Source organism: Streptomyces aurantiaciflavus, from assembly GCF_049808595.1.
Lineage (GTDB): Bacteria > Actinomycetota > Actinomycetes > Streptomycetales > Streptomycetaceae > Streptomyces.
Genome location: NZ_JBNCAQ010000005.1, coordinates 249,761 through 307,431, shown reverse-complemented (window position 1 = coordinate 307,431; position 57,671 = coordinate 249,761). Strand labels below are relative to the sequence as shown.

The 57,671-nt window shown below is 70.8% G+C and carries 39 protein-coding genes, 1 tRNA gene, 1 pseudogene and 1 riboswitch (1 of these 42 cut by a window edge); of the genes and pseudogenes, 9 read left to right on the top strand and 32 right to left on the bottom strand.

Features of this window, described 5'->3' with window-relative positions; translation table 11 throughout:
* A protein-coding gene (locus tag ACPT94_RS08000; protein WP_360347409.1) for a cystathionine beta-synthase crosses the window boundary here: on the bottom strand, positions 1-372 show its beginning. The gene continues 1,017 nt to the left of window position 1, outside the view; 372 of the gene's 1,389 nt are visible here — the first part of the coding sequence; it begins with the start codon at positions 370-372; the stop codon falls past the left edge of the window.
* A 151-nt stretch (positions 373-523) separates the two neighbouring features.
* On the opposite strand from ACPT94_RS08000, the gene ACPT94_RS07995 reads away from it, so the two are divergent.
* Entirely contained in the window at positions 524-1,552 is a 1,029-nt protein-coding gene (locus ACPT94_RS07995; RefSeq protein WP_425245496.1) for an SGNH/GDSL hydrolase family protein, read from the top strand.
* 97 nt (positions 1,553-1,649) lie between these two features.
* On the opposite strand, the pseudogene ACPT94_RS07990 reads toward ACPT94_RS07995, so the two are convergent.
* A pseudogene (locus ACPT94_RS07990) lies at positions 1,650-2,089 on the bottom strand (IS5 family transposase); the annotation flags it as partial.
* Positions 2,090-2,144: 55 nt separating this feature from the next.
* Positions 2,145-2,966 (bottom strand): hypothetical protein, encoded by an 822-nt coding sequence (locus ACPT94_RS07985; protein WP_425245495.1) that lies wholly within the window; start codon positions 2,964-2,966, stop codon positions 2,145-2,147.
* Positions 2,967-3,435: 469 nt separating this feature from the next.
* Between ACPT94_RS07985 and ACPT94_RS07980 the strand changes: the two genes are divergently transcribed.
* Positions 3,436-4,653, top strand: a complete 1,218-nt coding sequence (locus ACPT94_RS07980; protein WP_360344780.1) for an acetyl-CoA C-acetyltransferase — start codon at positions 3,436-3,438, stop codon at positions 4,651-4,653.
* 294 nt (positions 4,654-4,947) lie between these two features.
* Entirely contained in the window at positions 4,948-5,739 is a 792-nt protein-coding gene (locus tag ACPT94_RS07975) for a hypothetical protein (RefSeq protein WP_425245494.1), read from the top strand.
* A 98-nt stretch (positions 5,740-5,837) separates the two neighbouring features.
* On the opposite strand, the gene ACPT94_RS07970 is transcribed toward ACPT94_RS07975, so the two are convergent.
* Positions 5,838-6,149: a hypothetical protein gene (locus ACPT94_RS07970; protein WP_360344776.1), complete on the bottom strand. Its 312-nt coding sequence runs from the start codon at positions 6,147-6,149 to the stop codon at positions 5,838-5,840.
* A gap of 104 nt (positions 6,150-6,253) precedes the next feature.
* Here ACPT94_RS07970 and ACPT94_RS07965 point away from each other — a divergent pair, with 104 nt between their 5' ends.
* Positions 6,254-6,481, top strand: a complete 228-nt coding sequence (locus ACPT94_RS07965) for a DUF4287 domain-containing protein (protein WP_189934506.1) — start codon at positions 6,254-6,256, stop codon at positions 6,479-6,481.
* A gap of 105 nt (positions 6,482-6,586) precedes the next feature.
* Here the strand turns inward: ACPT94_RS07965 and ACPT94_RS07960 are convergent, their stop codons facing one another.
* The 3 genes from ACPT94_RS07960 to ACPT94_RS07950 all read right to left on the bottom strand — a co-directional run bounded on the left by ACPT94_RS07960 (position 6,587) and on the right by ACPT94_RS07950 (position 9,166).
* On the bottom strand, positions 6,587-7,504 hold the full coding sequence (locus tag ACPT94_RS07960) for a Bax inhibitor-1/YccA family protein (protein ID WP_360344774.1): 918 nt from the start codon (positions 7,502-7,504) through the stop codon (positions 6,587-6,589).
* 202 nt (positions 7,505-7,706) lie between these two features.
* A complete protein-coding gene (locus ACPT94_RS07955) occupies positions 7,707-8,891 on the bottom strand; it encodes a 4-hydroxybenzoate 3-monooxygenase (protein WP_425245493.1) in 1,185 nt (394 codons plus the stop codon).
* A gap of 192 nt (positions 8,892-9,083) precedes the next feature.
* Positions 9,084-9,166 (bottom strand) — tRNA-Leu (locus tag ACPT94_RS07950).
* Positions 9,167-9,565: 399 nt separating this feature from the next.
* Here ACPT94_RS07950 and ACPT94_RS07945 point away from each other — a divergent pair.
* Both ACPT94_RS07945 and ACPT94_RS07940 read left to right on the top strand, forming a co-directional pair.
* A complete protein-coding gene (locus tag ACPT94_RS07945) occupies positions 9,566-10,336 on the top strand; it encodes an ABC transporter ATP-binding protein (protein ID WP_360344770.1) in 771 nt (256 codons plus the stop codon).
* Between the two features lie 46 nt (positions 10,337-10,382).
* Entirely contained in the window at positions 10,383-12,911 is a 2,529-nt protein-coding gene (locus ACPT94_RS07940) for an ABC transporter permease (RefSeq protein ID WP_360344768.1), read from the top strand.
* Between the two features lie 105 nt (positions 12,912-13,016).
* On the opposite strand, the gene ACPT94_RS07935 is transcribed toward ACPT94_RS07940, so the two are convergent.
* The 15 genes from ACPT94_RS07935 to ACPT94_RS07865 form a co-directional block, all read right to left on the bottom strand.
* A complete protein-coding gene (locus ACPT94_RS07935; RefSeq protein ID WP_360344766.1) occupies positions 13,017-14,306 on the bottom strand; it encodes a class I SAM-dependent methyltransferase in 1,290 nt (429 codons plus the stop codon).
* A gap of 479 nt (positions 14,307-14,785) precedes the next feature.
* A complete protein-coding gene (locus tag ACPT94_RS07930; RefSeq protein WP_360344764.1) occupies positions 14,786-16,186 on the bottom strand; it encodes an NAD(P)/FAD-dependent oxidoreductase in 1,401 nt (466 codons plus the stop codon).
* Positions 16,187-16,640: 454 nt separating this feature from the next.
* Positions 16,641-17,582: a Ppx/GppA phosphatase family protein gene (locus tag ACPT94_RS07925; protein ID WP_360344762.1), complete on the bottom strand. Its 942-nt coding sequence runs from the start codon at positions 17,580-17,582 to the stop codon at positions 16,641-16,643.
* Positions 17,583-17,699: 117 nt separating this feature from the next.
* On the bottom strand, positions 17,700-18,224 hold the full coding sequence (locus tag ACPT94_RS07920) for a DUF501 domain-containing protein (RefSeq protein ID WP_360344760.1): 525 nt from the start codon (positions 18,222-18,224) through the stop codon (positions 17,700-17,702).
* A gap of 121 nt (positions 18,225-18,345) precedes the next feature.
* A complete protein-coding gene (locus ACPT94_RS07915) occupies positions 18,346-18,822 on the bottom strand; it encodes an FtsB family cell division protein (protein ID WP_360344758.1) in 477 nt (158 codons plus the stop codon).
* Positions 18,823-18,941: 119 nt separating this feature from the next.
* Positions 18,942-20,231, bottom strand: coding sequence for a phosphopyruvate hydratase (gene eno / locus ACPT94_RS07910; protein ID WP_360344756.1), 1,290 nt, complete (start codon positions 20,229-20,231; stop codon positions 18,942-18,944).
* A gap of 381 nt (positions 20,232-20,612) precedes the next feature.
* Positions 20,613-21,311 carry a transglycosylase family protein gene (locus ACPT94_RS07905; RefSeq protein WP_360344754.1) on the bottom strand — a complete coding sequence of 233 codons (699 nt, stop codon included), beginning with the start codon at positions 21,309-21,311 and terminating at the stop codon, positions 20,613-20,615.
* Positions 21,312-21,315: 4 nt separating this feature from the next.
* Positions 21,316-21,482: riboswitch (cyclic di-AMP (ydaO/yuaA leader) on the bottom strand.
* 205 nt (positions 21,483-21,687) lie between these two features.
* Positions 21,688-22,734 carry a transglycosylase family protein gene (locus ACPT94_RS07900; RefSeq protein ID WP_360344752.1) on the bottom strand — a complete coding sequence of 349 codons (1,047 nt, stop codon included), beginning with the start codon at positions 22,732-22,734 and terminating at the stop codon, positions 21,688-21,690.
* Positions 22,735-22,947: 213 nt separating this feature from the next.
* Positions 22,948-24,234, bottom strand: coding sequence for a cytochrome P450 family protein (locus ACPT94_RS07895; RefSeq protein WP_360344750.1), 1,287 nt, complete (start codon positions 24,232-24,234; stop codon positions 22,948-22,950).
* Entirely contained in the window at positions 24,231-25,820 is a 1,590-nt protein-coding gene (locus ACPT94_RS07890; RefSeq protein ID WP_425245492.1) for a tetratricopeptide repeat protein, read from the bottom strand. The genes ACPT94_RS07895 and ACPT94_RS07890 overlap by 4 nt, the downstream gene beginning before the upstream one ends.
* Before the next feature lie 142 nt (positions 25,821-25,962).
* On the bottom strand, positions 25,963-26,955 hold the full coding sequence (locus tag ACPT94_RS07885) for a nucleoside triphosphate pyrophosphohydrolase (RefSeq protein ID WP_360344746.1): 993 nt from the start codon (positions 26,953-26,955) through the stop codon (positions 25,963-25,965).
* 148 nt (positions 26,956-27,103) lie between these two features.
* On the bottom strand, positions 27,104-27,754 hold the full coding sequence (locus tag ACPT94_RS07880) for a SurA N-terminal domain-containing protein (protein WP_360344744.1): 651 nt from the start codon (positions 27,752-27,754) through the stop codon (positions 27,104-27,106).
* Between the two features lie 419 nt (positions 27,755-28,173).
* Positions 28,174-28,800 (bottom strand): type 1 periplasmic-binding domain-containing protein, encoded by a 627-nt coding sequence (locus ACPT94_RS07875; protein ID WP_425245491.1) that lies wholly within the window; start codon positions 28,798-28,800, stop codon positions 28,174-28,176.
* A 12-nt stretch (positions 28,801-28,812) separates the two neighbouring features.
* Positions 28,813-29,145, bottom strand: coding sequence for a hypothetical protein (locus ACPT94_RS07870; RefSeq protein WP_425245490.1), 333 nt, complete (start codon positions 29,143-29,145; stop codon positions 28,813-28,815).
* A gap of 36 nt (positions 29,146-29,181) precedes the next feature.
* A complete protein-coding gene (locus ACPT94_RS07865; RefSeq protein ID WP_360344738.1) occupies positions 29,182-30,012 on the bottom strand; it encodes a glycoside hydrolase domain-containing protein in 831 nt (276 codons plus the stop codon).
* A gap of 198 nt (positions 30,013-30,210) precedes the next feature.
* Between ACPT94_RS07865 and ACPT94_RS07860 the strand changes: the two genes are divergently transcribed.
* Positions 30,211-30,603: a hypothetical protein gene (locus ACPT94_RS07860; RefSeq protein ID WP_360344736.1), complete on the top strand. Its 393-nt coding sequence runs from the start codon at positions 30,211-30,213 to the stop codon at positions 30,601-30,603.
* Positions 30,604-30,708: 105 nt separating this feature from the next.
* On the opposite strand, the gene ACPT94_RS07855 is transcribed toward ACPT94_RS07860, so the two are convergent.
* The 6 genes from ACPT94_RS07855 to ACPT94_RS07830 form a co-directional block, all read right to left on the bottom strand.
* Positions 30,709-30,957: a hypothetical protein gene (locus ACPT94_RS07855; RefSeq protein WP_425245489.1), complete on the bottom strand. Its 249-nt coding sequence runs from the start codon at positions 30,955-30,957 to the stop codon at positions 30,709-30,711.
* A gap of 1 nt (position 30,958) precedes the next feature.
* On the bottom strand, positions 30,959-31,462 hold the full coding sequence (locus tag ACPT94_RS07850; protein ID WP_360344732.1) for a hypothetical protein: 504 nt from the start codon (positions 31,460-31,462) through the stop codon (positions 30,959-30,961).
* Positions 31,462-42,561, bottom strand: coding sequence for a LamG-like jellyroll fold domain-containing protein (locus ACPT94_RS07845; protein ID WP_425245488.1), 11,100 nt, complete (start codon positions 42,559-42,561; stop codon positions 31,462-31,464). Before ACPT94_RS07845 ends, ACPT94_RS07850 begins: the two co-directional genes overlap by 1 nt.
* A 250-nt stretch (positions 42,562-42,811) precedes the next feature.
* Entirely contained in the window at positions 42,812-43,555 is a 744-nt protein-coding gene (locus ACPT94_RS07840; protein WP_360344728.1) for a GNAT family N-acetyltransferase, read from the bottom strand.
* Between the two features lie 63 nt (positions 43,556-43,618).
* Entirely contained in the window at positions 43,619-44,359 is a 741-nt protein-coding gene (locus ACPT94_RS07835; RefSeq protein WP_360344726.1) for an HNH endonuclease family protein, read from the bottom strand.
* A 273-nt stretch (positions 44,360-44,632) separates the two neighbouring features.
* Positions 44,633-45,571 carry an SCO6745 family protein gene (locus ACPT94_RS07830; protein WP_360344724.1) on the bottom strand — a complete coding sequence of 313 codons (939 nt, stop codon included), beginning with the start codon at positions 45,569-45,571 and terminating at the stop codon, positions 44,633-44,635.
* A 107-nt stretch (positions 45,572-45,678) separates the two neighbouring features.
* Between ACPT94_RS07830 and ACPT94_RS07825 the strand changes: the two genes are divergently transcribed.
* Positions 45,679-46,287, top strand: coding sequence for a TetR/AcrR family transcriptional regulator (locus ACPT94_RS07825; RefSeq protein WP_360344722.1), 609 nt, complete (start codon positions 45,679-45,681; stop codon positions 46,285-46,287).
* Between the two features lie 243 nt (positions 46,288-46,530).
* Here ACPT94_RS07825 and mfd read toward each other — a convergent pair whose 3' ends face one another.
* The 3 genes from mfd to ACPT94_RS07810 all read right to left on the bottom strand — a co-directional run bounded on the left by mfd (position 46,531) and on the right by ACPT94_RS07810 (position 54,185).
* The gene (gene mfd, locus ACPT94_RS07820) at positions 46,531-50,061 is read right to left on the bottom strand and encodes a transcription-repair coupling factor (RefSeq protein WP_425245487.1); all 3,531 of its coding nucleotides are present in this window, start codon (positions 50,059-50,061) and stop codon (positions 46,531-46,533) included.
* Positions 50,062-50,820: 759 nt separating this feature from the next.
* Positions 50,821-53,400, bottom strand: a complete 2,580-nt coding sequence (locus ACPT94_RS07815; protein ID WP_425245486.1) for an ABC transporter permease — start codon at positions 53,398-53,400, stop codon at positions 50,821-50,823.
* Positions 53,397-54,185: an ABC transporter ATP-binding protein gene (locus ACPT94_RS07810; RefSeq protein WP_360344716.1), complete on the bottom strand. Its 789-nt coding sequence runs from the start codon at positions 54,183-54,185 to the stop codon at positions 53,397-53,399. The genes ACPT94_RS07815 and ACPT94_RS07810 overlap by 4 nt, the downstream gene beginning before the upstream one ends.
* Positions 54,186-54,760: 575 nt before the next feature.
* Between ACPT94_RS07810 and ACPT94_RS07805 the strand changes: the two genes are divergently transcribed.
* Positions 54,761-56,386: an MFS transporter gene (locus ACPT94_RS07805; RefSeq protein ID WP_425245485.1), complete on the top strand. Its 1,626-nt coding sequence runs from the start codon at positions 54,761-54,763 to the stop codon at positions 56,384-56,386.
* 189 nt (positions 56,387-56,575) lie between these two features.
* Here the strand turns inward: ACPT94_RS07805 and ACPT94_RS07800 are convergent, their stop codons facing one another.
* Complete coding sequence (locus tag ACPT94_RS07800; RefSeq protein WP_425245484.1) at positions 56,576-57,526, bottom strand: cellulose-binding protein; 951 nt, start codon at positions 57,524-57,526, stop codon at positions 56,576-56,578.
* Between the last annotated feature and the right edge of the window lie 145 nt (positions 57,527-57,671).

The window sequence follows — 57,671 nt, the reverse complement described above, 5'->3', positions numbered from 1 at the left end:
GTGCTCGGGGTCGACGGCGGTGGGGCACACGACGACCTCCGCCCCGTAGGCCCGCAGCACATTGATCTTGTCGGTGCTGACCTTGTCGGGGCACACGAAGATGCACTTGTACCCCTTCTGCTGCGCCACGATGGCGAGGCCCACCCCGGTGTTGCCGCTGGTCGGCTCGACGATGGTGCCGCCGGGCTTGAGCTCGCCGCTCTGTTCTGCCGCCTCGATCATGCGCAGGGCGATGCGGTCCTTCACGGAGCCGCCCGGGTTGAAGTACTCCACCTTGGCCAGGACGGTCGCCCGGATTCCCTTGGTCACGCTGTTGAGCTTCACCAGCGGGGTGTTGCCGACGAGGCTGATCATCGAGTCGTGGAATTGCACCGTTGTCTCCGGTTGCTTGCAAAAACAGTGGTCGTGGTTGGTGTCGCCAGCCTAAGGCCCCAGCCGGAACGTTCACTCCCCGTTGAGATTGGCCGACGGTCTGTATGGGGCAAGGAGTGGGTGTACGGACTCGAGGAGGTGGCGTCGAGGCATGACGAGCATGTCCAGGGCAAGGGTGGCCCGGCGCATCGCGGCCGGCGCGGCCTACGGCGGCGGCGGCATCGGACTGGCCGGGGCGGCCGTGGTCGGGCTGCTGCTGGCGGAGGCGCAGCTGGCGCGGCGCCATGTCAACGGCAACGGCGCGAACGGACGCGTCCCGGTCTCGGACGGCCTGTACGGCAGGTCGTACGCCACCCCCGGCGAGGAGGCCCTGCGCCTCACGCTCCTCGGCGACTCCACGGCGGCGGGCCAGGGCGTCCACCGGGCCGGCCAGACGCCGGGCGCGCTGCTGGCCTCCGGCCTCGCGGCGGTGGCCGAACGCCCGGTGAAGCTGCGGAACGTGGCGCTGCCCGGCGCCCAGTCCGACGACCTCGACCGGCAGGTCGCGCTGGTCCTCGGCGACGTCGACCGGGTGCCCGACGTCTGCGTGATCATGATCGGCGCGAACGACGTCACCCACCGCATGCCTCCCACGCGCTCGGTACGGCACCTCTCGGCGGCGGTACGACGGCTGCGCACCGCCGGCGCGGAGGTGGTCGTCGGCACCTGCCCCGACCTGGGCACCATCGAACCGGTGGGCCAGCCCCTGCGCTGGCTGGCCAGACGGGCCTCCCGCCAGCTGGCGGCCGCCCAGACGATCGGCGTGGTCGAGCAGGGCGGCCGCACGGTGTCGCTGGGCGACCTCCTGGGACCCGAGTTCGAGGCGAACCCCCGCGAGTTGTTCGGCCCCGACCACTACCACCCCTCGGCGGAGGGCTACGCCACGGCCGCCATGGCCGTCCTGCCCACGGTCTGTGCGGCCCTGGGCCTGTGGCCGGCCGAGGAGGAACGCCCCGACGTCTCCCGCCGCGAGGGCTTCCTGCCGGTCGCCCGGGCAGCGGTCGAGGCAGCGGCGGAGGCCGGCACCGAGGTCACGGCGGCGATGCCGACGGGCCCGCGCGGCCCCTGGGCCCTCCTCAAACGCCGCAGGCGCCGCCGCGTCCCCGAACCAGAACCGACACCGGCCACCCCGAGCCCCTAGTCCCCCAAGCCCATCCGGAGGGCGGCCCCTGCCCCCCTCCGGGCACATGCCCCCATCCACCCGACTCGGTCGGACGAGAGGCAGACCAAACACGCAACCTGCCCGGCGCATCGCATATGAGGTGAATCTTGCTGGTCAGGCCGCCTCGGAACCGACCGAGTCCGGGGCTGCGGAGCCCCCTTTTCGGGCTCCGGCAGCGTGCTGGTGGGCACGGACCACGGTTGAGTCGATCAACACGAGCCAGTCGACGGGGCCGGTCGCGTCCGTCCTCGCCTGGGCGGCCTGGAGCATCCGCTCGAACGCGCCGTCCAGGGCCCACCGGCGAAACCGGGTGTGCAGCGTGGCCCACGGACCGTACCGCTCGGGCACGTCCCGCCAAGCCGTCCCGGTACGGAACTTCCACACGATCCCGTTGAGCACGGTGCGGTCGTCCAGCCGCTTTCTGCCCCGCAACGACTCGGGCAACAGCGGCCGGACGAACTCCCACTCGGCATCCGACAGTTCATGTCGACGTATCACGACCTCATGATCCGCCACCCAAGATCATTTGAGACACCACCAGGAGCTGGGCCCGCGCCCGACCCGGTAACCCTCAGCTCACCAGAAACGGAACCATGGCGAGGGCGGCACCGCCGCCCAGCAGCGGCAGCGCACCGAGGGTGAGGAGACCAGCCTTGAGCAGGGTGCTCTTGCCCGACAGGTCAAAGGAGTAGTCCCCGGGATCCTCCGGGTCGTAGGCGACGCGGGTCACCGGTCCGCGGTTCTTGCCCCGGCCACTGCGCTCGACGCCGTCGGCGTCGGTGAACTTGTACCAGGCCGCTCCGTCTTTGGTCCTGAAGTCGAAAGAGGCGGGCACGGTGATCCCGCGCCGCTTCAGCGCGAAGTGGACCAGCGTCACATTCACCGCGACGAACAGCAGGACTGCGCCGAGGCCGAGCGGGATCGCCGCGGCGATTGGGGCGCTGATCCACTCCGCCTCGCGTACGACGCCGACCCAGATCGTGTAGCCGACGTAGGCGAAGAGGAGAGCGAGCGCGATCACCTGCCGCCGCCGGTACTTCGGATGATATTCCGCCTCCTCCGGCTCCTCCGGTGGCGCCAGCGGGGTGACCGTGACGCGGCCGCTGCCGACGGGGTCGCGCTGCGCGGGGAGCGCAGCGGTCAGGGCGGTGACGAAGGCGGTGGCAGCCGTCGGGTTGCCGCCGTCCACACGGTGCACGGCACTGTCGGTGAGAACGATCTCGACGTGGCGCCCGCCGTCGGTACGCACCTCCTGGACGACCGCGAGGGGGATCTCCGTGCGGGTGCGGCGGTCGACGAGCCGGAGACCGCCGCCTTCGAGCACGGTCTCGGCACCGTCGCCGATCAATATCTGTGAAGACACCATCGCGTTCGCCCCCTGTTGATACGCCATGGCGACGTCCGCCGTCGCGCTACCGGAAACCTACCGCCAGCAGGAACGGGCGCAGCCGCCACGATCGCGGTGGCGACCCGGTGCCGCCTGCCCTGGCCCCGTACCAGGAACCTACGGCCCAGAACGCTCACACGTCCCGCCAGGCCGTCCCGGACCTTCCACGGCCCCCGCGCGGGGCTCCGTCCAAGCAAGCCCGCCCAACGCCCCGGAGCAGCCCCGCGCGGGGGCCCAGTGGTGCAGGGGCGCAGCCCTGCCGGGTTCGAAGGGACGGAACCCCTCGTGGGGGTCGAAGGGGCGAGCCCCCGGGGAAGGGAAGGGTAGGGGCGGCGGGGGCGAGGAAAAGTGCAAGGAAAAAGCAAGCGCTTAGAAAATTGCGGTCAGGGTCACACCTCGCCCCCGGTGACCCCGCCCATACGGACGGGTAACTTCCCACACAGCCATACCCATCCCGTACGCCAATGGAGCCGTGATGCCCGAAGCCGTCATCGTCTCGACCGCCCGCTCCCCCATCGGCCGCGCCGGCAAGGGCTCCCTCAAGGACCTCCGCCCGGACGACCTGACCGCCACGATCATCCAGGCGGCCCTCGCCAAGGTCCCCGAGCTGGACCCCAAGGACATCGACGACCTCATGCTCGGCTGCGGCCTCCCCGGCGGCGAACAGGGCCACAACCTCGGCCGGATCGTCGCCGTACAGATGGGCATGGACCACCTCCCCGGCTGCACGATCACCCGCTACTGTTCCTCCTCGCTCCAGACGAGCCGCATGGCCCTGCACGCCATCAAGGCCGGCGAGGGCGACGTCTTCATCTCGGCCGGTGTCGAGATGGTCTCCCGCTACGCCAACGGCACCTCCGACATGCCGGGCACCCACAACCCCCTCTTCGCCGAGGCCGAGGCCCGTACCGCCGCCGTCGCCGCGCAGGAGGGCACCACCTGGCACGACCCCCGCGAGGACGGCCTCCTGCCGGACGCCTACATCGCGATGGGCCAGACCGCCGAGAACCTCGCCCGCTGGAAGGGCGTCACCCGCGAGGAGATGGACGAGTTCGGCGTCCGCTCCCAGAACCTCGCCGAGGAAGCCCTCAAGAACGGCTTCTGGGAGCGCGAGATCACCCCGGTGACCCTTCCCGACGGCACGGTCGTCGCCAAGGACGACGGTCCCCGCGCCGGCGTCACCATGGAGGGCGTCGCGGGCCTGAAGCCGGTCTTCCGCCCCGACGGCCTGGTCACCGCCGGCAACTGCTGCCCCCTGAACGACGGCGCCGCCGCCCTCGTCATCATGAGCGACACCAAGGCCCGCGAGCTCGGCCTCACCCCGCTCGCCCGCATCGTGTCGACCGGCGTCTCCGGCCTCTCCCCCGAGATCATGGGCCTCGGCCCGGTCGAGGCGTCGAAGCAGGCCCTGCAGCGCGCCGGCCTCACCATCGACGACATCGACCTGGTCGAGATCAACGAGGCGTTCGCCGCCCAGGTGATCCCCTCCTACCGCGACCTCGGCATCGACCTCGACAAGCTGAACGTCAACGGCGGCGCCATCGCCGTGGGCCACCCCTTCGGCATGACCGGCGCCCGCATCACCACCACGCTCATCAACTCGCTCCAGTTCCACGACAAGCAGTTCGGCCTGGAGACGATGTGCGTCGGCGGCGGCCAGGGCATGGCGATGGTCGTCGAGCGCCTCAGCTGAGCCGCTCGACAGCCGTCGCGCGGACCTCTCGGTAGCCGCGGCGGCACCCACCGTGAGCCGATAGCCCGGAGTCCGGGAAACACCTGGACTCCGGGCCCTTTTGTGATCCAATCTCCCCCAGGATGTGACCTATCTCCCTCCCCGGAGGGATTCACGCAGCTCAGAGCCGTTTCACACCAAGCCCCAGGCCCCAAGTCCTGTCCGTTTCGTGATGTTACGTACTGACAGCTGGATAGTCCGCCCTTCAAGCTGATGTAGGAAGTCGGGGGTCGACTTTGAACCGGGAGTACGTCAGTGAGCGCCATGCCGATCGCCTTGCTGGTCACCACGGCCGCCACGGGCGCCGTGGGCGTCGCCGTCCTGCGCACCCTCGTGCTGCTGCGCCGGCAGGTGGCAGCCCTGCACACCCAGCTCGCGCAGAACCACGCCGCCGACACGCACGGCCTCGTTCCGGCCGCCCGCACCGCGGCCGACACGGATGAGATACGCGCCGCGGTGGCCGAGGCGCTGGCCGAGGAGCGGGAGCGGGAACTGGCCGAGGCGCGCGCGTTCTGGGCCGCCCAGGAGGCCCGTGACACCCCCGACGCGCCCTCCCTGCTCGGCCTGCCGGACAGCGAACTGTTCCTGCCCCGCCAGGTCGACTTCGCGGGTCTGGAGCACCTGGAGCCGGTGACCGAGCCGACCGCGGACGCCGAAGAGTTCGCGGGCGACTCCCCGGAACTGGCCGCGGCCCGCCGCCGTCACCCCTCCCACCCGGACTTCGTCCCGGTGCAGTCACCGGTCGTCGGCGACCACGAACGCACGGTGGCCGCCCTCGAGGAACTGGCCGCCTCCCGCACCGAACTGACCGACGTCCGCCCGGGCCCCCTCGGCACCCTCGACGTCTACGTCTTCGCCGACGGCACCACCCTGTGCATGACCCCGGGCCACCGGGAAACAGCGGAACGCCTGGCAGCGGCCCTGACGGCCGGCGAAACGCCGTACCTCCTGGGCGGCTCGGGCATCTCGGGGGCGTACACCCTGACGTTCGCGTGCGGAGAAGAGAACGTCTACATCCTGGCGGACAGAGTCATAGCGAGCTTCTAGGCCGTCGCCCACAGGTTCCCAGGCGCCTGGGGCTTGGGTGTCCGTCCGGGCGCTTCGGTGCCCGGGTGCTTCGGTGCCCGGGTGCCTTCAGGGCGGCGTCAGACGCCCGCGCGCTTCTGCGCCTCTTCGACCAGCCGCACCGCCTGCGCCACTTCACCCTCGCTCGTCAACACGACCGCCAGATCATGCCCCGCCACGGTGATCTGGTCAGCGGCGGCGAACATCCCGGCATCAGGCATCTCCCGAGGTTCGCACTCGGGATCCTCGAGGACCTGCGCCCATCGGGCCAGCTCTCTGGCCAGCGCCAGCGCCTCCGCGGCAGCGCCGCGCTGCAGGCGGGACTGCGGCGCCGCCCTCAGACGATCGGCAAAGTGATCCACCGCACGGGACAGAGGCGTCGTATCAACCACGCGGTGAGCGTACAGCGCCGCAGCAGGACTGTTGCCAACAGGCGAACGCTCAGGCACCGTGACCTGAAGGACCGGCTTACACCCCATTGCGTCCGGAGGCGCCGATGTCCCACGTCCTCTCCGAGGAGACCCACCGCAACATTCTCGCCCGCATCCCTCACTGCACCGGTCGTGAAGTCTCCGACTGGCTGCGCACCGTCGACGAAGGCCCCGCTCTCCGCTTCGAGGAGAAGGTCAGCTGGCTGCGCCACGAGTACGACCTCGCGTACGGCCACGCCAAGGCGATCATTCACGAGTACGACCTGAGGAGGGCCGCGCGCAAGCTGCTGTAGCGCGCCCGCACGACACCACACCGACCGAACACGGCGAAGGGGCCCCGGGAGATCCCGGGGCCCCTTCAGTGCTCACACATGCCGCGCACGTGCGGGCGCGGAGTGCTAGTCGTCGCTGTTCAGGATCGCGAGGAGTCGCAGGAACTCCATGTAGATCCACACCAGCGTCAGCGTGAGGCCGAAGGCGGCGAGCCAGGCCTCCTCGCGCGGCGCACCGTAGGCGATGCCGTCCTCGACCTGCTTGAAGTCCAGGGCGAGGAAGCAGGCGCCGAGGATGATGCCGATGACACCGAAGACGATGCCGAGGGCGCCGCTGCGGAAGCCGAGGCCGTCACCGCCGCCGAAGACGGTGAACAGCAGGTTCACGGCCATCAGCAGGACGAAGCCGAGCGCGGCGGCCATCACGAAGCCGACGAAGCGACGGTTGACGCGGATCCAGCCCGCCTTGTACGCCACGAGCACACCGGCGAAGACCGCCATCGTGCCGAGAACGGCCTGGGCGACGACGCCGTCCGCGATGTACGTGGACACCGCGCTGGAGATCACGCCGAGGAAGACACCCTCGAGGGCGGCGTACGACAGGATCAGCGCGGGCGCCGGGCGCCGCTTGAAGGACTGGACGAGCGCCAGCACCATCGCGACCAGGCCGGCGCCGACGGCGATGCCGTAGGACCTGCCGAGGTTGGCCTCGTCGACGGGCAGCAGCAGCCAGGACAGGACGGCGGTCACGACCACGGTGCCGAGCGTCGTCGCGGTGCGCGCGACCACGTCGTCCATGCTCATCGCACCGGTGGTGGTGACCGGGGCCTGCGGAGCGCCGTACTGCACGTCCTGCTGGGCGTAAGGGTTCTGCGCGTAGGGGTTGCCGGCCGGCTGGGCGTACGGGGTGCCGCCCTGCGCGTACGGGTTGCCCTGCTGCGTACCGACAGCGGGACCCCCGGCCTGCGGCGCGGCGTTGAAGCCCGCGTAGCCGTTGTCGCGGCTGAACCCCCGTCGCGAGAAGACCGGGTTTCTGCTCCTCATTTCACTCCTCCATGGCCGCACAGCGCGGCCTTGGCTCAAGAGTAATAGGTAGGCAAAGGATTGACCCTAGTGCTTGGGGAGGATCTTTCCCTCGTCGTGCTGGCCAACACGCTACGTGCATCCCTGATTCCCAGCACCGGAGGGCCTCATTCATGACCAACCCGGTACACGTCCGGAACCGTCCGGAGATCACCCCGGCGGGTCACCCGAACGGGAACCCCGTGTACCCCTCGGCCAGGTCGGTCTCCGCGGCGCGGGAGGAGGCGATCCGCTCCAGCCGGGCGAGCTGCAGCCGGTCCTCGAAGGGGGTGGCGTCGGGGGCGCGGTGCAGCAGGGCCGTCATGTCGTACGAGAACCGCTCGGCCTGCCAGACCCGGCGCAGACAGGTCTGCGAGTAGGCGTCGAGCAGCTCCGGCGACCCCGTCTCCTTCTCGTGCGTCAGGGCGCGCGCGAAGGTGACGACGTCACCGACGGCCAGATTCAGCCCCTTCGCGCCGGTCGGCGGCACGATGTGGGCGGCGTCGCCGGCGAGGAAGAGCCGGCCGTGCCGCATGGGCTCGTGGACGTAGGAGCGCATGGGGGTGACCGACTTCTGGGTGATCGGCCCGCGCCGCAGGGTCCAGTCGTCGTCCGTCTCGAAGCGGCGCTCCAGCTCGGCCCAGATCTCCTCGTCGCTCCAGGCCTCGGCGTCGGTGCCCTCGGGCACCTGGAGGTAGAGGCGGGAGACGGACGGGGAGCGCATGGACAGCAGGGCGAAGCCGCGGTCGTGGCGGGCGTAGACCAGCTCGTCGTGGGAGGGCGGTACGTCGGCGAGGATGCCGAGCCAGCCGAAGGGGTACGTCCGTTCGAAGACGCGGGTGAGCTCGGCGGGGACCGCCTTGCGGGAGACGCCCCAGAAGCCGTCGCAGCCGACGACGTAGTCGCACTCCAGGACGTCCTCGCGGCCCTCGTGCCGGAAGCGGACGCGGGGCCGGCCGGCGGCGTCGTCCGCGACGTTCTCGACGGCGAGCGCCTCCGCCTCGAAGAGCAGCGGGCCGCCCTCCTTCAACTGGAGGGCGATGAGGTCCTTGCACACCTCCGTCTGGGCGTAGACGGTCACCGACCGGCCGCCGGTGAGGTCGGGGAAGTCGACGCGGTGGCGCCGGCGCGCGAACCGCAGCTCGATGCCGTCGTGGCGCAGCCCCTCGCGGTCCAGTCGCCCCCCGGCGCCGGCCGTCCGCAGCACGTCCGCCGTGCCCTGCTCCAGGATTCCGGCGCGCTGGCGCTGCTCGACGTAGGCCCGGTCGCGGCTCTCCAGGACGACGGAGTCGATGCCCGCGTTGTGCAGCAGGCGGGCGAGGAGGAGGCCGGCGGGGCCGGCGCCGATGATGCCGACGGTGGTGCGCATCGGGCTTTCCCTTCAGACGGGCGTCATTGCCGCGGTGGTCCGGTGATGCCAGGAGGCTGACTGTGTTCGTGTGGTGAAATTTTTTTCACTTCCGCGCGACCTGAGTCTGCGCCCGGTTTCACCGGGTGTCAACGGTCCGCACGGAGACGGTCGAGGTCTTGAGGGAGGGCTCGGCGCAGGGGAGGTCGGAGGTGCCCGGAACCGGACTTGAACCGGTACGCCCGCGAGGGGCAGCGAGGTTTAAGCTCGCCGTGTCTGCATTCCACCATCCGGGCAGGCCATGGGCTCCGCGTCGAGGTCCGAGCCTATCGGTGAGCGTCCCCTCAACAGCGAACCAGCGGCCCGATGTTGTCTTATTTTATTGAGGTCTGAGGGAGCATCAGCACCGGGAACCGGCCATCGGCACTTGCCAGTAGCCTCGCGTGCGGCGGTCGGCCGCAGGCGCGGAATGACGGAATTTCACCGTCCGAACGAGGGTGCTCCACCGGTTCTTGACGTTCCCTGACGGAGCGGCGCCTCAGGGACGCGTGTCATCCCCTGGTATGACCCGGCGGCCGACGGTCCGACCGAAGTCGCCCCTCGGAACCGGAACAGCGGCTGACTACACGGCCACGGGCGGCCGGGACGATGGTTCACGTCCCCGAAGCAACGTCGTCCCGACAGGAGCCATATCCGTGACCACCACCCCTCTCGCCGACCGGACCACCGCCGTGGCCGCACGTGCCACGGACCTGTCGAAGATCTACGGGCAGGGCGAGACCCAGGTGGTCGCCCTGGACCGGGTCTCCGTCGACTTCCGGCAGGCCGAGTTCACCGCCATCATGGGCCCCTCCGGGTCCGGCAAGTCGACGCTGATGCACTGCGTGGCCGGTCTGGACACCTTCTCCTCCGGCTCCGTGCGCATCGGCGACACCGAGCTGGGCTCCCTGAAGGACAAGCAGCTCACCAAGCTGCGCCGGGACAAGATCGGGTTCATCTTCCAGGCGTTCAACCTGCTGCCCACGCTGACCGCCCTGGAGAACATCACCCTTCCGATGGACATCGCGGGCCGCAAGGCCGACAAGCAGTGGCTGGACAGCGTCATCCGGATGGTCGGGCTCGCCGACCGGCTCAGCCACCGGCCCTCGCAGCTCTCCGGCGGCCAGCAGCAGCGCGTCGCCGTCGCCCGCGCCCTCGCCTCCAAGCCCGACATCATCTTCGGCGACGAGCCGACCGGAAACCTCGACTCGCGCTCCGGCGCCGAGGTGCTGGGCTTCCTGCGCAACTCCGTGCGGGAACTGGGGCAGACCGTGGTGATGGTGACGCACGACCCGGTGGCCGCGGCGTACGCGGACCGGGTGGTGTTCCTCGCGGACGGCCGGATCGTCGACGAGGTGTACGGGCCGACGGCCGACTCGGTGCTCGACCGGATGAAGCGGTTCGACGCCAAGGGCCGCACCAGCTGAACCCGTTGACGCCCCCTCACCCTCGCACCCTGGACTGAGACAACCCATGTTCCGTACCGCCTTGCGCAACGTCCTCGCGCACAAGGCCCGGCTCCTGATGACCGTGCTCGCCGTGATGCTCGGCGTGGCCTTCGTGTCGGGGACCCTGGTCTTCACCAACACCCTGTCGAACGCGCTCCAGAAGAGCTCCGCCAAGGGCTTCGACCAGGTCGACGTCGCCGTCACCGCCGAGGTCCAGCAGGACGTCGGCGACCGCATCGTCAAGACGCCCGAGCTCACCGAAGCCCTGCGCGAGCAGAGCGCGAAGGTGCCCGGCGCCGCGTCCGCCGTCGGGGTCGTCACCGGCTTCACCGCCATCGCCGACAAGGACGGCAAGCTCGTCGGCGGCGGCTTCCAGTCGCAGGGCGGCAACTACTGGGGCTCGAAGGACGCCCGGTACCCGCTGGTCAGCGGGCACGCGCCGAGCGGCGCGAACGAGGTGCTCATCGACTCGAAGACCGCCGAGCGGGCCGGCTACCGGGTCGGCGACACCGTACGGATCTCGGTCGACGGACCGGTGCTCGCCCCCGAGATCACCGGCATCTTCACCACCGACGACGGCAACGTCGCCGCCGGCGGCAGCCTCGCCCTGTTCGACACGGCGACCGCGCAGCGGCTGTTCGGCAAGACCGGCACGTACGACGAGATCGACGTGCAGGCCGCCGCCGGGACCTCGCAGGCCGCGCTGAAGACGGCACTGGACGCCGCCCTGCCGAAGGGCAAGGTGGAGACCACCACCGGTAAGCAGCTCGCCGACGACCAGGCGGAGCGGATCGCCGCCTCCATGAGCGGGCTCAAACAGGGTCTGCTGGTCTTCGCCGGGATCGCGCTGTTCGTCGGCACGTTCATCATCGCCAACACCTTCACCATGCTGGTCGCCCAGCGCACCAAGGAGCTCGCGCTGCTGCGGGCCGTGGGCGCCTCACGCCGGCAGGTCACGCGGTCGGTGCTGATCGAGGCGTTCGTGGTGGGCACGGTCGCCGGGGTGACCGGTCTGGTGGCCGGGATCGGCATCGGCGCGGGGCTGCGCTCCCTGATGAACACCCTCGGGGCGACCGTCCCCGACGGACCGCTCGTCGTCTCGCCCGGCACGATCGCCACCGCCCTCGCCGTCGGCGTCGTCATCACCATGCTGGCCGCCTGGCTGCCCGGCCGCCGGGCCGCGAAGATCCCGCCGGTCGCCGCCATGAGCAGCGTGCACGCCAAGGCGACCACCAAGTCGCTGGTGCTGCGCAACACGCTCGGCGCGCTGTTCTCGGCGGCGGGCGTCGCGGTCGTCCTGACCGCGACGACGATGAACGGCTCGGACGGCCAGGCGCCCATGGGCCTCGGCGCGGTCCTGCTGATCATCGGCGTGTTCGTCCTGACCCCGCTGCTGTCCCGGCCGCTGATCGCCGCCGCGGCGCCGGTGATGCGGATCTTCGGGGTCTCCGGCAAGCTGGCCCGGCAGAACTCGGTGCGCAACCCGCGCCGTACGGCGGCCACCGCCTCCGCGCTGATGATCGGGCTCACCCTGATCACCGGCATGACGGTGATGGCGGGCAGCCTGCAGAAGTCGATCGACAAGATGGCGTCCTCGGCGATCAGGGCCGACTACGTCGTGTCGATGGCGAACGGCAACGAGCTCTCCCCCGGCGTCGAGGAGAAGCTCAGGACGACCGAAGGGGTCACCGCCTCCAGCCCGATGCGCAACGGGTTCGGACGCATCGACGGCAGCACCGAGTACCTCACCGGCGTCACCGGCTCCGCCTTCGGCCGGCTCACCGACCTCAAGGTCGACGACGGCACGTTCGAGGTGGGCGGCACCCAGGTCGTCGTCGACACCGGCACCGCCGAGTCGCACGGCTGGAAGGCCGGTTCCCCCTTCACCGTCTCCTACGAGGACGGCCGCAAGCAGCGGATGACGGTCGCCGGGGTCTACGAGGGCAACGAGCTGATCTCGGGCATCATCCTCGACAACTCCACCCTCTCCCCGCATCTGGACGACCCGGCCGACATGCAGGTCCTGGTCAAGACGTCCGGCGGCGCGTCGGACGCGACCAAGGACCGGCTGGAGAAGGCCCTCGGCTCCAACCCGGCCGTCAAGGTGCAGAGCAAGAAGGACCTCTCCAACGAGGTCGCGCGGATGTTCACGCTGATGCTGAACATGCTCTACGGACTGCTCGCGATGGCCGTGATCGTCGCGGTGCTCGGCGTCATCAACACCCTGGCGATGTCGGTGTTCGAGCGGTCGCAGGAGATCGGCATGCTGCGGGCCATCGGGCTGGACCGGAAGTCGGTGAAGCGGATGGTGCGCCTGGAGTCGCTCGTGATCTCCCTGTTCGGCGGAGTGCTCGGCATCGGGCTCGGCGTGTTCTTCGGCTGGGCGGCCGGTGAACTGCTCGGCACGAGGATGCCGACGTACGAGCTGGTCCTGCCGTGGGGACGGATGGCCGTGTTCCTGGCGCTGGCCGCCGGGGTCGGCGTCCTGGCGGCGCTGTGGCCGGCGCGGCGGGCGGCCCGGCTGAACATGCTGACGGCCATCAAGTCGGAGTAGCGGGAAGCGAGTTCGGGGCCCCGTCGCGGATGCGGCGGGGCCCCTTCGTGTCGTGGGTCAGTGGCGTTGTGGGTCAGTGGCGTTGTGGGTCAGTGGCGTTGTGGGTCAGTTCCAGGTACGGGCGCGCAAGGGCATGCCGGAGGTGCCGGAGGGCGGGGTGCGGACGGCCAGGACCTGGTTGACGCCGATGCGGTTGCCTTCGAAAGCGAGGGCGGAGGCCGCCATGTACAGGCGCCAGACACGGGCACGGCCGGGGCTGGTGAGCTGCACCGCGCGGGCCCAGTCGGCCTCCAGACGGGCGACCCACCGGCGCAGGGTGAGGGCGTAGTGCTCGCGGATGGACTCCACGTCACGGACCTCGAAGCCGGCGCGTTCGAGTTGGGTGACGGTGCTGCCCACGGGGGCGAGCTCGCCGTCCGGGAAGACGTAGGCGTCGATGAACTCGTCCACGCGGTAGTCGGTTTCGTCGCGTTGCGGGCGCCGGGCAATCTGGTGGTTGAGCAGGCGGCCGCCCGGCTTGAGGAGGCCGTACAGCGCGTTCGCGTACTCCAGATAGCGCGCGGCGCCGACGTGCTCCGCCATGCCGATGGAGGAGATCGCGTCGTACGGACCGTCGGTGACGTCGCGGTAGTCCTGGACGCGGATCTCCACCTTGTCGGTGAGGCCGGCGTCCGCGACACGCTTGCGGGCGTACGCCGCCTGCTCCTGGGAGAGGGTGATGCCGACGACGCTCACTCCGTGCTCACGGGCCGCGTGGATCGCCATCGAACCCCAGCCGCAGCCGACGTCGAGGAGACGCCGGCCCGGGGTCAGGGCCAGCTTCCGGCAGACCAGTTCGAGCTTGTCGCGCTGGGCGTCCTCGAGGGTGCCGTCCGGGGACTCCCAGTAGGCGCAGGAGTAGACCATGGAGGGGCCGAGGACCAGCTCGTAGAAGTCGTTGCCGACGTCGTAGTGGTGGCTGATGGCACGTCTGTCGGTGCGGCGGCTGTGGAGGTGGGTCGTACGGCGGACCTCCTCGCGGGGCGGGCTGGGAGGCAGCGGGGGCCCGGCGAGCCTCAGCAGACCTCTGGCCGCCGCGCGGAACTGCGGGTCGCGGAGGGCCTCGGTGAGCGTACGCGCGTCCTCGCCGCGCTCCCAGATGAGGCCGGAGACGAGGTCGAGGGCGGTGTAGAGGTCGCCCTCGATCTCCAGGTCGCCGGCCACCCAGGCACGGGCCAGGCCCAGTTCGCCCGGTTTGAACAGCAGGCGGCGCAGCGCCCTGCGATTGCGTACGACCAGGGTCGGCGCGTCGGGCGGGCCCGCCTGTGAACCGTCCCAGGCGCGGATGCGTACCGGGAACGGGACTCCCAGCAACTGCTCTACAAGGGCGTGGAGCCGCGGCGCGGCGTCAGCCATGGTGCACACCTCCGTGACGGTAATCCCGGAATGTCCTGACACCACGTAAACACCCGGGGGGCGCGGGTGCAGTCCCCCATGCGCGTTACAGCTGCGCAAATCATTCGAGCCGGGGGGTTGGGTGCCGTCGCGGGGCTCCGCCCCGGACCCCGACCTCGCCCACCCACCCGCCCGACTCGCTCGGCCAAGAGGGCCCCACCCGGGGCTCCGCCCCGACCCCCGGCGGGGGCTTCGCCCCCTGCACCCCCACGGCGCCCCCCGCACCCCACGGCTCCGCCGCCCCTCCCCCACGAAGCCAACATCCCCCGCCCCCTCCACACACACCACCCCACCCAGCCCACCCGGCATATGAGCCAAGCCCGTTCAGCGCCGACGGCGGGGGACGGGGGCGGCAGCCGCCGGTGGGGGCAGGTACGCCGAAGGGGCCGCCTGCACCACGGATGGCAGGCGGCCCCTTCGGGGTGTTCAGTGACCGGAGGTCAGGAGGCCTTGGCCTTCTCCTCGGTCTTCTCGGTCTTCTCGGCCTTGGGGGCCGCGGCGACCGGGGCCGGCTTGGCGGCCTCGTAGAACTCCTCGCGCGGGGACTCCAGGGCGCCGAGGGCGACGACCTCGCGCTTGAGGAACATGCCGAGCGTCCAGTCGGCGAAGACGCGGATCTTGCGGTTCCAGGTCGGCATGGCCAGACCGTGGTAGCCGCGGTGCATGTACCACGCCAGGCGGCCACGCAGCTTGATCTTCATCTTGCCCATGACGATCATCGCGACGCCCTTGTGCAGGCCGAGGCCCGCGACGGCGCCCTTGTTGGCGTGGCTGTACTCCTTCTGCGGGAAGCCCCGCAGGCCGGAGATCACGTTGTCGCCGAGGACCTTGGCCTGACGCAGGGCGTGCTGCGCGTTCGGCGGGCACCAGGCGTTCTCCACGCCGGCCTTGCGGGCGGCGATGTCCGGGACCTGGGCGTTGTCGCCGGCGGCCCAGATGTAGTCGGTGCCCTGGACCTGGAGGGTCGGGGCGCAGTCGATGTGGCCGCGGGGGCCGAGCGGGAGGCCGTAGCGCGCCAGGGCGGGGTTCGGCTTGACGCCGGCCGTCCAGACGATCGTGTTGGAGTCGACCTCGAGGCCGTTCTTCAGGACGACGTGGCCGTCGACGCAGGAGTCCATGGAGGTGGAGAGGTAGATCTCCACGCCGCGGCTCTCCAGGTGCTCCTTGCCGTAGGCGCCCAGCTTCGGGCCGACCTCGGGAAGGATCTTGTCGGCGGCGTCGACGAGGATGAAGCGCATGTCCTCGCGGGACACGTTCTTGTAGTACTTGGCGGCGTCGCGCGCCAGGTCCTCGACCTCACCGATGGTCTCCGCACCGGCGAAGCCGCCGCCGATGAAGACGAAGGTGAGCGCCTTGCGGCGGATCTCCTCGTCGGTGGTGGAGTCGGCCTTGTCGAGCTGCTCGAGGACGTGGTTGCGCAGACCGATGGCCTCCTCGATGCCCTTCATGCCGATGCCCTGCTCGGCGAGGCCGGGGATCGGGAAGGTGCGGGAGACGGCGCCGAGCGCGACGACCAGGTAGTCGAAGGGCAGCTCGTACGCCTCGCCGACCAGCGGGGCGATCGTGGCGACCTTGCGGTCCTGATCGATGGTGGTGACCCGGCCGGTGAGGACCTCCGCCTTGGGCAGCACGCGCCGCAGCGGGACGACGACGTGACGCGGGGAGATGTTGCCGGCGGCGGTTTCGGGGAGGAAGGGCTGGTAGGTCATGTACGACCGGGGGTCGACGACCGTGACGGTCGCCTCGCCGTAGCGCATCTTCTTCAGGATGCGCCGAGCTGCGTACAGGCCTACGTACCCACCGCCTACTACGAGGATCCTGGGACGCTCCGTGGTGCTCATGCCATCGAGTATCCACCCGCCCCAGGGGGGTCGCTCGTGCGCCCCTTCACAAGCTTCCGCAGGGTGTGTGCTATCCTCCGCGGCCCGCGTGATCCACATCATGGCGGACAACGGGAACCCGTGCGCGGCGCGCACCGTTGTCAATGCCGCGTGAGCTGCCTCTCCGGGTGAAGAGGGGCCGGGTGAGGGCTCCGAAACACCGCCGCAGCGGACTCCGCGAAACGTCCGCGCCTTCCGCTTTTGAACACGTTCACACGGGCGATGGGGCCCCGGAAGGGTCAACGGGGGTGTCCGCGTCCTCCGACAGGGCCGAATTCCTTGTGAAGAACTTCACGAAGTTTTCCGGCGGGGTGTCTCCGGAGCGCCACAGAGGGGCCCACGAAGGCCCCTCCGGCACGCTCATACGTTATCCGTACTGCTCAGCAGAGTGCTACCCGTCGGTAACAAAAGAGAGCTACGCCACCGACCACGCGATGCCGTCGAGGATGTCGTGCTCGCTCACCACGACCTCCCGCGCACCGATCCGCTCCATGATCGAGCACAGGACGAGGGCGCCCGCGGCGATCACGTCCACGCGGCCGGGGTGCATCGCCGGGTGGGCGGCGCGCTGCTCGTGGGTCGCCTTGAGAAGGGCGTCGCTGATGCCCTTGACCCGGTCGTACCCGATCCGGGAGTGGTGGATCCTCGCGGAGTCGTACTCGTCCAGGCCCAGCGCGAACGCCGCGACCGTGGTGACCGACCCGGCCAGGCCCACCAGCGTGTGCGCCTCGCGCAGCGGGACCGTCTGCTCGGCGAGGTCCAGCGCGGCCTCTATGTCGGCGCGCATCGCGGCGATCTGCTCCGCGGCCGGCGGGTCGGTGATCCTGCCGTCCACGACCAGGTGCCGCTCGGTCATCCGTACACACCCGACGTCGACCGAGCGCGCCGCGCGGACGTGGTCGTCGCCGACGACGAACTCCGTGGAGCCACCGCCGATGTCCACCACCAGGAACGGGCGCTGCAGGTCGTCCCGCCCCGTCAGCTCCTTCGTCGCTCCCGTGAACGAGAACTCGGCCTCCTGATCACCGGAGATCACCTCGGGTTCCACACCCAGGATGTCCAGCACCCCGCGCACGAACTCGTCCCGGTTCTCGGCGTCCCGGGAGGCGGAGGTGGCGACGAAGCGCAGACGCTCCGCGCCGTGCTCCTTGATGACGGCCGCGTACTCCCGGCAGGCGGCGAAGGTCCGCTCCAGCGCCTCGGGGGCGAGACGGCCGGTGCGGTCGACGCCCTGGCCGAGACGGACGATGGTCATACGGCGGTCCAGGTCGACCAGTTCACCGGTGGCCGGATCCGCGTCGGCGACGAGGAGGCGGATGGAGTTGGTACCGCAGTCGATGGCGGCGACGCGGGTCATGGCAGTTCCTTGTCGTCTGGGGTCGTCTGAGTCGTCTGAGCCGTCTGAGTCATCGAGGACGGCGTGGCCGGTCGGGGGCGCCGGGGGCGCGGCCCCGGGGCGGGACTGTCCCTGCGGTCACTTCTCCGCTGCGGGAGCGACGCAGCTCCCCTTGCGCCACCACTCCGGCAGCATCCCGAGCGCCTCGTCCCCCAGCGGATTCACGCCCGGGCCGGCGGCCAGGGAGTGCGCCACGAGTACGTGCAGGCACTTCACCCGGTCCGGCATGCCGCCCGCGCTCGGGAAGCCCTTCAGCTCCTCGATCTCGTCCCGCCGCCGGATGTAGTCCTCGTGGGCGGCGCGGTAGGCGGCGGCCAGCTCCGGGTCGGTCTCCAGGCGGGCCGTCATCTCCTTCATCACGCCGTTCGCCTCGAGGGTGCCGATCGCGGAGTTCGCCTTCGGGCACGTCAGGTAGTACAGCGTCGGGAAGGGCGTGCCGTCGGGGAGGCGGGGGGCCGTCTCCACGACGTCCGGCCGGCCGCACGGGCAGCGGTGCGCGATCGCGCGCAGACCGCGCGGCGGGCGCCCGAGCTGCTGCTGGAAGGCCTCGACGTCCGCGTCGGTGGGCTCGGTGCGCGGGGTGGTCGGCGGGGGGGTGTCCATGCGTGTCTTTCTCTTGGGCTGTCGCTCTTTGGCTGTCGCTCTTGGGCTGTCGCTCTTGGGCTGTCGCTCTTGGGCTGTCGCTCTTTGGCTGTCGCTCTTGGGCTGTCGGGCTGGGGCGGTCTCACCGGTCGGAGGCGTCGGACTTGTCGACGCCGTCCCAGACGTTGGAGTACCAGGGGCGGTCGGCGGCCCCCAGGTCGGTGCGGGCCTGCTTCGCCGCGTCCGGGTCGATGACGACGAAGCCCGTCTCCCCCGGCATCACATAGTGCAGCCGCTGCCGGATCTGCTGCTCGGCGTACGCGTCGTCCTGCCAGCGTGCCTTGAGGTCGCGCAGTTGTTCCACCCGCTCCTTGGCCTGCTCCCGCTCGCGCTCCAGATCGGCGATCTCGGCACGCTGGGAGACGTACTGGCGCATGGGGTAGGCCAGGGCCACGATCAGCGAGCACAGGACGAGCGCGAGGAGGGCCGCCCGGCCGGTGAGGCGGGAGCGGCGGGCCTGGCGCCGGGTCTGGGAGCGATAGACGCGGGCCGCCGTCTGTTCGCCGAGCAACCGGATCCTGGTCGCGGTGGAGAAACGGTCCCGGTCCTTCGCGGCCACTGTCCCCCGCCTCCCGTCTCACACGTGCGTACGTCCCCGGACACGGTACGGGACCGAGTACGGGGACGTACGTACGACTGGCTGAGGCCTGGCCCGCCAGGGGCCGGCCCTTGCTGTGCCTACTGGTCCGCGAAGCGGAACCGGGGGAAGGCCGAACGGCCCGCGTACACCGCGGCGTCGTCGAGGATCTCCTCGATGCGCAGCAGCTGGTTGTACTTGGCGACGCGCTCGGAGCGGGCCGGGGCGCCGGTCTTGATCTGGCCGCAGTTGGTGGCGACGGCCAGGTCGGCGATGGTGACGTCCTCGGTCTCGCCGGAGCGGTGGGACATCATGCACTTGAAGCCGCTGCGCTGGGCGAGCTCGACGGCGTCCAGGGTCTCGGTGAGCGAACCGATCTGGTTCACCTTCACCAGCAGGGCGTTGGCGGCGCCCTCCTCGATACCGCGGGCCAGGCGCTCGGGGTTGGTGACGAACAGGTCGTCGCCGACGAGCTGGACCTTGTCACCGAGCTTGGCGGTGATGGTCTTCCAGCCCTCCCAGTCGTCCTCGAACAGCGGGTCCTCGATGGAGACGAGCGGGTACGCCTCGACGAGCTCGGCGTAGTACTCGGTCATCTCGGCGGCGGAGCGCTCCTTGCCCTCGAAGGTGTAGGAGCCGTCCTTGTAGAACTCGGACGCGGCGACGTCGAGGGCGAGGGCGATCTGCTCGCCGGGGGTGTAGCCGGCCTCCTTGACGGCCTCGAGGATGAGGTCGAGGGCCTCGCGGTTGGAGCCGAGGTTCGGGGCGAAGCCGCCCTCGTCGCCGAGGCCGGTGGACAGGCCCTTGTTCTTCAGGACCTTCTTGAGGGTGTGGTAGACCTCGGTGCCCCAGCGCAGGGCCTCGGAGAAGGACTCCGCGCCGATCGGGGCGATCATGAACTCCTGGATGTCCACGTTGGAGTCGGCGTGCGAGCCGCCGTTCAGGATGTTCATCATCGGCACCGGCAGCAGGTGCGCGTTCGGGCCGCCCAGGTAGCGGAAGAGCGGCAGGTCGCTGGCCTCGGAGGCGGCGTGGGCGACGGCGAGGGAGACGCCGAGGATGGCGTTGGCGCCGAGGGAGCCCTTGTTGTCGGTGGCGTCCAGGTCGAACATCGCCTGGTCGATCAGGCGCTGCTCGGTGGCGTCGTAGCCGACCAGCTCCGGGCCGATCTGCTCGATGACGGCGAGGACGGCCTTCTCGACGCCCTTGCCCTGGTAACGGTTGGGGTCGCCGTCGCGGAGCTCGATGGCCTCGAAGGCACCGGTGGAGGCGCCGGACGGGACGGCGGCACGACCCGTGCTGCCGTCGTCGAGGCCGACCTCGACCTCGACCGTGGGGTTGCCTCGGGAGTCCAGGATTTCCCGGGCTACGACGACGTCGATGGACGGCACGAGCATCTCCTTCTTGGGATGTGACGCTGGTAGTGCGGGGCACGTGTGGGCCGTGATGAGCCCTTGCTGAGCCTTGCGACTAGAGCCTAACCGTCCCGGGGCCGTCGGCAGCCGACCGACCGTCCCGTGGACAGACTGACGGTACACATTGTTCCCGGTCGGAACAAAGGGGGCCGGGGAAACTCCGGGAACTGAAGGGCGACTCCGGGAACGCGAGGTGAACCGCGGGACACGGGCGGGCAAGGAAAAACCCCGCCCCGGTGCGTACGGGGGAACACGCACCGGGGCGGGGAGCCCGTGAGGGCGGGGGGCACCCTCACGAGGCCTTCAGTGTGCGGGCCTCGGTTGTGAGGGGGCTGTGACTTGGGTAAGAGCCGCCTCTTACTTCAGGTGCAGCTGCTGGCCCGGGTAGATGAGGTCGGCGTCCTCGACGATGTCCTTGTTCAGCTGGAAGAGCTTCTCCCAGCCGCCCTTGACGTTCTGCTCCGCGGCGATGGAGCTGAGGGTGTCGCCCTTGACGACCTTGTACTCGCCGTCGCCCTTCTTGACCTTCTTGCCGGTCGGGGTGGTGACCGTCTTCTGGGTCTTCCGGGTCTCGGTGGCCGGGCGCTCGGCGGAGCGGGAGGCGCTGCGCTCCTCGGTCGAACGGGTGTTGGCGCCCGACGAGCCGGAGCCGGAACCGCTGTCGGCGGAGCCGCCGTTGTACCCGGCGCTGGACAGGCCCTTGCCGCAGACCGGCCAGGCACCCTTGCCCTGGCTCGCGAGGACCTTCTCGGCGACGGCGATCTGCTGCGCCTTGGAGGCCTTGTCGGCGGTGGAGGCGTACTGCGTGCCGCCGTACGCGGCCCAGGTGGAGGCGGAGAACTGCAGACCGCCGTAGTAACCGTTGCCGGTGTTGATGGACCAGTTGCCGCCGGACTCGCACTGGGCGACGGCGTCCCACTCGGAGGCCGTGGCGGCGGAGGCGCTGCCGGCCGCCATCAGCGGGGCGGCGACGGCGGCGGTGGTGACACCGGCGACGGCGATGGCGCGAGTGGCCTTGGACGGACGACGGTGCTTGCCCTTGCCGGAAAACAGCATGGATCGATCCCCTCACCGACGCCTGCGAGGTGAGCTGTCGGGTTCGGGCCGGTTGAGTTGCCCGGCCACTCCTCCGTGGGAGGTGTGGCTTCACCCCTAGCCGCGGCCGTCAACTGCCCGGTGCGGCACTTACCTTGGGTCCCCCGCTCCTGCCTGCGGCGCTTGACGCGACGACTGTTCCCGGGCGGCCGCTGGCAGGATTCGGCGTTGCGACAGCCGGGGCTCGGGTTGCCGAGCGCTCATGACCGTAGACACGCGATCGGCGGAATTTCAAAGACGATCAGCGCTTCTGAGACTCATCCCACACTTTCACCAAACCGGACATTCGGGTGCGAAGTGTGACGTGAACTCCCCCCGTTTTCTCGGGATTTAGGCCCTATTCGACCCCGGTCACAAGAGTCTGACCGGGAGCGATGTCGCTCGGGTCGGCGCCGATGACGTCCTTGTTCTCGGCGTAGAGGGCGCGCCATCCGCCGTCGAGGTCAAGGGAGTCGGCGATGGAGGCGAGGGAGTCGCCCGCCCGGACGGTGTAGGTGCCGGCCGTGCCGCCGAGGGTGCTCGCGGCGTGACGGCCGGAGGAGGCGGCGGACTTGTCGTCGGTCGCGCTCTCGTCGGCGGTGCCGCCGCGGTGACGGCCGGAGCCGGTCGCGTCGGCCGCGGTGTCGGCCGCACCGGTGTCGACGAGGCTCCAAGAACCGGCACTCTGCCCCGAGTTGTCCGAGTCGTCCGTTTCGCGGGTGCCCGTGGACGAACTGTCGCCCGCCGGTGAACCGCTCGCGTCGGCGCCGGTGGACGGGCCGGACGCGGCGGAGCCGCCCGGCGTGGAGGAGGTGGAAGACGAAGGGGATGAAGGGGACGAGGAGGGCGAATTCGTGGAATCCGGTGAGGAGTCGGCGGACGGGTCGGTGGAGGTGTCGCCGGAATCCTTCGAGGAGCCGGAGGAGTCCGAGGAGCCGGACGAGCCCTTCGACAGGTCGGACAAGCCGGACGTTATGGAGGAGTCGGACGAGTCGCCCGCCACGCCCGTGTCCAGGTCCAGCGAGCCGGACTCCTTGCTGAGCCCGGACGTCAGCCCGCAGGTGCCCCACGCGCCGACGCCCTGGTCGGCGAGGAGCTTCTGGGCGACGGAGATCTGCTGGTTGCGGCTGGCCAGGTCGGGGCGCGAGGCGTAGTCGAGGCCGCCGTACTTCTCCCAGTCCTCCTGGGTCAGGGACAGGCCGCCGTACTCACCGCCGCCCTTGTCAGCGCTCCAGGAGCCGCCGGTCTCGCACTCCGCGACCTTGTCCCACACCGTGCCGTCGGCGGCGCTCGCGCCGGAGGCGCCGAGCAGCGGGATGGCGATGGCGGAACCGGTCACCCCGGCCGCGACGAGGAGGGCCGGGGCCTGGCGGGGGCGACGGTGACGACCGTTCCCGGAGAGCATGCGGGCGCCTTTCTCGAGACAGCAGTGCCCGCGCGGCGACCGAAGCGGGGTCGCCGCGCTGACGAGTGAACGTATCGGCAGACGATCACTTGTCACAAGTTAATGCCGCGCAGATCACGTGAAGATCACAGAGTTGAGGAACGGTCACCTTTGCTTCGCCGTACGGCCACATCACGGCGGGTCAGCGGACGGGTGCGAAAGGTGGGCCCCGGTTCAGCGTGGTTCAGCCGGTGCTACGGGGGTGAACTCCACGGGCAGGGTGCGCAGTCCGCGCATGATGAGGCCGCCGCGCCATCGCAGGTCGGCCGGGTCGGCGGCGAGCCGGAGGTCGGGGAGACGGGTGAGGAGGGTGGCGAGGGCGGTCTGGCCCTCCAGGCGGGCGAGCGGGGCGCCGAGGCAGTAGTGGATGCCGTGGCCGTAGCCGAGGTGCTGGTTGTCGCGGCGGGAGAGGTCGAGGACGTCGGGGTCGGTGAAGCGTGCCGGGTCGCGGTCCGCGGCCGCGAGGACGACGAGGACGGGGTCGCCGGGGGCGATGTCCTGGCCGCCGAGGGTGAGGGGGCGGGTGGCGAAGCGCCAGGTGGCGAGTTCCACGGGGCCGTCGTAGCGCAGGAGTTCCTCGACGCCGGTTTCGAGGAGGGCGCGGTCGCCGGAGTTCAGGGAGTCCTGGAGCCGGTGCCGCTGCTCGGGGTGGGTGAGGAGGGCGTAGGTGCCGTTGCCGATGAGGTTGACGGTCGTCTCGAAGCCGGCGAACAGGAGGATGAAGGCCATGGCGGCGGCCTCGTTCTCGGTGAGGTGCTCGCCGTGGTCGGAGGCGCGGATGAGGCCCGAGATGAGGTCCTCGCCGGGCGTGGGCTCGGCGGACAGGGCCTCGCGCTTGCGGTGGATGAGTTCGGCGAGATAGCCGCGCATCTTCTTCACCGACCGCGCGACACCACCGCGCGGGCCTCCCCCGTGCCGGATCATCATGCCCGCCCAGTCCCGGAAGTCGTCCTGGTCCTCGCGGGGAACGCCGAGGAGGTCGCAGATGGCGTAGATGGGGAGGGGGAACGCGAAGTCGTGGATGAGGTCGGCGGTGCCCTGCGGGGCGAACCGGTCGATGAGGTGGTCGGTGAGCTCCTGCACGCGGGGCGCGAACTCGGCGACACGGCGAGGTGTGAACGCCTTGCTGACGAGGCGTCGCAGGCGAGTGTGGTCCGGCGGGTCGATGTTCAGCAGGTGCGTCATCAGCTCGGCCTTGCGCTCACCGGGGATGCCGGTCTTGCCCTTCGCGTGCGCGGGCTCGTCGTGATGCGCGGGGTTCTTGCTGAGCCGCTGGTCGGCGAGGGCCTGCTTGGCGTCGGCGTACCGCGTGACCAGCCAGGCCTCCACTCCGCTGGGCAGGCGCGTCCTGTGCACAGGCGCGTGCTCGCGGAGCCAGGCGTAGGCGGGGTAGGGGTTGGTGGCGAATTCCCAGGTGAAGAGTTCCGGGGCGGTGCTGTCGGGGGTGGGCTGGTCGGTCACTCCTCGACGGTAGCCGGGATGTCGGCGAGGGCTTCGCGGAGGGCGGTCAGCTGGGCGGCGGCGGACTGGGAACCGGCTTCGGCGGCCCGGGCCAGCCAGTGTTCGGCGCGCATGAGGAGGAGGGGCCCGATGTCCTGTACCGCGACGGGGTTACCGGCCTCGGCTGCCGCCTCGTAGTAGCGGATGGCTTCGGCGTGCTCACCCCGCCCGGCGAGGTACTGGCCGAACAGGAAGGTCCCCCAGGTCTTGCTCCGGTCCGCCAGCCTCTCGTACCAGAACCTGGCGTCGGTGTGGTCCTCGGCAAGGCCCGCGAGGACACCGAGGGTGTTCATCGCGTTGCCGTCCCCCGCCTCACCCAAGGCGCGGAGGGCCGCGCGTCCCGCCCGGACCACGTCGTCGAAGTCGTCCGGGCTGTGCTTGTGCGCCTCCCGGACAGCGCTCAGCCACTGGTCGTGCTTCAGCGGAGACAGGTCCGGCGACCGCAGGGCATCCGCGACCAGGGGTCCGCTCGCCCGCCACGTCCCGGTTTCCTCTCCCCGGACGAGAAGGCCGACGGTGCCGAGCCGGGGCCTGACCGCCCATTCGAGAGCCTCGTCCAGCCAGGGACCGGTCAACGTCGTCAGGGGCTCCAGCGGCACCGCCGCCGTGACCCCGCACCGGGCCAGGTCGACGGCCGCCCGCACCAGCTGGTGCCCGCGCTTGCGCGCCAACGACCGGCCGGCCCGCAGCCACTCCTCCCACAGCTCCGGCCCGACCGCGAGGAACTGGGTCACGCCCAGCGTCCCGCGATGCCGGCGGGCGTCCACGAGGCGCGGATCGGCCGCCTCGTCGAGCCGCGCCAGTTCTGCCTCGCTCCAGTGGCAGGTCAGCTGCACGGTGGACGCTCCGCTCAGCACGCGGGCCGTGGGCCCGTCCCCGAAGCGACGGTCGTCGTAGGCCGCGTCGCGCATGGTGGCCAGGACGAGGACGCCCTCGTGGACGCACTGCGCCAGCAGACCGGCTGTCAGGCCCTGTTCGCCGAGGTGGCCTTCGAGGTCGTCCAGCCAGACGACGTGGTTGCCCGAGCGGTCCCGGCCGCGCAGGGCGGTGGGCAGGCCGCGCAGGTCCGTGCCCGGCTGGGCGTTGTGGACGCGGGTCCGGATGCCGCCGCCCACCCGGCGCAGTGACGCCCAGGCCGTCCTCGACTTGCCGGAGAGCGGTTCCCCCGTGACGACGACCAGTCCGCCGGTGCGCAGGCGCTCCTCGACGATCCGGTCGAGTAGGTCGTCGGTGTCACGGCGCACGTACGGCGGCAGCGTGGGCTCGTCGCCGAAGCGGCGGGCGGGGCGGATACCGAGGGTGAGACGGCGGACGGCGCGGAGTTGAGGCCAGGTGTCGGCGAGGGTGACGGGGGTGGGGGCGGAAGCGTAGTTGTACTGGGCGCCGATCACGGCGGCGTGGAAGGTGCCGTGGCTGAGGTCGACGTGATCGCGGGAGGCGGCCGGGGCAGCCTCGGCGGGCACCACGGGAACGTCGACGTGGTCACAGGTGGGGGCGGGGGCGGGGGCGATGGGAACCGGGATCGACTCGGCTTCCGGTTCGCGCAAGGGCGTACCGCACACCGGGCAAGCGCTGTCACGGCTGCTCGTGGAGGTGCCGCACTCCCTGCAACTCGCAAGGCGATACCTCGTGTTCCTCCGCGCCATACAAGCCCCCGCGCCCACGCCGACGAATCAGAACCCCACCGTACTAATCCCCCACGCCCTCAACCCCGCGAATCGCATCCCGGTAAGCCCGAGCCGCCGCCCGCAGCGCCGCCTCCGGGTCCACGCCCTCCCCCTCGGCCCGGGCCGCCAGGGCGAGGAGCTCGTAGCCGATGCCCTCGGAGGCCGGCAGCGGCACCTCCAGGCCCGCCGACCGCACCCGGGACGACAGCTTCGCGGCGAGGGCCAGGCCCGGCTGGTGGAGGGGGATGCCGTCGGTCACGGACTCCCTCCGCTTCTCGACGGCCTTCGTGCGGAGCCAGTGCTCCTTGACCTCCTCGGGGGTCGTCGCCGTGGCGTCGCCGAAGACGTGGGGGTGGCGGTGGATGAGCTTGGTGACGATCGTGGCCGCCACGTCGTCGATGGAGAACGGGGAGTCCGGATCCTCCTCGGCGATCCTCGCGTGGAAGACGACCTGGAGGAGGACGTCGCCCAGTTCCTCCCTCAGCTCGTCCCGGTCGCCGTCCTCGATGGCCTCGACGAGCTCGTAGGCCTCCTCGATGCCGTACTTGGCGAGGCCCTTGTGGGTCTGCTGCGACGACCAGGGGCACTCGGCGCGGATGCGGTCCATGACCTGGATCAGGTCGAGGAGGCGGGCGCCCGGGAGGTCGTAGGAGGCGGGGAGGAGTTCCAGTTCGGGCATGGCGACGCGGCCGGAGCCCGCCAGGCGGGCGAGGCCGTCCGTCAGGGCGGGTTCGCCCTCGCCGGTCGCCACGACGACGACCGTGCGGCCGCCGGCGCAGGCGGCGACCAGGTCCTCGGCCGTCGGTGAGGTCTCCTCCACCGGTATGCCGGCCTCGCGCAGGTACGGCAGCTGGGGGTGGGCGCCGTCCGCGCACAGGACGCGGTCGGCCGTGCGCAGGGTCTGCCAGGCGGGCCAGGACAGCAGGCCGGGGGCGACACGGTGGCTGGTGGTGAGCAGGACGACTCGGCCGGAGCCGTCCTCGGGCGTCGCACTCGTTGCGCTCGTTGCTTTCACACCCCGAACGTAACCCACGCCCGCGGACCGGCTCCGCCGGTTGTCCACAGGGCGGGCCGACCGGTCATACGATCAGCTCGTATGCCCGGTTCCTGTGATCAGGTCGGTCACCGGTGGCCATGGTCGGGTGGTCTGCCGCCTGCCGTGGTCAGGTCGTCTGCCGGGTCCCTGCCGACGTGACCTCCCGGACCCACGGCGTCTTCGCGTCGACGCGGCTGACCTTGTCGACGTCCCAGGCGCCGTAGCGCGGGTTGAGGTCGACGCCGAGTTCCTGGGACGTCTTGGACAGGGCGTTCCAGAAGGCGGCCTGGCTGGTGTCGGTGCCGAGCCGGGCGGCGAGTTTCTGGGCCTCGAGCTGGAGGCGGAGGTTGTCGTCGAGGCGCTGCGACGGGATGCCGTACTGCTGGAGCCAGGTCATCTCCAGGCCCTTCGCGCCGCCCGCCTGCTGTTCCAGGCCGGCCCGCATCTCCTGGACCTCCCTGCGGGTGACGGTGACGCCCGCGTCCTCGGCGGCGCGGTGCAGGACGCGGTCGAGGACCATGCCGTGCAGGGTGTCGCGGGTGAGGGTGCCGGTCTGGGAGACGGCCTGCGCGTACTGGGTGTCGTCGGTGACCGCGGCGCGCTGGGCCGCGCGGACCTCCTTCACCCGGTTCTCCAGCTGGGAGACGGTGATCCGCTGGCCGCCGACGACGGCCGCCGCGCCGGGATGCGCCTCGTTCCCGCAGGCGGTGAGGAGGGGGCCGGCCGCGACGATCGTGGCGGACAGCAGGAGCGCGGTGCGACGACGGCGGCTGTGCAAGGAAGCCTCCCGAGGAGATTGTGCGACGGTGCACAAAGTCTTGCGGTGATCGATGGTAGGCAGTGGTACGGCTGTGGCCAACCCATTCGACCAACGATTCACCGGGACTTGCGGCACCGCCGCGCCCGTCCACCGCCGTCCCCCGGTGCCCACAGGTGTCCATCAGGCGCCCACAGGCGTCCCTGGACCGTCCCGCTCCTCGTCTGCCGGCCCACCCTCGGCTGCTCCCCAGCGCGTCCCCGGGCTCCTTGTCCGCGCGCGCCTCCCGCGGCCCGTTCCGGCCCGTTCCCCAGCTGCTCTCCGCGCGCCCCCGTGGCTCCTTATGGCCCGTTCCCCGGCTGCTCTCCGCGCGCCCCCCGCGGCTTCTTCCGGCCCGTTCTCCGGCCCGTTCCCCGGCTCGTCCACGCGCGCGCGTGGCGTCAGTGGCTCGCGTCCGTCGTGCGTTCGACCGCGTCGGCCACCTCCGCGCGCAGGCCCTCGCCCGCGCCGACGGTGGTCACGTTCGCTGCGGCGTGCGTACCGCCCACGAGGACGAAGGCGACCTTCTTGTACCGCGGTGCCGTCTGCTCCGCCGCCGTGACCTCGGGTGCCCCCACCGCGAGGACGACGTCGCAGGAGCGCTGAAGGAGGCCGTTGAGGAAGGGGCGCGCGTTGCCGGCGCTCTGCTCGCCGGTGACCTGCGTGTAGCTCACGCGCGTGTGCGTCTTCAGGGACGCGTCCTGCATGCCCTGCCAGACGGTGGCCGCGGGGGTGCCGGCGGTGATGCCCCGCTCGCCGGTGAGGAGGCAGGCGTCGACGTCCGTGTAGGCGCGGGCGCGGGTGTCGGGGATGGGCGGGCGGTCGTCGTGCGAGAAGAGGAGGACGGCGGTCACGGCCAGGGCGGCCGCGACGGCGAACGCGCCGGCCGTGAGCGCGATCGTGCGCCCGCGCAGGGCGCGCAGCCACGCGAGGGTGGCGCGCCCGACGGCGGACGCACGCCCTTCGCGCAACGTACGCGCCGGGCGCGCCGGGCGCGCCTGGGACACCTGTCTGACCTGCTTGCTCACCGCACCTGTCTCCTACTCCCCGGCCGGCCTGCGCGGCCAGGACAGCCACGCGTGCGTGGCCGCGCCCGCCATCGACAGCAGGATCAGCAGCAGGTCGAGGGCGAACGGCGGCCCGTGGGTGTCGACCGGGGTGAGTGCGAGCTCGGTGAGCCAGGCCGCCAGCACCGCCGAGAACCCGGCGAACGCCCACCAGTCGGCGCGGGAGCGCCGGCGCAGGGCGAGGACGAGGGACGGGACGGGGCACAGCAGCCCCAGGCTGATCACGGGCACCAGCGCGAAGCCCAGCCGGGCCACGGGTGTGCGCAGCACGGCGCTGGACATCGCTGCGGTGACGACGGCCTTCATCTGCCCCTCTCCCGCCCCTCGCTCACTCGGTCCGGGTCAGCCGACGATCGCGACCGGCGCGTCCCACGCGTCGCGGTCCACGGTGATCGTGTAACCGCCGCGGGTCTCCTTGCTGTTGACCATGTACTGGTGGCCGCGGCTGTGGTTCGTGTACTGGGTGGCGCCCCACGGCCAGTCGGCGGTGGTGGTGTTCTGCTTGTCCCACAGCGCGTACCAGAGGTTGCCGGGCAGGTCCGTCTTGTTGGTCGCGGTGGCGACGGCCTTGGCGCTGGAGCTGCTGAAGCCGTAGTAGCCGGCCCGGTAGATCTTGGCGCGCAGCGTCTTGGTGAAGGAGCGCACGTACGTCAGCACGGCGTCGTTGCACGCCTTGTTGGTGATGTCGTACGGCTCCATGTCGAGGTAGATCGGGCTGCCGGCCTTCATGCCGAGCGCGGAGGACTTGGCGACGGCGTCGGCGGCGTCGGTCGCGCCGAGTGAGGCGGCGGTGGAGGCGGAGATCTTCTCGGGGCTGGAGCCGGTCTGGCAGGGCGGCTGGGCGCCGACGTAGATCGGGATGAGCTTCCAGCCGACCGAGTTCACCGACTTCACCCAGGACGCGGTGAGGTTGGGCTGGGCGCAGCCGCGGTTCTTGCCGCCGACGTAGACGGCCGCCCCGCCGTAGAAGCCTTCGGTCTTCCAGGCCTTCATCGCGGCCAGGGAGGGGGCGGTGCAGGTGTCGAAGGCACGGCCGGTGAAGGTCTTCTGGGCGGGCCAGGTGGTGGCCGCCATGGACTGCTGTGCCGCGATCCCGGCACCGGCGACGACGGCCGCGGCGGCCACGCCCCACGTGATGTATCTGCGCTTCCTGGACTGCCGGTGCTCGGCCATCCCCACCCCATCGTCGATGTGTTCGGTTGTTCGGGTCCCCCTGGGTCGGAACGCACCGTAGCCTGCGCCGGTCTGCGATCGGAAAACACAGGCCTCTCGTAGCCACAAGATTCCCTCATGCCGCGGTAAAGAAAGGGAGGTCGGCAGCGGTCCGAGTGCCGTGCCCTACCCTTGCCCTCTGGCTACTTGGGGGGCGAGATGACGACGGCGACGGCGACGAGACCGCAGAAGCGGCTGGAGGGCGGCTGGTTCCAGCGGCTGGCCTGGGGGGCCCTGGTGTGGTTCTCCCTGGGCGTGCTGGTGTGGCTGCCCTTCCTGTACGTGGCGATCCGGCGGGGCCGCTCCTCGGACTGGGGCGCCTTCGCCTCGTTCGCGCTGTACGAGGTCCTGACCCTGCCGTGGGCGCTGATCACGTCGAGCGGCGAGGGCGATCCCTTCCTGGGCGTCGCGGTGATCGTGACGCTGCTGGTGGCCACGTGGATGCTGCTCTTCGTCCTGTTCGACCCTCGGACGCCGCCGGTGCCGTACGGGATGCCTGCGGCTTCGCACCCCCAGCCGCCGTACCCTCAGGGGTACCCGTACGGGCGGTAGACCCGTTCGGACAGCTCCTCGTCCACGGTCTGCCGGTCCTCAGTCGCGAGGGAACGCCCTGAGCGCCGGCACCAGCTCGCCGGCTGTAGTCGTCGCGCAGGGTGATCAGCTCGCGTCCCCTCGCCGGGAAGGCGTCGTCGGGTTCGCCGTCCAGCCGTGCCGCGCCGCGGCGGAGCAGGGAGCCGACCGCCGCCCGGTCGACCCCCACTCCTGCGGCATCTCCAGGTCCGACAGTGGCGCCTGCAGCCGGCGCAACGCGAAGAACACGGCCTGGTGCCGCCGGGCCCGGTCCATCCGCCGTATCCACGCCGTCAACGTGTCGTCGAAACGCCAGTCCCGGGCCGGATCCCTCACGTCACACGTACCCGAATTGACGCAGACACTGCCACCATTGATCAGATTCGTCGGCACCTGTGATGCGTAGATACCCGGGGCCGAGTCCGTACTCCGACACGAACTCGGCAAGGCTGTCCGCCACCCTCTCGAATCGGCGGCTCGCCCACCAGGAGGTGAGCATGTCGGGGTAGGTCCAGATCGAACCATCTCGGCGATTGGCCAGCACGGGGTTGTCGTCGATCTTCCCGACGACGAACCAGTCACCTGGATCTTCGGGAACTTCGACCATCCCCGGCGCGATCAACGCCTGCGCCTTCTCGGCGTACTTCCTGTCGAGGATCACCACCGACCCCATGATGGCCCCGTCGGCAGCCAGCAAGAAGTCCAGGTACTCCTCCGGAGCATCCAGTTCCGGCCGCCGGGAGAGGCCGGCAGGAACCGAATTGAAGATGCTCCACTCTTCGCTGGAGTCGAGGGCTTCACGAACCCTCGCAAGGGTCTGCCTGAACTCGTCCGTGATCACTAGGGCCCCTGAATGGTTACGGATATGGGTGAATAGTCCGGCAGATGCATGATCTGCTGCCTGATCTGCCTACCAATGGCTTGGTTGGTATTGGCGTCAAGCATATGGAGATTGTCCGCGACGTCGGGACCCCCCAACTGCAGTTCCCAGACATGATCCGGGTTCATGCCTCCGAAGATTCTCCGACGGGCTGCCGCGACAAATTCAGGGTTCTTGTCGTTGAACTGAGCGTAAACCCTCTTGAAGAAGTCCTGCTTGTAGCCCTTCTCAATGCCGGCTCGCGGCGGAAGCGGATTGGGGGCCTTGACGAGCTTCCCTTCGTCACTGAGTTGCTTGAGGGCGTCCGCCTTGAGTTTGAACTGAGACTTGGGCATTCCCGGTTCCCAGCTGACCGTGATGTCAGTCGGGCACGCTTCGTCGTCATTGTGGACGAGGACCGGGACGGTACCTGCCTGGACATAGTACGTGTGGAGTGTGCCGATGGTGAGGTCGTACGTCGTGGTGTTCGCGTGGTACAGCCGGACCCCGGTGACCTGGGCCGTGCCCGTCGGCGTCTGGAGGACGTCGCCGGGGTGCAGGTCCTTGGCCTCGACGAAGGCCGACTGGGTCTCGTCGTAGAAGGGGTGGTGGAAGGTCGTCTGGAGGTGGTCGCCCTGCGCGGGAGCGCCGACCGCCGTACTGACCGCCGCCGCCACCGGCTGCTCGGCCTGCTGGTCGCCGTGGCCGTGGGAACCCGCCAGCGCGCCCAGCACCGCCGCCGACGCCGCCAGACCGAACGCCGCCTTGCGCGCCGCCTTCTGGACGACTGTCTTCACCGCGGACTTCTCCGCCCCGGCCTTCTCGGCGGCCTTGCGAGCGGTCTTCCCCGCTGCCGCCTTCACCGTCACGTCCACGAAGTCGTGGTCCGTGTGCGTCACGATCACATCGGTGACCTCGTGCACCTGCGTGCCCGTCGCGCCCGGCACCGAGTTGGCGATCTTGTCGCCCACCTGCACATGGTCGATCGCCTTCGTCGTGCCATCGGCCATCAGCACCCGAGTCGAACCGCTGAAGCTGTGCGGGATCGGGCAACTGGCGGGCTCCTCCGCACCGCCCGCCTCATCCGAATGCGACTGAGCCCGAGACCCCGCCCCCTCCGAGTCCGCCCGGGAAGCCGCCGCCTCCGTCGCGTCCGTCGCCGCCGTCTCCTCGGCCTCCGTCGCGCCCTTGCCGAAGAGGCCGCCGACGACCTTCATCGCCTTGGGGGCCGCCTTCGCCAGGAGCTTGCCGCCGATCTTGCCGAGGGCGCCGCCCACCGCGCCGGCGATCGCGCCCGTCACCGCCGCGCCCGCGAAGGCGCCGGCGCTGCAGTCGTCGCCGCCGTTCTCGGCGCAGGCGAAGCCCTGTTCGACCAGGGAGCCGACCGCGCCCGCGGCCGCCGCGCAGCCGATGGAGCCGACACCGGCGGTCAGCGCCTCACAGCCCGCGAAGACCGCCGTGGAGACCACGAAGGAGGTGATCGCCGCCGCGTGGTGCTTGACGAAGGTCGCCGTCGCCTTCGCCGCCTTCACGGTGGCGTGGTAGGCCGTCCTCGCCGCATGCGCGACCGCGTGGGCCGCCTTCTTCACCGCGTGGGTGACCTTCTTCGCCGCCTTCTTGACGGCGTGCACCACTCTGTGCACCGCGTGCGACACCTTGTGGTACGCGGAGTGCACCGCATGGACCACCCGGTGATACGCCCGTCTCACATGTCGCGCCGTGTAGTGGTAGACGCGGCGCACCACCCGCACCGTCGCGTGGTAGACGTCCCGCACGTGGTGCACGACCCTGTGGGCCGCGTGCTTCACCGCGTGAACGACCTTGCGGGCCACGTGCTTGACCGCGTGGTAGACCTTGTGCACGGCGTGCTTCACCGCGTGGGACACGTGATGGACGGCCTTCTTCGCCCCGCACACCACGTCGTACCAGGAGCAGTTGCCCGACTCGTCGGTGCCCGCCAGCGGGTTGTCGTCGACGTAGGCGAAGGGGTTCGCCGACACCGAGTTCGGGACGGGGTTCAGCGACAGGCTGTCCTTGTTGAGGAACACGCCCGTGTCCGGGTCGTACCAGCGGGACGCCGTGCCGACGTCGCCCGTTCCCGGTTCCGTCCAGCCCGACTGGAAGCCCAGGTGGCCGAGCACCGTGTTCGTCGGGGAGACCACCTTGCCCAGCGGGTCGTAGGACGCCGATCCCGCCAGTGTCGTCGAGCCCGAGGTGAAGGAGCCCACCACGTCGTTGTGCTGGTCGGTCAGGGCCAGCACCCCGGAACCGCCCGTGTCCTTGACTCCGACCAGGCCGCCGGCCGGGTCGTAGGTGTAGGTGTCGTCGCCGTCGGACGCGATCGTGTTGTCGGCACCCGAGTACGCGAAGGTGCGGCTCGCGCCCGTGGTCGTGTCCCGGTCGGTGATGTTCCGGCCGGTCGCGTCCAGCGTGTAGGACTGCTCACCCGCGACGATCTGCCCGCCGAAGGCGTCGGTCTTGTAGGCGACCGTGCCGCCGCCCGTCGACGACTCCTGCGTCATCGTGCCGCGCGCCGAGTAGGAGTAGGTGTGCGTGCCGTCCGACGTGAGCTCGTCGCGCTCGTCGTAGGTGTAGACGTCGGCGCCGTTGCGGATGCGGTTGCCGGAGGCGTCGTAGGCGTACGAGGTCGTGGCCGTGCCGTTGTTCCAGGACGTCAGGCGGTTGGCCCAGTCGTAGGTGTACGTGTTCGCCGACGCGCCCGAGACGCCTGTCGTCGTCTTCGACGTCAGGTTGCCGTTCTCGTCGTAGCCGTAGGCGAAGCTCGCGACGGTCGAGGCGCCCTGGACGAGGACGTCGTTCGTCAGCTCGTGCTGACTGTTGTAGGTGAAGGTGCGTGTCTGACCCGTCGACCCGTACTTGATCGTCTTCAGGTCGTTCAGCTGGTCGTAGCCGTACGTCAGCTGGGTGCCCGTCGCCGGGTCGTTCAGGGAGGCGAGACGGCCGGCGGTGTCGTAGCCGTACGTCGTCGTGCCGGCCGCGTCCGCGCGGGAGGTCACCGCGCCGTCGTCGTTGTAGGCGAAGCTCGACGTGCCCGCCGAACCGGACGTCGTCAGCAGGTCGCCGCGGTCGTCGTAGGTGAACGCGTCGTGCGTGGCGGCCTGGTGGTCGGCGGCGCCGGAGACGCCCGCCTCGTCGGTGTCGGCCGACAGCACGCGCCCGTCGGCGTCGTAGGTGAAGCTGCGCCTCGCTGTCGCCGCGTCCGCGCCCGCGCCGGACATGGACTTCAGCTGGCCGAGGTCGTCGTACGTCATCGACGTCGTCGTCCCGCCGGGGAGCGTGACGTTCGTCAGCTGTCCGTCGGCGTCGTAGGCGAACGTCGTCGTCGAGTCGGCGGCGGAGCTGTACTGGGCCGTGGTCGGCTCGACGATCGTCTGCTGCTGGCCCCACGGGGTGTAGGTGTAGCGCCAGGAGTTGCCGCGGCCGTCGGTGAAGCGGGTGCGGTTGCCGGCCGCGTCGTAGCCGAAGGTCGTGGTGATCGACGTGGAGGCGTCGACCGGCTGGATCTCCTGGGTGATGGTGCCGGCCGCGTCGTAGGTGAAGTGGCTGGTGTGCTGGCGGGCGTCGGTCGAGGCGACCAGGTTGCCGACACCGTCGTACTGCTGCGAGGTCGACCACAGCTGGACGTTGTTCTTGTCGTACCCGCGGGTGGCGACCGGGTCGCCGTCGGCGTTGTAGTCGGTCTGGGTCCAGGTGCCGTCGGCGAGGATCGTCTTCTGCTGGTTGCCCTGGAAGTCGTAGGTGTAGCTGGTGGTGTTGCCCGCGCCGTCGGTGACCGAGGTGACGTCACCGGCCCGGTTGTAGCCGTACGACGTCTTCACCCCGCCCGGCGAGGTGACCGAGGAGGCGTGCGCCCCGTAGGGGTTGCCCGTGGTCACCGCGTAGGAGGTGGTGGTGGTCAGGGTCTTCGCCGACGGGTAGCGCTCCATCGTCGTCGCGGTGACCTGGCGGCCGAGGTAGTCGTACGTGGCCTGCGCCTGCGCGCCCGTGCCGTCGGTGGCGGAGAGCTGCTCGCCGTTCTTGTCGTAGACGGCGTGGGTCTTGGTGCCGTCCGGCTCGGTGATCTGGGCGAGATCGCCCATCTGGTCGTACAGGTAGGACGTGGTCTTCCCGCCGGGCGTGGTGACGGAGGTCTGGTGGCCCTCGCTGTCGTACGTCCACACGGTGGTGCCCGCGTTGGGGCCGGAGCCGCCCGCCGGGGTGTACGAGGGGAGCGTCTCGGAGACCTTGTTGCCCTCGGCGTCGTAGACGGTCGTCGTCACCAGGCCGTTGGGGTCCTCCTCCTCGACGGCCTCGCCGAAGGTGTTGAAGCCGCTGGTGGTGACCGGGCGGACGGTGGCGGCGGTGGTGCCGTCGGGTTCGGCCTGGACGGCGGGCGCGGTGGTGACCGCGAGGTTGCCGGCCTCGTCGTAGGAGTAGTTCGTGGTGTGCTGCTCGGCGTCCGTCATGGACGTCGGCAGGCCGCGCCGGTCGTAGGTGTACTTGGTGGTCTGCGCGTCGGAGGAGCCGACCGTGCCGCCGGTGCGGCCCTTGCCGTAGAGGGAGGTGACCTCACTCGCCGACAGCGCCCGCTGGTAGACCTGCACGTCCCCGACCTCGCCGTTGACGACGTCGGCGACGGTGCCGCCGGCCGTCTTAGTGCCGCCGATGGTCAGCGGCCCGGTGCCGGTCCACGGGGAGGTGTCGGTGGCGGAGCCGTCCTGTGCGCCGTTGACGTACAGCTTCATCGAGCCGTTGCTCGCGTCGAACACACCGACCAGGTGGGTCCAGGTGTTGAGCGGGGCGGGCGCGCTGGCCTGGGCGTCGTAGAAGGCGGACGGGGAGGCCACGTCGGAGCTGGCCGCGTGGAAGCGGAAGGAGTTGGAGGTCTTGTTGTACTGCAGGTAGAAGGAGGCCCGGTTGGTGCCTCCCTGGGCGACGAACGTGCGGATGGCGGAGGTGTCGGCCAGGTTCACCCACGCGGAGACCGTGTAGGAGGCGCTGGTGTCCAGGACCGGGCCGTTGGTGGCGACGATGTCACCGGTGCCGGTCGCCGAACCCGCGAACTTGGCCGCGTCGTCCGCCCAGGTGACCCCGGGGCCCGCCGTCGCCGTGTTGCCGGTGCCGGAGGCGTCGGTGACCGAGCGGCCGGCGGTCTGGTTCAGCTTCCACCAGCCCGCCGGGTGGCCCGAGGCGTCCCCGTACAGCGTCTCGCTGAGCAGGTTGCCCATGTCGTCGTAGGCGTTGGTGGTGGTGCGGTCGTAGCCGGAGGAGTCGTGGTCGTTCTCGGAGGCGACCTGGTCGTCCGGGGTGTACGACACCGTGGTCACCCGGTCCACGCCGGTCGGGTCCAGCTCGGTGGAGGTGGTCCGGGAGGCCGCGTCGACCGTGTACTTGGTGACCGTCTCGCCGTTGTCGGTGGTCTGCTGGGTGAGGTTGCCGGCCGCGTCGTAGACGTCCGACTCCAGCGTGTAGGTGCTGGTGCCGTCGGCGCTGGTCCGCTTCACCGTCGCGGTCAGTCCGTCGTCGGTGTAGGTGTACGCCGTGGTGTCGCCCATGGCGTCGGTGACGGACGCGAGCCGCCCGGCCGGGTCGTAGGCCCGGGAGGACTCGGTGAGCAGGGTCGCCGTCTGCGGGTTCACCGGGTCACCCATGTACATCAGGGCCTGGGTGAGCAGGTTGCCGTTGTCGTCGTAGGTGTAGCGGGTCTCGTTGCCGGCGCTCGTCACCTCCTTGGTCTTGTTGCCGGAGGTGTCGTACGTGTACGTCGTGGTGTTGCCGTTGGACGCGCCCTCGGCCGCGTTGGCGTCGGACTCGGTCAGGACGCGGTCGTAGGCGTCGTAGGTCCAGGTCTGGGTGCGGGAGTGGTCGCCGCCGCTCGCGTCGGCCACGGTCTGGGAGGTGACGTCGCCGTCGTCGTCGTAGACGGAGGTGGTGACGGCGGCGTGGGTGGCGCCGGTAACGCGGTCGGTGAGCTGCGGGTCGTGCTCCTCCAGGACCTGGCCCGCGGCGTCGTACTTGTAGCTGGTGGTCAGGCCGTTCGGGTAGGTGTCGGAGACGACCTTCTCGGTGACGACCTGGCCGAGACCGTCGTAGGTGTACGACGTGACGAGGCCGATGGCGTCGGTGGTGGACGCCACGTCACCGTTGGAGAAGTACGACACCTGGTTGACGGCGCCGCCCGGCGAGACCGTCTTCACGGGCAGGCCCTTGGGCACGACCCCACCGTCCGCGGACGGGTAGGCGCTGGTCCCGTCGCTGTAGACGGTCGTGGTGGTACGGCCGCCCGGGAAGCCGGGGACGGCGGGGCCGGTGATGGCGGTCTGGTTGCCCGCGGAGTCGTACGTGTACGACGTCAGGTAGGTGCTGTCGGTCGCCGACGCCGACCTGCCGTCACGCTCCGTCAGCAGCTGGTCGTTGCGCGGGTCGGCGGTCGTCAGCTGAGCCGTGGTGTCGTCGGGGTAGTACGTGTAGTACTCGGTGTTGCACTTGTTGGCGGCCTGGTCCTGGCAGGACGTGGACGAGACCACGTTGCCGCGCACGTCGTGACCGGTGATGGTCACCGCGCCGTTCGGATCCGTCACCGTGTGCTCGAAACCGGCCGAGTCGTAGCCGAAGCTGGTCTTGTTGCCGAGGCCGTCGGTCTCGGTCAGGGCCCGGTTTCCGTTGGTGACGTCGTAGGTGTACTTCAGGGTCGAGGTGGTCGGAGAGGTGACCGTGACCGTCTCGACGGGGAGCAGGCCGGTGGAGTTCTTCGCGGCCTCGTACTGCTGGGCCACGTCCGCGTCGGACAGTTGCGAGCGGAAGAGGGCGACCTCGGCGATCGAGCCCTTGAAGTAGGTCGCGTACCCGGTGTTGGAGGTGGAGCTGGTGTGCGCCTCGTCCGGCCAGTTGCCGCCGTCGAAGCCGGCGCCGACGTAGGTGTACGTCTGCCCGGACATCGCGGCGGTGCCGGTCTGGGTGCCGATGAGCGTGCCGTCGAGGTAGAGGGACTGGCTGGTGGCGCTGGTGGAGAGGACGACGTGGTGCCACTTGCCGTCGGTGACCGTGGCGGTGGAGACGAGGGGCTTGGTGGAGCCACCGGAGAAGTAGAACTCGCCGTGCAGTTTGCCGCTGCTGCCCACGTAGAGGACGGGTGTGTAGCTGGTGGCGGTGGTGCCGGCGCTCAGCGGGTCCTTGGACGCGCCGAGCAGGACGCCGTTCGCGGTGGTCGTCTTGAACCACATGCTCGTCGACTCCGCGCCCGAGCCGGGCACCGAGCCGCTGGGCAGGGTCACATACGAGGTGGAGCCGTCGAAGGCGGCCGCCTTCTGGTCGCTGAACGGGCCGGCGGTGCCGAGGGTGACGGAGGTGTACGTGCCGTCGCCGCCGCGCACCTGGTCCACGGCCGTGGCCGCGCCCGCCGCCTCACCGAGCCGGAAGTACTGCGAGGGCGCCCCGCCGAGGACGGCGCCCCGGTAGGTGTCGCTGGAGCCGGTGACGGTCGGCGCGCCCATCACCCAGGTGCCGCCGTTCTCGTCGGTCATCTGCGACAGCGCGGTGGTGTTGGTGTCGTACGTCATCGCCGCGTATGTCTTGCCGGACGGCCGCTTGACCGAGGTCAGCAGGGACTCGCTGTGCGTGCCGTACGTGTAGAGGGCGCTGACGTCGGCGGCGACCAGCGGGCGGCCGTACCAGGCGACGTCGGCGATGGAGCCGTTGAAATAGGTGGCGTAGCCGGTGTCGTCGGAGGTGGAGGCGTGCGGCTCGTCGGGCCAGTCGCCGCCGAGGAAGCCGGTGCCGAGGTAGTTGAAGACCTGGTTCTTGCCGAAGGCGGTCGCGCTCTTGATGGAGATCGTGCCGGTGCGGGAGCCGACCTTGGCGTTGTCGAGGTAGAGGCTCTGCGAGTTGCCGGCGGCGGACAGCACGACGTGGTGCCACCTGCCGTCGGCGACGGACGCCGAGGAGACGATCGGGTTGACGCCGCCGCTGTACCAGAACTCGGCGTTCAGCTTGCCGTCGGTGCCGACGTAGATCGACGGCGTGTAGAAGCCGGCCGCCTGCCCGGAGCCGATGGGCTGGGAGGCGTAGGAGTAGAGGACGCCGGGCCCTGCCGACGTCTTGAACCACAGCGAGATCGCGCCGGAGTCGGTGTCGTTGCCGAGGTTCTTCGGCAGGGAGATGTCGGAGGACGTGCCGTTGAAGCCGGCGGCCTTCGCGGAGGAGCCGGTCAGCGGGCCGGTCTGGCCGAGGGTGACGTTCTCGTAGGTCGCGTTCGTGGTGCCCTCGTTGGCGAGGACGGCGTCCTTGGCGGTGGTGCCGGAGGTCTCCGACAGCGGCCAGAAGGTGTGCGGGTCGAGGTCGAGGGCCGCGTTCTGGTAGCCGGAGCCGGTGGTGTAGCCGTACGTCGTGCACTTGGTCGTCGACAGCGGCGAGCAGACCTTGGTGAGCTGGTCGCCGGTGTAGCCGTACGTCCAGGTCTGCGTGGTCGTCGTGTCGCCGGGGGTGACGGGGTCGGTGACGACGGTCGCCACGTGCGCGGCGAGCGCGCCGGACGGGGTGGACCAGGTCAGGTTCAGGGAGCGGCCGGAGACCGCGGAGGTCATCCTGGTGATGTGGCCGCTGGTCCAGGTCAGGTTGACGGCGCGGCCGTTGGCGTCGGTGACGGAGGTCAGGCCGTAGGCGCCGGAACCCAGGGACTGGGTGAAGGTGTAGAGGGTGTCGTCCTTGTCGGTGAGGGTGTAGCCGCCGGTGACCGACTTGAAGGTGGCGAAGCGGCCGCCTCCGGGGGTGAAGGTGCCGTCGCCGTTCTTGCCGTAGCCGACCTGGGAGCCGTCGGGGTAGGTGACCTGCACGCTCGCGACGGCGCCGGACGCCGTGTACTGCTCGGTCGCCCGCGCGTCGAAGATGCTCGACCAGCCGGAGCCGAACGCGCCCGTCCAGCGCGGGTCGCGGGAGTTGTAGTCGCGGTCGACGTCCAGGGACGGGCCGACGGTGGAGATCGAGGCGTCCGTGTCGGAGGTGGTGTAGTTGCCGATGGAGGCGTCGAAGCCGTGGTCGCTGCTGTTCTGCGACAGGCCGGAGGTGAGGACCGTCTGCGGGACCTGGACGGATATCTCGTACGGGTCGGCCGGCGAGTACAGGTTGGTCGCCGAGTCGTACGCCTGGACGGTCCACGAGTACGACTTGCCCCAGGCGAGCTTGCCCGCGGGGACGGTCCAGTCGCCGGTGGCCACCAGGCCCGAGTCGGCGACCTTGGTGCCGGAGGCGTCGTAGACCCGGAACAGGTACTGGTTGCTGCTGCCGCTGGTGGAGTTGGCGCCGCCCGCCCAGGCCGTGAACTCGGGGGTGGTGGTGCCCACGACCGCGTTGTCCGCCGGGAACTGCTCGTAGAGCTGCGGGGCGGTGTTGCCGGTGTAGGTGACCTCGATCCAGGGGCCCTTGCCGGGGTCGTTGAAGGAGCCGAACTGCTTCCAGTGCAGGTTGTCGGTGGTGGACGCGTAGACCGCGAGGCCGTGGTCGGCGGTGGCGCCGCTGAACCAGCCCTGGATGGCGGAGGTGGACAGGGACACGCTCACCCAGTCGCCGACGGTGCGGTCGGCCGCGGTGTTGGCGCACGCGTCGGGCACGCTCGGAGTGGCGTTGCCGATGGAGGAGCCCTTGGACGGGCCGGGGTAGCCGGTGACGCCCTCCGGGGTCCAGGCGCTGGTGACGAGCGCGACGTCGAAACGTTCCGCCGTGCAGGTGGAGGCCCAGGTGTCGAACAGGTGCAGGGTGGCGGCGGTGACGGTGGCGTTGCTGCCGTCCCAGGCGGTGTCCCAGTGGTTGACGAAGCTGTTCGCGGAGTGGGTGCCGGAGTCGTAGGAGCCGACCTTGACGGTCTGCTCGTAGGAGTGGTCGATGTTGTTGCCGGACCCGGACTCGGCGTAGGTGGTGGTCCATCCGTCGGAGACCGTGGGGTCGACGGTGACGGGGAAGACGCGGCTCTTCGCGTGGAGCCAGGCGCTGTCCAGGGTGATCTTCAGGGCGTGGCCGCCGTGGCTGTCCCGGACGAGCTCGGTGGTGACGGCGTGGGTGGTGGCCGGGTCGCCGGAGCGCGGGTCCACCTTGGAGTCGTAGGCGTACGCGGGCGGGATGCGCTCGACGGTCTTGCCGGAGGCGTCGGTGAGGTCGATCCAGCCGGTGCCGGTGTCCTGGACGGGGGTGAGGCCCTCCAGGGTGAGCGGGAAGGTCCAGGTGTTCGTCGCGTCGGCGGAGTCGAGGACGACGGATTCCTTGACGCCGGTGGCGGTGGGCTGGAGCTTCAGGTCGGTGCCGGGGAGGACCTGGTCGTACGTGACGGTCGAGCCGTCGGCGGTGCCCTTGACGGGGGCGGCGCCCTGCAGGGCGTAGGCGACGCTGTGCGACGCGTCGGTCGCGAGGGAGGCGAGCGCGGGGTCGGTGGCCTTCGCGGCGAAGTCGACGGTGAGGGAGTTGGCCGTCTCGTGCCAGCGGCCGTCCGGCCCGGCCCGCACGTCCACGTCGATCGGCGCCCATCTTCCCTTGCCCACCTGGTAGTTGACGGGAGTGGGCGAGATGCGGCGGGTGGTGGAGCCGTCGGCGTTGTCGTAGACGGTCTCGGTGCGCGTGGAGTGGGTGGCGCTGCGCTTGCTGGTCTTGGCGTCGAACCCGGTGGCGCCGGCGCTGCGGCCCTGCTGGATGTCCGGCTTGTGCGGCTGGTAGGCGGGCAGCTCTCCGTGGCCCTTGCCGGGCGCGTGGCCGGCGCCGCGGTGGGCGGCGGTCGCGGCGGCCGGCACCTGGTGGCGGTGACCGGCCGCGGTACCGGACTGCTGGTGCGGCAGCTTGCCCCACTGCGGGTCCGTGAACCAGGACGCCAGCGAGGCGAGGCTCATGGTCGGCAGGTCGATGCTGCCGAGCTCCAGCCCTTCCGCCACGGCCTGATCCGTCGTCAGCATCAGGGCGAGGGCGGTGAGGACGAGGGCGGCGATGCCGCGCAGGGCTCGGCGGGAGCGGAGTGCGGTGCGCCTCGGAGGGCGTGGACGGCCCGCGCGGCGCAGTCGGGGCATACGGCGCGGGCAGTGGTTCTTCGGCCGGTGGGGCAGCACGGCGTGGACTCCAGCAGTCGGTAAGAGACACGAAGCGCGCCGATCTTGCCTTCTGTGCGCAAGCTGTGGACAGAGCCAAGGTGCGATCTTGCACCTGACTTGACCGGCTCTTGCTGAACCCGACCGTTTTGCCAGGCCATGGGTGTTTGCGGCCTGTGCATTCCTTTACCGGCTCATCGAACTGTCCGCACCGACTGTTCATGCGCGGGACGTTCCCCTGGAGGCGTGGCGCGTCTCCAGGGGCCGCCACTCAGAGGCGGTGCCGCATCCACACGTTCGGCTCGACGTACACCGCGTGGTCCCGCTCCGGCTCGCAGCGCACCGGCACCAGCGCGCCGGGCACCTCGACGTCCCCCCGCGTGTCGAAGGGCAGCCCCGTCCAGCGGCGCCACTCCTCCAGCGACGCGGCCACCGTCATCGACGCCGGCGCCACCCGCTCGATCGTCGCTCCCGCCCGCACGTGCACCCGCAGCCACGGGTCGTAGGGCAGCCCGTCCTCCCGCACCCGCTGCGCGTACTCCTCGATGGGGGTGTGCGGTTCGCGGTGCTTGGCGTTGGGGCGGACCGGGGCGACGACCTCGCTGAAGCCGTGCGCCCGGGCGTTGTCCCGCATCGCCGCGAGCATCCGCCCGGACAGGCCCAGGCCCTGGGCGTGCGGGGCGATCACGATCGAGATCGCGCTCACCGTGTCGGGCCGCGCCCCGCGCCGCTGGTCGGCGAAGGCCCAGACGAGCACCTGGTCCCAGCCCCGGGCGGGCAGCTCGCCCCGGCCCTCGGTGTGCAGGACGAAGGGCACGCTGTAGGCGTGCGCCACCACCTCGCCCCGCTCGTCCTGCGCGAACAGCGCGTACTGCGGGAACTCGACGGGGATCCGCCCGTAGTGCGCGTTGCCCACCGGGTCCTGGGTGGTGAACTCCGGCCAGCTGTCGGGCATGTCACGGACCGGCCCCAGCATGTCGGGGCGGTCGGCGAGGGAGGAGACCTTCAGTTCCATACGGCAACCGTAGGCCGGGGGCCAAGATGCCGGAAACGGGTTTCCCGGCGTCCCCGGACGCGCTCAGTCCGCGTGGAACCGCTTCGGCGCCTCCGTGGGGTTGCCGCCGGTGGGGAGTTTCTGGGCGGGGCAGCCCGAGAGGACCTTCTCCATCGCCGTCTTCTCCGCCGCGGTGACCCACAGCCCGTACTTCTTCTTCACGGCGACCTGCGCCGCGACGTACGGGCACCGGTACGCCTTGTTGGGCGGCAGCCATGTCGCCGTGTCGCCGTCCCCCTTGGAACGGTTGGTGCTCGCGTCGACGGCCAGGAGGTTGAGGGGGTCGTTGGCGAGGGCTATCCGCTTGCCGGCGTCCCAGTACTTCGCGCCCTTCTGCCAGGCGTCGGACAGGGCGACGACGTGGTCGATGTCGACCTTGCTCGCGCCGCGCCGGTAGACGACCTCCTTGCCGGAGTACGGGTCCGACTCGAGCACGCCGTAGGACACCTTGCAGGTCCCTCCGGTGAACCTCACCTCCTCCAGGTCGCGTTTGAGTATGTCGTCCCGGGTGTCGCAGTCGTTGGAGTCCGTGTCCGCCCAGGCGGTGCCGAACCTGTCACGGTCGTAGCCCGTTCTGGGCGCCCGGCCCTTCACCGGCAGCGACTCGGCGGCCGCGAGCGCCGCTCCCCCGCCCGCGGTCCCGGTCGGTCCCTGTCCGGGGGATCCGGTGCCGGCGGATCCGGTGCCCACGGTCTGGTCCGTGCAGCCGGCCACGGCACACACCAGCACGACGGCGACCGCCGCCCCACCTCTCAGACGCCTCACGTGCGCCCCTCCCCTTGCCCGACCGCTGTCACCCCGTACAGGGCGGCTTCCCCTGCCGGGCTCGGGTACACCGTAGGCGAGGGGGCGCGCGAGGGCGGAGGGGAGGTCCGGGCCGTCCCGGCCCCAGGTGGGCGTCAGGGGTGAGCGGTGCACGGCGCCGGTGGCGAGTCAGCTCTGCAGCTCCCAGACGCAGCAGGGGAGTTGGTCCACTCGCCGTCGTCCACGGCACGCCCACCCTCTGCGCCCGACGTCAGACCTGCCCGAACCTGGCGGTCAGACCTTCCCTATACCCAGCGTCGACTCCGAGGGCAGCAGGCCCGAGCCGATCACCGCGACCCAGTAGTCGCCGAGCAGGGTGGCGAGACGCTCGGTGTCCTGCGGGCCGAGAGCCTGCCAGGGGCCGAGTGCCAGCCGGTCGGTGTCCTGTTCGAGACGGCGGCGCAGGTCGCGGCCGGCCTCCGTGGCCGTACCGTCTGGGTCGACCAGGCCTCGGGCGGTGAGGCGCTCCTGTGCCGCCGTCCACTCCTGCGGCGTCCAGCCACGGCTCGCGAAGCGCTCGACCGACGCGGCGCCTGTCGCGGCGAAGGACACCAGGGCCTCGGTCGGGTCGAGGCCCGCGGTGAGCAGAGCGGCGAGGTGGCCGTCGCCGCGGTGCTCACGGAGGACGGTCGCCGCGTGCCACAGCTGGAGGTGGGGCTCGGTGGGCCAGTCCAGCGCGGCGTTGGCCGCGGCGAGGGGGCGTCCCGCCGTGTCGGCCGCTTCGGCGGCACGCCGGGCCAGGGCGGCGGCCTCGGTCAGCTCGGGGCTGCCGACGCGCTCGCCGAACAGGGTGCGGTAGGTCCGGTCGATCCCGCGCAGTCTCGCCGCCAGCACCGCCTCCGGATCGGCCACCTTCCAGGCGCCGTCGACATACCGGGCGACCATGCCGGGCCGGAAGCTGTAGAAGGCGGAGGTCACCGCCGTACGGCCGACCGGGCCCAGGGGTGCGGCGCGGAACGGGAAGTAGCTCGGCCAGCGGTCCTCGGTGGAGTAGCCGAGGGCGCCGGCCTCCTCGAAGACCTCGGGCGCGTAGTACAGCACCGCGTGCAGCGGCTCCAGGAGGTGCCAGAGGCGGCGCGCCTGGGCCGGCTGCACCGGCTCCCCGCCTCGACCCGCACCCTGGGCCTCGCCTCGGCTCTCTGCCTGATGCGGATTCTTCGCGTGCTCGGACATGACTGCTCCCCCTCGTCCCGTACAGCGACCCCAACAACTTGCCACTGACAAGATTGCCCGGCTCCCGCCAACTTGTCAATGGCTAGATCCGGCGTACGCTGCTGTCCATGAGCGACCGCCCCTACCACCACGGCGACCTGCGCCGCGCCATCCTCGCCGCCGCCCTCGACGTCATCGCCGCCGACGGCCCCTCCGGTCTGAGTCTGCGGGACCTCGCCCGCCGCGCCGGTGTCTCGCACGCCGCACCGGCCCACCACTTCCGGGACCGCACCGGACTGCTGACGGCGATCGCCGCGGAGGGACACGGGCTGCTGGCCGCCACGCTCGCGGAGGCCACGGATCTGCGGGACGCCGGCGCGCACTACGTCCGCTTCGCCCGCGCACACCCGGCTCACTTCCAGGTGATGTTCTCGCCCGAGCTGCTGCGCGCCGACGACCTCGAACTCACCACGGCCCGTGGCCTCTCGACCGCCGCCCTCACCAACGCCATCGCCACCGGCGCGACCCCGGGCGACGCCGGCGCATCCGGGGGCGGCGACGCCGGCGCATCCGGGGGCGGCGACACCGACGCCCGGCCCACCCGGATCGCCGTCTGGTCCCTGGCCCACGGCTTCGCCACGCTCCTGCTGAGCCACAACCTCGACGGCCTCCTGGGCGACGACGACCCCGAGGAGGTGTTCCGCAGGCTGCCGATGGGGCTGTTTCCGTCCGGCTGAGCCTCCGGCGCCGGGCGCCCGCCAGAGCTTGACGACCGGCGCCTCCCCGGTCGTTCCGTGCCCCCACGGGCAAGCAGGTCTCCCCGGCGCCCGGGCGCGCCGCTGACGGCCGCGCCCGGCCGTCGACGGCACAGGAAGGCCCAGGATCGGCGGCACCGTCGAAATGGCGGCACAGCGGAGACGGCGGCACCGCCGAAAAGAGGACACCGCGGAGACGGCGGCACCGCCGAAACGACGGCTGCGCTACGACCCCAGCACCGAAGCCAGGAACTCCCCCACCCAGCCGAGGAGTTCCCGCCCGACCAGCGGCTTGCCGCCCACCTTCGCGGTCTTGGGGCGGGGGATGAGCACCTGGTGGACCGCCGGCTTGATGACCGACCCCGGATACAGCCGCTTGAGCCGCAGCTCCTGCGACTCACGCAACTCCACCGGCGCGAAGCGGATGTTGGCGCCCTGCAAAACGATCTCGCCGACGCCGCACGCGCGCGCGAGCATGCGCAGACCGGCCACGAGCAGCAGGTTCTCCACCGGCTCGGGCAGCTTGCCGTAGCGGTCGACGAGTTCCTCGCGTACGGCCTTGATGTCCTCCTCCGTGTTGGCGGAGGCGATGGACCGGTAGGCCTGCAGGCGCAGCCGCTCGCCGGGGGCGTAGTCGTGCGGGACGTGCGCGTCGACGGGCAGCTCGATCTTGACCTCGAGAGGCGGCTCCTCGATCTCGCCGGTCTCCAGCTGCCGCCGGTAGTCGGCGACGGCCTCGCCGACCATACGGACGTACAGGTCGAAGCCGACGCCCGCGATGTGACCGGACTGCTCGCCGCCGAGGAGGTTGCCCGCGCCGCGGATCTCCAGGTCCTTCATCGCCACGTACATGCCCGCGCCCATCTCCGTGTGCTGGGCGATGGTGGCCAGACGCTCGTGGGCGGTCTCCGTCAGCGGCTTCTCCGGCGGGTACAGGAAGTACGCGTAACCCCGCTCGCGGCCACGGCCGACGCGGCCGCGCAGCTGGTGCAGCTGCGACAGGCCGAAGGTGTCGCCGCGTTCGACGATGAGGGTGTTGGCGTTGGAGATGTCGATGCCGGACTCGACGATCGTCGTCGAGACGAGCACGTCGAACCGCTTCTCCCAGAAGTCGACGACGACCTGCTCCAGCGCCGCCTCCGACATCTGGCCGTGCGCGGTCGCGATCCGCGCCTCGGGGACGATCTCGCGCAGGCGGGCCGCCGCACGGTCGATCGACTCGACCCGGTTGTGGATGTAGAAGACCTGGCCCTCACGCAGCAGTTCGCGGCGGATGGCGGCGCCGATCTGCTTCTCCTCGTACGGGCCGACGAAGGTGAGCACCGGGTGGCGCTCCTCCGGGGGCGTCGTGATCGTCGACATCTCACGGATGCCCGTGACCGCCATCTCCAGGGTGCGCGGGATCGGGGTCGCGGACATCGTCAGCACGTCCACGTTGGCGCGCAGCTTCTTCAGCTGCTCCTTGTGCTCGACGCCGAAGCGCTGCTCCTCGTCGACGATGACCAGCCCCAGGTCCTTGAACTTCGTCTCGGACGAGAACAGGCGGTGGGTGCCGATGACGACGTCCACGCCCCCCTCGCGCAGCCCCTCCAGGACCGCCTTCGCCTCCGTGTCGGTCTGGAAACGACTCAACGCCCGTACGTTCACCGGGAACTGCGCATACCGCTCGCTGAACGTCCCGAAGTGCTGCTGCACCAGCAGCGTCGTCGGGACGAGCACCGCGACCTGCTTGCCGTCCTGGACGGCCTTGAACGCGGCGCGGACCGCGATCTCCGTCTTGCCGTAGCCGACGTCGCCGCAGATCAGCCGGTCCATCGGGACCGACTTCTCCATGTCGTCCTTGACCTCGGCGATGGTGGTGAGCTGGTCGGGCGTCTCCGCGTACGGGAAGGCGTCCTCCAGCTCGCGCTGCCAGGGGCTGTCCGCGCCGAAGGCGTGGCCGGGGGCCGCCATACGGGCGCTGTACAGCTTGATGAGGTCGGCCGCGATCTCCTTGACGGCCTTCTTCGCGCGCGCCTTGGTCTTCGTCCAGTCGGCGCCGCCCAGCCGGTGCAGGGTGGGCGCCTCGCCACCGACGTACTTGGTGATCTGCTCCAGCTGGTCGGTGGGAATGTAGAGGCGGTCGCCGGGCTGGCCGCGCTTGGCGGGGGCGTACTCCACGACCAGGTACTCGCGGGTGGCGCCCTGCACGGTGCGCTGCACCATCTCGATGTAGCGGCCCACGCCGTGCTGCTCGTGGACGATGTAGTCGCCCGCCTCCAGGGTGAGCGGGTCGATGGTCTTCCTGCGGCGGGCGGGCATGCGCGCGCCGTCCTTGCCGGCCGCCTTCTGGCCGGACAGGTCGGTCTCCGTGAGGACGGCGAGCCTGAGCGCCGGGTCGACGAAGCCGTAGTCGATCGAGCCGCACGCGACGTGGACGAGGGACGGCGACAGCTCGTCCAGATCGGCGTCCAGACGGGCCGCCACGCCCTCGCCGCCCAGCACCTCGACGGTGCGGGCCGCCGGGCCGTGGCCCTCGGTGACGAAGACGACCCGCCAGCCGTCGGCCAGCCAGCCCTTGGTGTCGGCGAGCGCCTTCGCGGTGTCGCCGCGGTAGGCCTCCGGAGCGTGCATGCCGAGCTGGAGGGTGTCCGCCTCCCGTTCGAGGTCGGCGCCGCACGGCGACCCCGACCCCCACCTCAGGTCCCGCGCGCGCGCGCGGTCGCGGACGTCCGCGATGGACCACAGGGAGGCCGCGCCGACATCGATCGGCGCGTCGCCGCCACCGGCGGTGGCGGCCCAGGACGCCTGCAGGAACTCCTGCGAGGTCGCCACGAGATCGGCGGCACGCGTGCGTACCCGTTCCGGGTCGCACACGACGGCCATGGCGCCCTTCGGCAGCACGTCGAGCAGCAGCTCCATGTCGTCGACGAGGACCGGGGCGAGGGACTCCATGCCCTCGACGGCGATCCCCTCGGCGATCTTGCCGAGGAGCTCGCCCAGCTCGGGGTGGCGTTCGGCGAGGGCACGCGCGCGTGCGCGGACGTCGTCCGTGAGGAGCAGCTCGCGGCAGGGGGGCGCCCACAGGCCGTGCTCGGCGACTTCGAGGGAGCGCTGGTCGGCGACCTTGAAGTAGCGGATCTCCTCCACGTCGTCGCCCCAGAACTCGACGCGCAGCGGGTGTTCCTCGGTGGGCGGGAACACGTCGAGGATGCCGCCGCGTACGGCGAACTCGCCGCGCTTCTCGACGAGCTCCACGCGCGCGTACGCGGCCGCCGCGAGGGCCTCGACGACGTCGTTGAGATCCGCCGTCCGGCCCGACTTCAGCGCCACCGGCTCCAGGTCGCCCAGGCCCTTGACCTGCGGCTGGAGCACCGAGCGCACGGGGGCGACGACGACGGAGACCGGGCCGGTCTCGGGGTCGTCGAGGCTGGGGTGGGCCAGGCGGCGCAGGACGGCGAGGCGCCGGCCGACGGTGTCGCTGCGGGGGCTGAGGCGCTCGTGGGGCAGGGTCTCCCAGGAGGGGTACTCCACGACGCCGTCCGGGGGCAGCAGCGAGCGCAGGGCGGCGGCCAGGTCCTCCGCCTCGCGGCCCGTCGCCGTCACCGCGAGGACCGTGCGGGCCGTCTCGCGGGCGAGGGCCGCGATGGCGAAGGGGCGGGCGGCCGGGGGGCCCACCAGGTCGACGTGCATGCGGTTGCCGTCTGCGGCTGCCGGGATCGCTTCCGCGAGGGCGGTGTCCTTGACTACGGCGTCGAGCAGACCGTGCAGGCTCATGGAGGGCTTTCCGTCCGGGGTCCGAGGTGGTGGTCCTAGGACCTGGGTCGTTCCAGGCGGTCCTAGGTGTTCTGGGTGGTTCCAAGCGGTCCTGGGTGGGCAACGCGAAGGGCCCGACGCGTGTCACGGGCCGGGGGTGTCCAGAGTACGACGGGGGCGGGTTCGTGTGCCGGGGCTGTGGACAACGCCGGGGGCGGGGGTGGCGGGTTCGGTGGCGGGTTTCCTCGCCCCGTCGCTCCTCCCCGGCCTGTCCCCAGGGGCTCCGCTCCTTCGGCCCCCTTGGGGGCGTGCGCCCCTGCACCCCGGCGTAGGGCTCCCACCGGCCCGGCCCCCGGTGCGGCTGCCGCCCCCGCACCCAATGGGGGGATCCCACCGGCCCGGCCCCGGCGGGGCTGCGCCCCCGCACCCCCTGCGGGGCTGCCGCCCCGCACCCCGCTCCGGTCCCGAACGGGCCTCGTCCTCACACGCCGGATGGCTGGATCGCCCTGCCCGACGCTCGTCAGCAGCCTCGGCCGGGCTTGATCACCCTGTCCGGCGCTCGCCGGTCACCGCCAGGCAGGTTCAACGTGCGGCCCGCCCTTCATCCGCCCGAGTCGGGCAGCGGGTGGGTACAGGCCCTGGAGTCCAGACGGCAGAGCACCCTGGGCGGGCTGCAGGAGCCTCGGCCTCGCACGCGGATGAGGTGAGCCCCGTAAAAAAGACCCGGCGCCGAGGAGTCCCCCGTGACTCCTCGGCGCCGGGCTCCCCCGTGCGCGGTGGCTAGTCCGTCGCGATCGCGTTCAGCACGTTCATACGGCCCGCCCGGAACGCCGGGATCAGCGCGGCGAACAGGCCCACGAAGGCCGAGGCGATGAAGACGCCGATGATCGTCGGCCACGGGATCTCGAGGACGTTCAGGCCCTCCAGGGCGAGGAGTTGCTGGGCCGTCGCACCCCAGCCCATGCCGAGGCCCAGGCCGAGCAGGGCGCCGAAGAGGGCGATGACGACCGACTCCATACGGATCATGCGGCGCAGCTGACGGCGCGAGAGACCGATCGCCCGCATCAGGCCGATCTCCCTGGTGCGCTCCACCACCGACAGGGCGAGGGTGTTGACGACGCCCAGGACGGCGACGACGATCGCGAGCGCCAGAAGGCCGTAGATCAGGTTCAGCAGCTGGCCGATCTGGTCCTTGAGGGCCTGCTTGTAGTCGGTCTGGTCGCGCACCTTGTACTGCGGGTAGTCGTGCAGCGCCGACTTCAGGGACTTGTACGCCGCGTCCTGCTGACCTTCCTTCGCCGTGGCGAAGACGAGCTGGTCGAGCGGCATCCGGTCGGCGGGCACGTACTTCGCGACCGTCGAGATGGAGGCGTACATGGCGCCCTTGTCGACGACGACGTCGTCGCTGGTGATCGCGCGGACGGTGAGCGAGGCGGTGGTGCCGTCCTTGAAGGCGACGTCGACCTTCGAGCCGAGCTCGATGCCGTGCTCCTTGGCGAAGCCCTCGAACACGGACATCGAGTCGGGGCGGTAGGCGTCCGCGAGATTGCCGGCCACCGTCTCGGTGCGCAGGTCCGTCGCGTACGTCGGGTCGGCCGCGTTGATCGTCTCCTTCTTCGACGTCTTGCCGTCGGGGGTCTTCAGGTCGGCGTCCAGGACCTTGTACTCCGTGACGCGCTCCAGGCCCGGTGTCGACTTCACCGCCTGCACGGCCTGCGAGGTGATCTGCTGGCCGTTGTCGTTCTGGATGATGAAGTCCGTGCCGACGGTCTTGTCGAGCTGGTCGGTCGCCGAGGCGACCATGGAGGAGCCGACCACCGACAGACAGGCGACCAGCGCGAGACCGATCATGAGGGCGGCGCCCGTGGCGCCGGTGCGGCGCGGGTTGCGCAGGGCGTTGCGCTCCGCCATCCGGCCGACCGGGCCGAAGGCCCGCAGCAGGACCGCGCCCAGGACGCGGACCACGCCGCTCGCCAGCAGCGGGCCGATCACCACGAAGCCGATGAGGGTGAGCACCACACCCAGGCCGAGCCAGAGCGAGCCCTCCTTCGCCTTGTCCGCCGCGGCGGCCAGGTAGAGGCCGCAGCCGCCGGCCCCGGTCAGGAGCAGGCCGAGCACGGCCCGTACGACACCCGCCTTGGCGTCGGCGGGGGCGCCGGCGTCGCGCAGGGCGGCCATCGGGGAGACCTTGCCGGCGCGACGGGCGGGCAGGTAGGCGGCGAGGACGGTGACGACCACACCGAGGACCATGCCGATCACCGGGGTCGTCCAGGCGACCGTCAGGTCGTCGGTGGACAGGTTCATGCCGGTCATGCCCATGAGCTTCATCAGGCCGACGGCGATGCCGACGCCCGCGCCGACACCGAGGACCGAACCGACGACGCCGAGCAGCAGCGCCTCGGCCAGCACGGAACGGTTGACCTGCCGGCGGCTGGAGCCGATGGCCCGCATCAGGCCGATCTCACGGGTGCGCTGCGCGACCAGCATCGAGAACGTGTTGATGATCAGGAAGATGCCGACGAGGAAGGCGATCCCGGCGAAGCCGAGCATCGCGTACTTCATGACGTTCAGGAACTCCCCGACGTCCTTGCGGTTGGCGTCGGCGGTCTCCTTGGCGGTCTGCACCTTGTAGGCGCCGCCGAGCGCGGCCGCGACGTTCTTCTTCAGCTGCGCGTCGGACACCCCGGCCGCGGCCGTGACGTTCACGTTCGTGTAGACGTTCGACTCGCCGACGAGGGTCTGCTGCGCGGTCCTCGTGTCCAGGTAGAAGATCGCCGCGCCGGGGTTGGTGACCTGGAAGGCGGCGATGCCGGAGATCTTCGCGGTGTGCGTGCCGACCGCGCTGATCACGCCGATCTCGTCGCCGAGCTTCAGGTGGTGCTTGTCGGCGGTGTCCGCGTCGACCATCACCTGGTCGGAGCCCTTGGGCGCGGCACCTTCGGTGACCTTCATGGTGCGGGCTTCGTTGGCGTTCCAGCTGCCGACGATGGTGGGCGCGCCGCTGGAGGGCGACAGGTTGTCCATGTCGGCGTCCACGACGGTCACCGCGCTCGAGAAGACGCTCCCCTCCGCCGACTTCACGCCGTCCACCGCGCGGACCTTGCCGAGCACGGCGGCCGGCATGACCGGCGGCTTGCCGTTGCCGGAGGTCGTCTCACCGGTGTCCGAGGCGCCCTTCGCGCTCACCGTCACATCGGACGAGGTGGCCGCGAACAGCTTGTCGAAGGTGGTGTTCATGGTGTCGGTGAAGACAAGGGTGCCTGTCACGAAGGCCACCGACAGCAGGACCGCCACGGCCGACAGGGCCATGCGTCCCTTGTGCGCGAAGAAGTTGCGCATCGACGTCTTCATCACGGTCATGACGTACGCCCCCGCGCGTCGAAGTCCTTCATGCGGTCCAGAACGGTGTCGGCGGTCGGCTTGTACATCTCGTCGACGATCCGGCCGTCGGCCAGGTACAGCACCCGGTCCGCGTACGAGGCCGCCACCGGGTCGTGGGTGACCATCACGATCGTCTGGCCCAACTCGTCCACGGAACGGCGCAGGAAGCCCAGCACCTCGGCGCCCGCGCGCGAGTCGAGGTTTCCGGTCGGCTCGTCACCGAAGATGATCTCGGGGCGCGCGGCGAGGGCGCGCGCCACGGCCACGCGCTGCTGCTGGCCGCCCGAGAGCTGGGTCGGCCGGTGCTTGAGCCGCCCGGCCAGGCCCACGGTCTCCACGACCCGGTCCAGCCACGCCTTGTCCGGCTTGCGGCCGGCGATGTCCATGGGCAGGGTGATGTTCTCTATCGCGTTCAGCGTGGGCAGCAGGTTGAACGCCTGGAAGATGAACCCGATCCGGTCCCTGCGCAACTGCGTGAGCTTCTTGTCCTTCAGGCCCGTGATCTCGGTCTCGTCCAGATAGATCTGACCGCTCGTCACGGTGTCGAGACCGGCGAGGCAGTGCATCAGCGTGGACTTGCCGGACCCCGAGGGGCCCATGATCGCGGTGAACTGACCGCTGGCGATGTCCACATCGACGTGGTCCAGGGCGACGACCCGGGTCTCCCCGGACCCGTACGCCTTGACGACCTGCCGCGCCCGCGCGGCAACGGCCGTACGCCCTCCAGTGCCCCCGTCCCTGGGAATGGTCACAGCCGAAGTCACGGTATGTCTCCTATGTCGGAAGCGAATGAGACGCGCCGAGTGCCGCGTCGGTACGTGGTGAGCAGTCCTGCGAGCTGCTCCGAACTGCTACGAGTCCTGCCAGTCCCTGCCGGGTCGTGCCAGGTCGTGTCAGGTCGTGCAGGCCTTGCCGGGTCGTGCAGGTCCTGCAAGGTCGTGCCGGGTCCTGCAAGGTCGTGCCGGGTCCTGCGAAGTGCTACGACGAAGAGTCTGTCGGCGGAAAGGGGTCCGGCGCGCTGGTGCTCAGGCCCGTCTTTCCGGGGGGTTAACCCCACCCTCCGTCCCTGGGGGTGGCCCGCCCCCAGCGGCGTAAAGCCAGGTTAAGGACGGTCCCCGGCCCATCTCGTCCTCCGGCGGTACGAACCCTCCCCCAGCCGTAGTACGGAGGTACCCCTAGGGGCAGTCCACCGGCGGGTGGAGTGCTCCTAGGGGTCGGCTCCACCCTCCGGCTCCACCCTCCGGCCCTCTCAGGCTCAACCCTCCCGTCGCGTCAAGGTCAAGTGGGAAGCTGTGGGCGGCAGATAGCTGCAAGGGACACGGGACACGGGGGGCATCCGGTGGGCGACACGAGACCCGCGACACGGCACGCCACACAGCACACGGCCACCGGGAAACGGGGAGCGGTCGTCGCCGCGCTCATGCTCTCCATGGCGCTGGCCGCCCTCGACTCCACCATCGTCTCCACGGCCGTCCCGCAGATCGTCGGCGACCTCGGCGGATTCTCCGTCTTCTCCTGGCTGTTCTCCGGCTACCTGCTCGCCGTGACAGTGACCCTGCCCGTCTACGGCAAGCTCTCCGACACCTTCGGCCGCAAACCGGTGCTGGTGGCCGGTACGGCCCTCTTCCTGCTCGGCTCGCTCCTGTGCGCCCTCGCCTGGAACATGGGCGCCCTCATCGCGTTCCGCATCGTGCAGGGCCTGGGCGGCGGAGCGTTGCAGGGCACGGTGCAGACGCTCGCCGCGGACCTGTACCCGCTTCAGGAGCGCCCGAAGATCCAGTCGAAGCTGTCCACGGTGTGGGCGGTGTCCGCGGTCGCGGGCCCGGGCGTGGGCGGCGTGCTGGCCGCGTACGCGGACTGGCGTTGGATCTTCCTGGTCAACCTGCCCATCGGCGCGGTGGCGTTGTGGCTGATCGTGCGTCACCTGCACGAGCCGGCGCGGGATCCGGTGCGGGAGCCGGCGCGGGAGTCGGCGCGGGAGTCGGCGCGGGAGTCGGCGCGGGAGTCGGCGCGGGAGTCGGCGCGTGCGCCGGAGTGCACGCCGGGGCGCACGCCGGAGCAGGAGCCGGGTCGGGCGTCGCCCGCACGCGCGCGTGTCGACTGGGCGGGCGCGCTGGCGGTGTTCGCGTGCGGCGGGGTGCTGCTGACCGCCCTGGTGCAGGGCGGCGTGGCCTGGCCGTGGCTGTCGGCGCCGTCGCTCGGCCTGTTCGGCGCCGGCCTCGCGCTGGCCGCGCTCGTCGTCGTCATCGAACGCCGGGCCGCGCAACCGATCATCCCGGGCTGGGTGTGGCGCCGCCGTACGATCGCGGCCGTCAACCTCGCCCTGGGCGCGCTGGGTCTGCTGATGGTGGCCCCTACGGTGTTCCTGCCGACGTACGCCCAGTCGGTGCTGGAACTGGACCCGGTGAGCGCCGGATTCGTGCTGTCCGTGTGGACGCTGAGCTGGCCGCTGTCGGCCGCCCTCAGTCAGCACGTCTACCGGCGGATCGGCTTCCGCGACACCGCCCTGCTCGGCATCGGCACGGCGACGCTTATCCTGCTGGCCTTCCCGCTCCTGCCCTACCCCGGGCAGGCCTGGCAGCCGACGGTGCTGATGCTGCTGCTCGGCGCCGCGCTCGGCCTGTTCCAACTGCCGCTGATCGTCGGTGTGCAGTCGACGGTCGGCTGGTCGGAGCGTGGCACCACGACGGCTTCCGTGCTCTTCTGCCGGCAGACGGGCCAGACCGTCGGCGCCGCCGTCTTCGGCGCCGTCGCCAACGGCGTCCTGGCCGCCCGTCTCGGCGGCGCGGGCGACCTGGACTCCGTCACGCGCGCTCTCGACGCCGGACCGGCGCACGAAACGACCCGGCGCGCCGTCGCGGACGCCGTGCACGCCGTCTACCTGGGCGCGTCCTGCGCCTCAGCGCTCGCCTTCCTGGTCCTGCTGCTCCTCGCCCCGCGCCGCTTCCCCGTCCTGAAGGACTGAGTCAACGCGGACAACAGCCCGGGCCGGCAGCCACGCTCTTCGCCACACGCACGCGTGCGGCATCCCCGCGCAGCGAGACGCTGCCGGCCCCCTGTCCGCGCCGGCCGTCGGCGGGCCGACGATCCGCAGGGGGGACTTGACGCGGGTGAGCGGAGGAAAGGGACGGGCCGGACACGCCGGCCGGGCCGGCTACTCCACCTGGTCGAGGAGCGAACGGGCCGACGGCTCGACCTGGTCGAGGAGAGGATGGGCCGACGACTCCATCACACGCCCCGTGAGCGCCCTCAGGCTCTCGCTCACGGAGTCCATGTGCGCCTGCACGTCGTCGCGCCGCTCACTGTGCTCACGCAGCACCCGTTCCGTCTCCCTGGCGATGCGTTCCTCCCGGAGACGGGCCTCGGCGAGGAGCGTGTCGGCACGCGCGCGTGCCTCCTCCTCCCGCCGGCGGGACGCCTCCTCCGCCTCCGCGAGGTCCCGCTGCGCCTCGGCCAGGGCCTCCTCGGCACGGGCCATCGCCCGGGCATGGTGCGCGTCGAGGGCGGCGGCCCGTTCGGCGGTCTCACGTTCCAGCGCGGCCAGCCGCTCGGCGTACTCCCTCTTCGGTTCCACGAGCAGGCCGGCGGTGCCGTGCCGCACCTCGCGCAGCGCCGTGATCGCCTCGGTACGGAACTCCTTCACCTTGCGCCGGGCGCCGGCGCGGATGCCGTGCGCCTCGGCGCGCGCGGAGAGCATCCGCCGGTGTGCGTGTTCCTTGGCCTCCGTGCGGACCTCGTCCGCATGTTTCTGCGCCGCCTGGCGCATGGCGACAGCCTGCGCCTTGGCCTGCGCGACGTGCTCGTCCGCTTCACGCCGGGCGCTTTCGCGCAGTTCCGTCGCCTCTTCCTCCGCGAGCTGGAAAACGCGCCGTGCGCGCTCCCCGAGGCTGTCGTACGTCTGCGGTTCGAGCCCCGTCACTGCCTCACGCAACTGCTTGGCTTCCACCACCATCTCCTGGGCGAGCGTGGTGAGCCGGGCGACCCGCTCCCAGGCGGCGTCGCGTTCGGCGGAGAGCGCGGCGGTGTACGCATCGACCTCTTTGGGCCGGTAGCCGCGCCCGCGAACGGTCACGAACCCCAGCGGTGACACCTTTGCGCTGCTCATTCTGTAGCCCCTCACATCAGAGACGGACGCGAAATGATGATTTCGGTCATATCTTGATGTATCAGGCTTAAGTGTTCATAACGCGACACTCCGCACGCGGGTCGCAGGCAGCTACGAACACAAAAGGGCCGGGCCCGGTCGTACG

Bases quoted from the DNA above. Each gene is read 5' to 3' on its own strand.
- ACPT94_RS07995 (WP_425245496.1), top strand. From the start codon at position 524: ATGACGAGCATGTCCAGGGCAAGGGTGGCCCGGCGCATCGCGGCCGGC.
- ACPT94_RS07985 (WP_425245495.1), bottom strand. From the start codon at position 2,966: ATGGCGTATCAACAGGGGGCGAACGCGATGGTGTCTTCACAGATATTG.
- ACPT94_RS07980 (WP_360344780.1), top strand. From the start codon at position 3,436: ATGCCCGAAGCCGTCATCGTCTCGACCGCCCGCTCCCCCATCGGCCGC.
- ACPT94_RS07965 (WP_189934506.1), top strand. From the start codon at position 6,254: ATGTCCCACGTCCTCTCCGAGGAGACCCACCGCAACATTCTCGCCCGC.
- ACPT94_RS07960 (WP_360344774.1), bottom strand. From the start codon at position 7,504: ATGAGGAGCAGAAACCCGGTCTTCTCGCGACGGGGGTTCAGCCGCGAC.
- ACPT94_RS07955 (WP_425245493.1), bottom strand. From the start codon at position 8,891: ATGCGCACCACCGTCGGCATCATCGGCGCCGGCCCCGCCGGCCTCCTC.
- ACPT94_RS07940 (WP_360344768.1), top strand. From the start codon at position 10,383: ATGTTCCGTACCGCCTTGCGCAACGTCCTCGCGCACAAGGCCCGGCTC.
- ACPT94_RS07935 (WP_360344766.1), bottom strand. From the start codon at position 14,306: ATGGCTGACGCCGCGCCGCGGCTCCACGCCCTTGTAGAGCAGTTGCTG.
- ACPT94_RS07930 (WP_360344764.1), bottom strand. From the start codon at position 16,186: ATGAGCACCACGGAGCGTCCCAGGATCCTCGTAGTAGGCGGTGGGTAC.
- ACPT94_RS07925 (WP_360344762.1), bottom strand. From the start codon at position 17,582: ATGACCCGCGTCGCCGCCATCGACTGCGGTACCAACTCCATCCGCCTC.
- ACPT94_RS07920 (WP_360344760.1), bottom strand. From the start codon at position 18,224: ATGGACACCCCCCCGCCGACCACCCCGCGCACCGAGCCCACCGACGCG.
- ACPT94_RS07905 (WP_360344754.1), bottom strand. From the start codon at position 21,311: ATGCTGTTTTCCGGCAAGGGCAAGCACCGTCGTCCGTCCAAGGCCACT.
- ACPT94_RS07900 (WP_360344752.1), bottom strand. From the start codon at position 22,734: ATGCTCTCCGGGAACGGTCGTCACCGTCGCCCCCGCCAGGCCCCGGCC.
- ACPT94_RS07870 (WP_425245490.1), bottom strand. From the start codon at position 29,145: ATGAAGGCCGTCGTCACCGCAGCGATGTCCAGCGCCGTGCTGCGCACA.
- ACPT94_RS07865 (WP_360344738.1), bottom strand. From the start codon at position 30,012: ATGGCCGAGCACCGGCAGTCCAGGAAGCGCAGATACATCACGTGGGGC.
- ACPT94_RS07860 (WP_360344736.1), top strand. From the start codon at position 30,211: ATGACGACGGCGACGGCGACGAGACCGCAGAAGCGGCTGGAGGGCGGC.
- ACPT94_RS07840 (WP_360344728.1), bottom strand. From the start codon at position 43,555: ATGGAACTGAAGGTCTCCTCCCTCGCCGACCGCCCCGACATGCTGGGG.
- ACPT94_RS07830 (WP_360344724.1), bottom strand. From the start codon at position 45,571: ATGTCCGAGCACGCGAAGAATCCGCATCAGGCAGAGAGCCGAGGCGAG.
- ACPT94_RS07825 (WP_360344722.1), top strand. From the start codon at position 45,679: ATGAGCGACCGCCCCTACCACCACGGCGACCTGCGCCGCGCCATCCTC.
- mfd (WP_425245487.1), bottom strand. From the start codon at position 50,061: ATGAGCCTGCACGGTCTGCTCGACGCCGTAGTCAAGGACACCGCCCTC.
- ACPT94_RS07815 (WP_425245486.1), bottom strand. From the start codon at position 53,400: ATGACCGTGATGAAGACGTCGATGCGCAACTTCTTCGCGCACAAGGGA.
- ACPT94_RS07800 (WP_425245484.1), bottom strand. From the start codon at position 57,526: ATGAGCAGCGCAAAGGTGTCACCGCTGGGGTTCGTGACCGTTCGCGGG.